The sequence below is a fragment of the Paenibacillus sp. NPDC057967 genome, assembly GCF_042887015.1.
Classification (GTDB): domain Bacteria; phylum Bacillota; class Bacilli; order Paenibacillales; family Paenibacillaceae; genus Pristimantibacillus.
The window spans coordinates 287,641-345,311 of sequence record NZ_JBHVQB010000001.1; the positions used below are offsets into that span (position 1 = coordinate 287,641).

Genomic DNA, 57,671 nt, shown 5'->3' on the forward strand with positions numbered 1-57,671 from the left:
AAAAGCTGCTCCGATTGCGATGAAGTCAAGACGGCTAACTGTACCTGTGACATCCAGGCGAATCTTATTGATTCCATCTTCAAGCGTAACCGTGCCTGCAGCCCGGCCAGAAGCGCCGGTTGTCGCTGACAGCTCAACAACAGACTGCTCTTCCTCATTGACGGTAATCTTAAGCTCGCCCCCATCCTCTGGAGCTGCGTACTGATAGGTTACGCCATAGTCGCCTGCACCCGAAGCGAAGACAGTGTATTCCACCCAGTCGTCCTGGTCGGCGCCTGCTAACGAAGTTCCTTGCGTGACTACTCCGTAAGCATGGCTATAGCGGCTGCCTTCGATCAATCCTGGCAGCGTAGTCATGCCTGAATCCGCTCCGCTCAGCGAGATGCTGCGGATGATGTAGCCGCTGCCTCCGGCATTCAGCGTCAGCAACTGCTTGCCAGCCTGAAGATCGATCAGACTGCGAACCTTCGCGGGATTGCCGCCTGTATCCTGCACAAGCGCAATCGCTTCGCCCGTGCCGATCTGAAGCTCCGCTTCTTTCGGCGAGCCGATATATTCAATATCCGCGTAGTAGGTTCCGCCTTCCTTCACTTCCGTTACATAATGGAAAGCTGCTTGATCCGTCTCGGAGAAGCCGCCGATGGCATCCTCTTGAACGACGTATTGGCCTTCTGCCGATGCGAATGCGCTGGCCGCAACTTCAGTCTTCGGCTGAAGCCCTTGAGCGCGGTCGAAGCGGTAAGTGGCCACGGACTTAGCCGGAAGCGTCGCGTTCATCTGCAGACCGTCCACCAGAATCTTGAATGGCTGCGGATCGGCCGTACGGTTGATGACTACCGTTACGACCTCCTTGCCGTCCGGACTTGCAAAAGCCACGTTAGTCACCGTCGATGCGGAGCCGTAGTTGCTGTCAATACGGACGTAACCCGGCTTGACGAACTTGGTGTAGTGACCCATCAGATAGTACTCCGGCAAGATCCAGTAATGATCCGGATTCGAGGAATCCTGAATGACTGGCGTCGGATCAGGGATGCCTACCCACTGGTGGGTCGCGATATCGCTGTCGAGCATCGTCACCCAGCTGTTATAGCTTCTTGCATAGTTGCGGAAGTATTGCGCGATCCGATCTGCGCCTGTTGTTCCCCATACCGCTCTCTCTGTCAGGTATACGCTTTTCTCAGGGAACATCTCTTGTAGCACGCTCATCATGGACAGCTCGCCGCCATAGTCATGGAACGCCGTCCCTTCCACTGCGTCGTACGCGCCTTCCAGCTCGTCACCAAGCACCAGCGCAGGGAATGCCATTGTGTCGCCCGGGTTGTGGTCGAACATCCAGAGCTTCACGGATTGAATGCGCGGGTTGCTGTTCGCATCCAGTCTCTCTCTCAGCAGCTTGGCGAGTCTGGACGTCTGCTGCCAGGACATCGCCGTACTTGGATAATCAATTTCCAGCAGCGGTTCGTTCTGAAGCGTCATACCTTCGAAGTAAATGCCTTGCTCCGCGTAAGCTACTAGAAACTTCTCATAGTATTTGGCTACAAGCGGCAAGTACTCTTCCTTCACTTGACCTCTGATCATGCTGTCCGTCGTCTTCATCCAGCCTGGCGGACTCCATGGAGACGCAAAAAACTTGATATCCGGATTAATTTGCTGAATCTTCTTGACCGTCGGGATAATACCCAAATCGATATCCTTCTGAATCGAGAAGTGTTCCAGATTCTCATCCGTTTGTCCCGGCGGCATATCGTTGTAAGAATAGAACTTCTGCGCCGTAAAGTCGGATGTGCCGATCGTCAGACGGATCAGGCTCATGCCGATGCCTTCCTCTGGATGCACAAGCTTTCTGAGCAGCTCATCTTGCTTGCTCGGGGACATTTTCATCAGGTTGAAGATCGTCGATTCTTCCATGGATGATCCGATGCCCATCATCGATTGATACGTCTTATCCGGGTTAAGAGCAATCTCTGTCACAGCTCCGCCATCCGGCAGTCTGAGATCCAGATTAGCACCCGGCTCCAGCTTCTTGTCGCCCGGCTGGTAGCGGTCACCGTAATACCATTTCCGGTCCGCAGCATCGCGCTCTGTGGAGATCCAAGACTCCACGCCGCCAGCGACGATAAGGTCGCCAGTTCCTTCGTTGCCTACCGGATCGGTTCCGCCGCCACCGTCAGCAGGAACATCTCCTGTACGTGTGAACTCTACCCAGTTGAAGTTGATATCGCCTGCGACGAACTCCAGACGCAGCGTCTGCACGCCGCCCTTCGGCAGCACGATATCCTGCACTTCAGTCGTCGCCCAGTTCTGCCAGCCGCCTGTTGAACCGACATTCAGCGTACCTGCTGTCGCGCCATCTTCTGTCTTGACGCGGATGCCCGTTGCGCCGCCATTGCCCGCATAGCGGAATGCCGCCTTGTACGTGCCCGGCTCCTCGACGTTCACCCGGTAATCCAGCCAAGCGCCTGCGGATGTCCAGCCGACATTCAGTCCGCCGCCTTCATCCTGCGTCGTTTCGGTATTCAGCCCGTTGCTCTTCGCCGAGAAAGCTTCCGCTTCGATCTTACCCGGAATGCTCTCCGATTGCGGCTGAGGCAATGCAGGCGCCTCCGGCAGCTCCTGCGTTTGTTCGCCGCGCTTCAGACCGTATCCGACATCGAACAGCAAGTTGTCGCTGTCCTTAGTAAGCGGATAGCTCGCGCTTACGTAGAATGGCCATTCAATGGGATTCGTTCCCTTGAAGTCCTTGCTGCCAAGCAGCACATCCGCTACGCCGCGGCCTTCCGTACCCGGAAGCCATGCCGCCACAAGGCCTTGCCAATCGCCAAGCTGCTCGCTGATCGTCATCGGACGACCGCTTACGAGCACAACGACAATCGGAATGTTCGGATCGGATTCGCGAATGTTGCGCAGCGTCTCTCGATCAACTTCATCCAGATCCAGTGCTGTACGGTCGCCGTCAGATTCCGCATACGGCGTCTCGCCAATGACGACAATCGCGACGTCATGGCCTGCTGCGCCGCGTCCGTGCTTGTTGTACGTCACCGTCTTCGAAGTGCCAGCCGCATCGCGGATGCCTTTCAGAATCGTCGTGCCTTCTGTAATCTTACCCGACGCTCCCTGCCATGTAATGGACCAGCCGCCGGACTGAATACCGATATCATCCGCGCTCTTGCCCGCAACATAAAGCTTGTTCATGTTCGGTAGCTGCGCCAGTATCGGCGTTCCGTTCACCTTGTCGTTTTTCAGCAGAACCAGCGATTCTGCAACAGCCTGACGCGCGATGTTGCGATGCGCCGCTGCCCCCGCACTGCCTGCCAAATCCTTGTCCGCCTTCGGATACTCGAACAGACCCGAAGCCATCTTAACCTTCAGAATGCGAAGGACGGCATCGTCCAGCCTTTCCTCCGTGATAGCGCCTTCATTCACCAGCGCGATCAGATGATTCAACGCGTTCTTCCAGTCACCCGTCAGCATGAACATATCCACGCCCGCATTCACGGACACACGAACCTGATTTTTGAGACCGCTTACAGCATTGCCATCCTGATCTCTGGAAATTTGCTGAATGGCGTTGTAATCAGATATGACAAACCCTTTGAAGCCGAGCTCGCCCTTCAGCACATCCGTCAGCAATCGCTGGTTGGCATGCATCTTGAGTCCTGCAATGCTGTGGTAGGAAGCCATAACCGTCTGAACGCCAGCTGCAATGGCTTCTTTGTACATGTTCAGATCATGGGCCAAAATTTCTTCCTCGGTATATTTCGTTGTGTCGCCTTGGTTTTTGCCGTTATCCGTGAAGCCCTCGCCGATAAAATGCTTCGCCGTGCCCACGGCTCTAAGAGGGTTTCGTCTCTCGGCATCTGTCTTGCCCTGAAGCCCCTCAATAAACGCCGCGCCAAGCGCGCCTGTTCTGTTCGGGTCCGAGCTGAAGCCTTCATACGTCCTGCCCCAGCGAATGTCTTGCGGCGCTGCGATTGTCGGCGCAAAATCCCAGTTCGTGCCTGTCGCGCGCATCTCCTTCGCGGTAGCCTGTCCGATTTGCTGCATCAAAGCAGGATTGTTGGCTGCCCCGAGGCCAATATTGTGCGGGAACAGCGTTGCGCCCAGCACATTGTTATGCCCATGGACCGCATCCACGCCATACAACAGCGGAATGCCAAGTCTTGTCGACAGCGCTCCGTCCTGAAGGCTGTCTGTCAGCTCTCGCCACTTTGCCTCCGTGCTGTCAGCTTGTCTTCCGTTCGGGAACGATCCGCCGCCGCTTAGCACCGAACCGATAAAATATTGCTTAACCTCTTGCGGAGTAATATTTGATTTCTCCGGCTGGATCATTTGACCCGCCTTTTCTTCCATTGTCATCCTGCCGAGCAGATCCGCCGCTCTCTCATCCACGCTCTTCGCCGGATTCAGATAAACGGGCAGACCAGCTGCAGCCGCTTCCGCAGATGGTGCTCCTGCGGCGGCGAACAGCCCCGTCACCAGCGTGAGTGCCAGAAAGGATGATAGCAGTCTCCTAACCTTTCTTCCCATTGCAAAAACCCTCCTCAACCCTTGTAGGTTCTCCCAAGCTTGTCCAGTTGTAGATGGGCAAGGACAAAATTCGGGATTCTCTACAAGTATAAAATTGAAAGGAGGGCCTTTATAGGCTGCATTTTTAAGATGACCTGTGCCATTTTTGCGAAATGCTATAGATTTGGATTTTGGAATGCCTGATTATAGCATCTTCGGCAGACCGGCTTATAATCCTCGTTCCCTCCGATCTGAATCTGCTCGCCGGAATTGACGGGCTGTCCGTCGCGGAACCGGATCACCATTGTCGCCTTGCGGTCGCAATACCAGCAGATCGTCTTGATCTCCTCGATTTTGTCCGCATGAACCAGCAGATTGTAGCTGCCTTCAAACAGCTCGTTCCGGAAGTCATTCTTGAGGCCAAAGGCCATAACTGGAATGTTGAGCTCATCGACAACGCGCGTCAGCTCCAAAATATGATGCCGCATCAGAAATTGCGCTTCGTCGATCAGTATGCAATAAATCCTTCCGGAAGCGGCAACCTGCTCCTTCACATTGTCGAACAGATTGGTCGACTCCCCTACAGGAATCGCCTCACGCTCGAAGCCGACCCGCGAGCCGACGCGATAGACGCTTTCTCTGGCGCCGACAGCGGGAGAATAAATAAGCACCGGCTTGCCCTGCTCCTCGTAGTTATGCGCTACCTTAATAATCTCGAACGATTTGCCGCTGTTCATCGTCCCGTATTTGTAATATAACTGTGCCAACCGAAATCTCCTCCACTAACCTTTAAGTGGATTCCATTATACCGCTTTGACCGATTCCTTGTCTTTACTTCCGGACAAAAACCAGCCCACAACTGCGATAAGAATCAGAACCGCATAGAACGTCAGCTTCCAGCCCGTAGACTCTGCGAAGTCATGCGAGATCACATGGATGGACGGATGCGCGAGCGTGTGGACTGCCAGCTTGACACCAACCCAGCCGACAATACAGAATGCCGCGATCTCCAGTCCAGGTCTGCTTTCCAGGAGCTTGACGAACAAGGTTGCCGCAAAACGCATAATAAGAAGTCCGATAAACCCGCCAAGGAAGATGACGATGAAATGTCCGCCGTCCATGCCGCCGATCTTCGGCAAATTCGTCGTAGGCAATGCAACTGCCAGCGCAACGGCTGCCAGAATAGAGTCAATCGCAAATGCGATATCCGCAACCTCGACCTTGAATACGGTCATCCAAAAACCGCTTTTCTTCGTTTCCTTGCCCGCATTCTTATCCGCTGAATCTTCGCCTTTTTTGACAATAAGCTTTCGGAAAATATGATTGAGTGCAATAAATAACAGGTATAACGCGCCAATCGCTTGCACTTGCCATACGTCAACGAGGAACGAAATGGCGAACAACGAGGCGAATCGGAATACAAAGGCGCCCGCGAGTCCGTAGAACAGAGCTTTTTTCCGCTCCTTCTCCGGCAAGTGCTTCACCATAATCGCCAGCACCAGCGCATTATCCGCCGCAAGCAAGCCTTCCAGCGCGATGAGTACGAGCAGCACCCATCCATACTCCAATAATAATCCTAAATCCATTACCATTCCTCCTACAATTAGTTATTCCCTAACCTCACGAGTCCATGAACACAAAAAGACCTTTGCCTAAGTGTAAATAAACACTAGACAAAGGTCTCGCAAACAGCGCATGCTTCGCGCGCTGCCAATAAAGCCGGAGAAGGTTATTCTCGTCATGACGACTTTACTGTATGAGCTACTCCCCTTTGGAGTATAAAGTTCATGGATATTCGGTTTACATGTGATCTATACGGGACAGCGTTTCAAAAGGTTCCACTTTTTTTTCGAAAAAAAATAAAAAATTTGTTATGATGGGAAAACATGAACCGCATGACGGAAAGGAGCAGAATGAATTGCCTCTTCAAGAGCTTGCCGAAAAAGAACTGCTACAATTGAATCACGCCGATATCGCTCGCGCAGCTATTCTGTTCACAACACCAATGTGCGGCACCTGCAAGGTCGCGGAACGTATGCTGGAGATTGCCGAGGCGGTCGGCCTAGACTACCCGCTCTATAAGACCAACATCAACTTTACGCCGCGCTTAAGAGAAGAATGGCGTATCGGCAGCGTTCCTTGCCTGATCGTGCTTCGCAACGGCAAACTGGTCAGACAGGAATATGCTATGCGCTCTGTGGACCATTTATACCGTCTGTTGAAGGATTAGATCGTTCGCCGCCGCCATACCGATTAGTTATCCAATTGCTCCAATTGCAGCTTGACGCTACGAATCTCCTGCATAAGTGCGCGATCCTCTTCCTCCGACTCCAGACGCTCCATCCCCATCAGCTGCGCGAGCCGCAGCTTCAGCCTGTCGCATTCATACTCCCTCTGCAATTGCTCGGCGGACATGGCTCTGAGCCGCTGACTTGCCTCATATTCATCGAAGGTCCCGGCGAATACATAGGGCAGGGCGGTACCCTCCATCACAACGAGCGATGTGGCCAGCCTTTTCGTCAAATACCGGTCATGCGTAATGAGCAGCACCGTGCCCGGATATTGCTCCAGCGCTTCCTCTACCCTCTCCCTTGTGTCAATGTCCAAATAGTTCGTTGGCTCATCCAGCACCATCAAATTGCATTTGCCGAAAAACAATCGCAGAAATGCGACGCGGCATTTCTCACCCATACTCAAATCGCCTATCCGCTTGAATACTTCCTCCTTGCGGAATAGAAAGCAGGCCAGTATGGTGCGCGCATGCGACTGGGTCATGCCTGGCAGCTCCAGCAGACTGTCGAGCAGCGTCTGATCGGCATTCATTCGGCTAAGCTCTTGCTCGAAATAGCCGATCTGCACCTGAGGATGTCGGGTTACCGAACCTTCGGAAGGACTCAGGGTACCGATCGCCAGCTTGGCAAGCGTAGACTTGCCAGCTCCATTCGGGCCAATGACCGCTACACGCTCGCCTCTTCCTAAATTCATATTGAACTGCTTCAGGAGTGGCTTGCGCTCCGCATAAGCGAAGCTGACCCCTTCCATACGGATCAGACGGGATGCTTCGAACGCTTCGGCTTCCAGCTTCATATGGAGCTGCGCTTCCTCGCGCGGCAAATGAACGCCTTTCTCCTCCAGCCGGTGAAGAGCCGATTCCTTGGCATGGAGCCTGGAGACATTCTTTTTGGATTTGGATCGCAGGAAGTCGTTTTGTCCCGCCGATTTGTGCGCTTGCTGGAACCACTGCGCGTACATGCGAATGCTCTCCAGCAGCTTCTCCCGCTCCAGCTCTTGCTTTCTGTGCTGTGCCTCAATCGTTCGCAGCTCCACATCTTTGGCTCTCCGATAATCCGAATAGCCGCCCTCATATCTCTTGGCACCTTCTCTAGTCAATTCGATCACCGCAGTAGCGGTACGATCTATGAACATCCGATCATGTGACACGTAGAGAATCGTCCCTTTATACGAGACGACCCATTCCTCCAGCCATAGCAGAGATGCTGAATCCAAATGGTTGGTCGGCTCATCGAGCAGCAGCAGCTTCGGCTCCCTTAGCAGCAGGGCGGCAAGCTGAGCTTTCGTCTTCTGCCCTCCGCTCAGGCTGGCATAGGGCTGCGCCCACAGCTCCGGTCCGAGCTGAAGCTGTCGCAGCGCAAGCTCCGCACTCCGCTCCCACTCATAGCCGTTGCATACTGTATACCGATCCATCAGCAAGCTGTAAGTGGCAAGCTCCTCGGCATTCGACTCGCTCACCCCCATCTTGTTCATGGACGCTTCAAGCTCTTGCTTAAGCTGGTAGCGCTCCGGATAGGAGCTGATAAGCACCGTATCTAGCAGCGGCAGTTTACTTGGCTTCTCCGACTGCTGATCCAGCCATCCCCATTGCTCCACAGGAAGCAGACGCTGAATCTGTCCCTCATCCAGGCTTACGCGCTCAGTGATGCATTGCAATAAAGTCGTCTTGCCGACACCGTTCCTGCCGAATAAGGCAAGCCGTTCTCCCTGTCGTATATCAAAGCTGACGTTTTTGAACACCGTCTCTCCGTTCCAATCTTTTGCTGCTTGCTGTATTTTAACCAATAGCATATATACATCCCTCCGCATCTGCAAAAACATAAAAAAAACCGTGGCTCGCGGCACACGGTCTGAAATACGCGGGGGATATCAGGCTCGCACAAAACAACCGTTCAACACTTATCTGCATTTTTGCATAATAAATGTTCGCGATTAATTTATACAGTCCATCTAACTCGCAGCTCCCCAAAATGACACACGTATCCCCTGACCGACTCTCGCCTATATGCGAGCTAGCCGCTTGTTGACTTCAACAAGTTGTTCTTCAGGTTATCACGTGTCATTACTTCATCGGCGGAGGTCCTCCTGCAGTCGTTAGAATTAGGTTCCATTATATAGGGGAGCTGCGATAGAAGCAATGGGCGAATTCTTTTTAAATGAATTATTACATCACTTTGCGGCTAGACGTTAAGACGAAATGTCGACCGATTATCAGATTATAATTAGGTAGAGCTGCTCCGCAAACTTTCGCTGCATCTAAGTCGGTTTAATCTACCTGTTGAGCTGCTACACACTTTCGCTGCATCTAAGTCGGTTTAATCGACCTATTGAGCTGCTACACACACTTTCGCTGCATCTAAGTCGGTTTAATCGACCTATTGAGCTGCTACACTCACTTTCGCTGCATCTAAGTCGGTTTAATCGACCTATTGAGCTGCTACACTCACTTTCGCTGCATTTAAGTCGGTTTAACCGATCTCCTGATCTCTAATCAAGAAAATGTACATTAATCACAAAAATAACCTATTCACTTATCTACTCGCAGTATCAATCGGCTTAAGCCCCGCTTCAATCCGTTCGCGATTCGGCTCCAGGAACGGCGGGAGCGACAGCGATTCGCCCAGATGCTCCAGTTCCTCATCCGTGGCGAAACCAGGGCCGTCAGTAGCAAGCTCGAACAGGATGCCGTTCGGCTCGCGGAAGTAGAGCGACTGGAAGTAGTAGCGTTCCACAAAACCGGAGTTGCCAATGCGGGTCTTGTTCAAATGCTCCGTCCATTCACGAAGCTCTTTTTCGTCCGCTACCCGGAATGCAACATGGTGGACGCCTCCGCTGCCCTGACGCTCACGAGGCAGATCCACTCTCGTCTCCAGATGAATCTCTGCTCCCGTACCGCCTTCACCCGTCTCATAAACGAGAATGTCCGGCTGTCCTGCCACAAGCGCCGGATAACGTCCTCTTCTTCGGAAACCGAGTACGCTCGTCAGGATCAGATCGGTCGGTTCCGGGTTCGCAACTGTCAGATGAACGGGACCAAGACCGATAATCGCGTGTCCCGCTGGCACAGGACTCTTCGCCCATGGCGTTCCTCCCGCCACACCGCTATTCCGCTCATCCGAGACGAGAATGAACCGTTGTCCCTCATTATCCCGGAATGCTAGTGTGTGACGTCCGGCTCTAACCAAAATGTCGTCATGCTCTACTCCAAAGCTAACCAGCCTTTCCTTCCAGTAATGGAGCGATTGATCCGAAGGGACCCGAAGAGAAATAGCTGATATACTGCTCACTCCTTCGCGGTTCGGCGCCGCCATCGGAATTTCGAAGAAGGTAAGCTCCGTGCCCGGGCTTCCTGACTCATCACCATAAAACAAGTGATACATCGACGTATCATCCTGATTCACCGTTTTCTTCACCAATCGAAGGCCTAGCACTTCAGTATAAAATTTGTAGTTTTCCGGACCGCTTGCCGTAATGGCCGAGACATGATGAATGCCTTTTAACACATTCCTTTGCTCTTGCATCATAATTCCTCCCTTATTATATTGTTTTAGCACTTAGCTTCTTAAGCAAATGAAGGAACTGCTCCTTTTCCTCCTGATCGAGCGCTTCAAAATGCGAAGCCTGAAACCTTTCCTGTACCGGCACCACCTGCTCATATATGGCCTTGCCTTTATCCGTTAACGACACATGCTTAACCTTCCACTCTTGCTCCCGCTGAATGTATCCTGCCTGTTCAAGCCTGGATAGCAGCTGTGTAATGTTCCCTTTTGTTACGAGAAGCTTCTCCGCCAGCTGGCCTTGCGTCAGCCGTTTGTTCAACCCAATTTGTGCGATGACATCGAATTGCGCCACCGTCAAATCCCAGCGCTTCAAATGCTGCTCCGATTCGCGAACGCTTTGATTATAAATGCGAGAGAAGCGGTACCATATGAGGAGCGCCAGCCGCTCATCGCGTTTGTCCGTTCTTGCTTCAAGCTCATGCTCCATAGGTTCACCTCGATTGTATTTGATATCATCAGTTTATACCTAAACTGATGATTCGTCAATCCCCGACCTCCGTACGTTGCGTTCGGCTCCGGCGTCCATTACGATAGAATCAACTATACTTGTAAAAGGAGACCGTGAATGGCTCATATGCAACAAGGCCCGCCTCCTCCTCTGCAGCCACATTGGCAGCAGCAGCGCATTCCTTCGCGCGGGAAGCGGCTTCGAAACTGGATTCTTCTATTGTTTCTTCTGATGCTCATCGTCTCCATATTCAAGAGTTGGAACGACCGTGTCGAGCGCACTATTCCGTTCATCACCAAAGAAGCGCCGCCCATTACAGCGCTACACCCCTATGTCTTGTTGAAAAAAGACGAGCTGGTGGCCGAAGCAGCCAAGCTTGGCATCTCCATACTCATAACCGACGACCATCGCAGCCATGAGGAGCAGGACGCCCTCTACGAGCAAGGCCGTTCGACCAAAGGACCAATCGTCACTCATGTGAAGGGTGGGGGCTCATACCATAACTACGGGCTGGCGATCGATTTCGCGTTGCTAACGCCAAAAGGAAAAGCCATATGGGACCTGGAATACGACGGGAACCGTAACGGAAAAGCCGATTGGATGGAGGTTGTAGCCATTGCCAAAGGAATCGGCTTTAGCTGGGGAGGCGACTGGGAGGGCTTCAAGGACTATCCGCATCTGCAGATGGATTTTGGATTTACGATATCTGAATTAAGAAGGGGCTTTCGCCCGCCGGATGAACCCGCTATCGAAGCGGATTAACTTAAGCTAGGATCAAAATCGGTTACCACGGGGTTTCGTAAGGTTAGTATGTGATTTGGATTCGATTGGAACGGGATAGTGGTGTCTGACACAACAAATGGTGCTGAATCAGCGAATTGATCGATTTAGTGGTGTGTGACACAACTAAATGCGCGAAATCAGCGGATGGAACGAAATAGTAATGCGTGATACAACTAAAGATGCTGAAGCGGCGAATAGAGCGAAATAGTGGTATAGGCACAACTAAAGGTTCAATGTGATACGAATGGAGCAATTTGCATCATGTAGCCGACACAACAAACCTTCAACTCAAAGAGGCTGTCACAGGAGGTCAATTCCATTGACCAATGTGACAGCCTCTTTTTATTTAATTGTATCTGCCGTTACAATCCCGCAATAATCTCATACGAGCGCCGACGCGCTGCGTGGTCATGGATATGTGCGGCAATCATAATTTCGTCGGCGCCGGTCGCTTCCATATATTGCTCAAGCTTCGCCTTTACTGTCTCTGGACCGCCAGCGATGGAGGAGCCAAGCTGCTGCTGCAGCATGTATTTCTCTTGCGCAGTCCAGATCTGGTCCATATCCCGCACTGGAGGCGGCAGCGGACCCGGACGATTGCGGATGAAGCCAAGGAACAACTGCTGCATCGATGTAGCCAGATATGTCGCTTCTTCGTCGCTATCGGCGGCTACCACATTAACGGCAACCATGCCATAAGGTTTGTCCAGCACGCCCGGCTGGAAGTTGTTGCGGTACAGATTCATGGCAGGAACCGTATACGTAGGCGAGAAGTGGCCCGCGAAAGCAAACGGCAGACCGAGCTGTGCCGCCAGCATGGCGCTGAAATCGCTGGAGCCCAGCAGCCAAATCGGCAGGTTCGCTCCTTCGCCTGGAATCGCTCTGACCGGCATCGCCACTTCAGCTCCACTCGGATCAAGATAAGCCCGAAGCTGCTCCAACTGCTCAGGGAAATTGCCTCCGTTGCTGCCCCTTACGCCACGCAGCGCCGTAGCCGTCAATTGATCCGTGCCCGGCGCGCGGCCCAGCCCCAAATCGATCCGGCCCGGGAAGAGCGCTTCAAGCGTACCGAATTGCTCCGCAATGACAAGCGGCGCATGGTTCGGCAGCATAATGCCGCCCGATCCGACCCGAATGCTCGAAGTGCCCGCAGCGACATGGCCGATCACGACCGATGTCGCCGAGCTTGCGATGCTCGGTGAGTTGTGATGCTCCGCTAACCAGTAGCGGTTATAATTCCAGCGCTCTGCATGCTGCGCCAGATCCAGTGTATTGCGCAACGATTCCGCGACCGTGCCGCCTTGAACGATTGGCGATACGTCAAGGACGGACAACGGTATACGGAAGGACGGACCTGCTTTTGCGCCATTCTTGTTTTCATTATTCATGGATATGGGTCTCACCCCTTGCTGTTTTCTGTTGGCATTGTCTGAGGCGTTCCAATACCGTCTGAAGCGTATTGCGCTCCAGATATTCCTCATAATGAAGCTCTGCTTCCCGGAAAAAACCGTCCATCACAAGCGCCATGTTGGCGGATACGAGACACTTTTCCTCCGGGTTGCCTGACGACCAATGCGGCTTCAAGGTGCCTCCGCAAATTGCCCGATAGACCTCCGCCAGCGTCACCTCGGCCGGCTGACAATTTAACTCGTAGCCCCCGCCGATCCCTTCTTTGGTTTTCACAAAGCTGGACTTTTTGAGCGTGCTCATAATTTTTCGAATACGCGTCGGATTCGTGGACACATTATGGGCAAGAAGCTCGCTGCTTGCCCGATGATCTGGCAAATAAGCAAGCAGCGCCAGACAATGGACCGCCACCGTAAATTCGCTTCGCATCGTAGCGCGGCCTCCTTTCGAACTATACTGTAATAATATTTCATACAGTTAACAAAGTCAAACCCGCGAATGGCACCATCCTGCCTATAGGCGATCTTGTGGATGGGGCGCGCGGATTTTTCATCTAATCTGATTCTTAACATCGCGTTATCTTCTCAATACGCGGGAACCGATGGATGCCAAAGCCAGTCCCAGCAAGAAGCCGCTTATCGGTGACACCACAAGTATGCCAATATAATTGGCGGAGGTAGAAAACAGCAGCTTGCAAGCAACGGTTACCGCGGCAGTAATTCCGACGATCGACCAGTACAGCCATTTGGCCCGAACAGATACCCTGCTTTTATTCTGAGCAGCTTCGGATGCCGGCCGTCTCAGCCAGATCAGCACCATGATGCCGAACACCGCCAAGCCCGTCAACGATAAACCATGCTGCAACAGCTTATAAACTGGCAAGCCGAATACCGTCTCATTTAACGCCGCCCATCGTACAACAAAGTATCCGCTTAAGTGGGTAAAGGCGTCCAAAAACACATGAGACGAAAAGCCAATCACAACCGATACAAGGAAGACCAGCCCGTCTCTCCATCCCCTCATGCGCCACGGATAACGATCCATTAGTTCTTTTGCTTTTCCCGAAATGCCGAAAATGCCGGGAAGATGTTCAGCTAACGGTAATTTGATCACATAATGGAACAGAAATGCAAATAACAAGCTTAACGGGATAGCTTGCAGAAGCAAGCCAAGCCCGCTATGACCGAATGTCTGATAAGGCTCCAGCGCGATGAAATATTCAAAGTCAGGCGACATGCTGCCCAAGATCAGCCCCGTCAGGCTGAACCAGCCGGGCTTCGCCAGCTTAAGAGGCGCGGCATACAACGGATGTGCGAATGTAAAAGGCATAACGACGACTCCCTTTATTTCTTTTCTTGTCTACTGCCGATGAATGATCCTATCGATGTCTAGCTCCTCTATTAATTGATCCACGTCTCGGAATAATATTCTTTCATAAAATAGAACAGAGCTTCGAGCTGCTCCACGCCTTTCGTCTTCGCAGCTTTTTGCTTCCTGCAGATCGCGCGATCCGCAGCTTCCGAATCCTTCGGTGTTCCGCCATGCCGGAATGGGAACATCTCTCTTAATTGGCCAAAGGCAAGCGCGGCAATCTCATAATGCTTGGCCGCTTCGCCCATCCGGGAGCGTACGGTGTGCTCCACAATATTGCTGCCGTCCCAGCGGAAGGCCTGCTCCTTCAAGAAACGGACAGCGAATTCCCTCGCATCCGCCACAACCTCCATATTGAAGCCGTCGCCACCTTCATCCGCATTGTGGCGCTCTATGACGAGCCAGATGAGCATCCTTCGTCATTGAGCCGGCAATGCCAAGCGCCTTCGCCCGATGCATGCGCACCAGCTCGCCGAACGCTTCCTGATCTCCTTCCCGGGCGCGGGTTACCCATTACCGCTCAAGCTCCGCTCGTTCCTCTTTTCCTTCCAACCACGTTGCCTTCGCCGGTGCAAGAACATCCACTTCCATCCCTCCATATGACATAGATGCCGTGGCATGCCGAAATCTATCGCTTCACATTCGAAATTTTTTTCAAAAATGATTTATAATGAAGATTGATTGTATTGTATCCTGACTAAGGACTCTATTCAAACATTTTCCATAAAGGAGATCGCAATGGGTTTTCATATCAATCAAGCTCTCATTTTGCAGCTATGCGGTCCCGATCATTACGCGGTCGGAGCCGCGATAGAGCGGAACGGCCAAGTCATCTCCATACGCCAGGAGGGCAAGGATCGTTATCTTGCCGTTGTCTCAAGCGGCAAACGCAATTATGAAGTAAGCATATGGCAGAGGGCTAATTCCACTATTCAGGCGGAGTGCACATGTCTCGCCTTTTATACCGATGATTATTACTGCAAGCATACAGCTGCAGCTATCATCCATCTCTCGGAATCTATGACAGCAAACCGGCCAAATACAAGACGCCTGAACGAGCCAAAGGGGAAAGTATATCTAAGCAGCGATTCCGATCATGACGTCGTTGAAAATTTGCTGGGACTGTTCCAGGAGGATCGCATCTCGCGGACAGCTGCGGCAGGCAAGCTTCGCGATGACCGCGATCTATTGACGGTCGAATTCGTCTGCAGGCTTGTGCCCATAGGCAACGGAAAGCACCGGATTGGCATCGAAGTGAAAATGGGCGCCGGACGCCTCTATGTCGTTCAGCGCGTTGAGGAGCTGCTGGAGCGGATACGCGACGGTCAATCCTATTCGTTCACCAAGCTGTTCGCGTATAATCCGCAGATCCATCGCTTCACAGCCGAGGATCATGCCGTGCTGGACAAGCTGCTTCGACTTATCGAGCAGGAGAAGCAAGATGCGAGCGCAGGAACGTCTCCAAGGAGAACAGCTGACAGCGAGCGGCTGCTGTATATCCCTCCTTTTGCCTGGAATGAGCTGATGAACGCGCTTATGCGGGTCAGCCATATCCGAATCAGTCTGCCGTCGGACCGGAGCGGCGGTCATCGAGAGTATTCAGGCCTGACGCTAGCCGGGGAGCAGGAGAAGGCGCCGCTGCGCTTTCATCTGGGGCTAGCCTCTGATGAAGAAGGCTATGAGCTTGCCGCCGAGGGGCTAAGCGAGCTCACTGTGCTGGACGCTTATGGCATGCTGTTCGCCGATGGCATCTTCTATCGCGTGCGGCATCAGCAGTTGGTTCAGCTTGCCAGACTGAACGCCATTATTTACTCTGACACACGTGAATCGGAGAAGATGAACCGAGTCATGATCGAGCATAGACAAATTGAGCCCTTCATGCAGCGCGTATTGCCCGGACTTAGAAAGCTGGGCTACGTTCAAGTATCCGAATCGATTGCCAATCTGATTCTGTATCAGCCTCTGCAAGCACGCATGTATCTGGACCGGCTGCGCGGCAAGCTTCTTGCGGGGCTGGAGTTTCAATACGGCGATATCATGCTGAATCCGCTGGAGCCCGACAAGCCAAGAGGAGCCGACCGCATCCTCATGCGGGAGCAAGAGAAGGAACATGACATTCTTGCCTTAATGGAGGATGAACGCTTCGGGAAGACGGAAGGCGGATATTTGATCGAGGGGGACGATGCGGAGTTTCACTTTCTGCATGTGGTAGTGCCGCTGCTGGAGCAGCATCTGGCTGTATACGCCACCTCCGCTGTCAGACTGCGGCTTGCCACGGATGTTCCGCCGCCCAAGCTGCATATTACATGGCAAGAACGCACCGACTGGCTTCACTTCCGTTTCCAAATGGACGGCATCAGCGAACAGGAGATCAAGGCGATCGTACGTGCCGTGGAAGAGAAGAAGCCTTACTACAAACTGGCGCGCGGAGCACTCCTGCCCTTAAACAACGGACAATTCGATGCGCTCTTGCGGGTGATGAACGGCGTAGGCTTGCATCACCCGACGCTGTTCGGCGAGGGTACAGGCATTCCTGTGGGTCGTGCTATGGCGCTGCTGGATACGCCGATTGAGCATGCCTCCATCAAGCTAGGACGTTCGCTGCGCGAGCTGCTGGATGATATGCGCCATCCTGATCAGCTCGACTTCCCGATCCCGGAGAAGCTGGAGCCGGTTCTGCGCGACTACCAGCGATACGGCTATCAGTGGATGAGGACGCTCGCGCATTACCGTTTCGGCGGCATATTAGCCGACGAGATGGGACTAGGCAAGACCGTTCAAAGCATTGCCTATCTGCTCTCTGTTGCGCCAGCCATCCGGGCATCCGGTCAGCCTGCATTAATCGCTGCGCCAGCGTCGCTGATCTACAATTGGCGCAATGAGCTGGAGCGATTCGCACCGGAGCTGCATGTCATCGTAGCCGACGGCAGCAGGGAAGAACGTCATGATGCGTTGAATGATAGGCATGCCGTCAGCCTTGCGAACGGCCATAGCAATCTTGGGCATGAATCAGCGACTAAGCCCGATATCATTATTACCTCCTATCCGTTGCTGCGAAGGGATATCGAGCAATATGCCAAACATCCTTTCCATACGGTGATCTTCGATGAAGCTCAAGCGTTCAAGAACGACACTACCCAAACCGCAAGCGCCGTTAGAGCGATTAAGGCGACCTATCGCTTTGCGCTGACCGGCACGCCGATCGAGAACAGACTGGACGAGCTATGGTCCATCTTCCGTGTCGTCTTCCCGGAACTGTTCCCATCCAAAAAGGCGTTCGGCGAGCTGACAAGGGAGATTGTGGCGAAGCGCAGCAAGCCCTTCCTTCTGCGCAGGCTAAAGGCGGATGTGCTGAAGGAGCTGCCGGAGAAGATCGAGACGCGAATATCATCAGAGCTGCTGCCGGAGCAGAAGAAGCTCTACACCGCTTATCTGGCGAAGCTGCGCCAGGACTCGCTGAAGCATCTGGACAGCGGAGATTACGGCCGAACACGCATACGAATATTGGCGGGCATTACGAGACTGCGTCAGCTATGCTGCCACCCTGCCTTGTTCGTAGAAGGGTACAATGGCAGCTCCGCCAAGTTCGAGCAATTAATGGAGCTGGTGGAGGAATGTCGTAATTCCGGCAAGCGTGCGCTAATCTTCTCCCAATTCACCGAGATGCTGGACATCATCAAGCGCGAGCTCGGTTATCGGGGCATCAACTTCTTCTATCTGGACGGAAGCACGCCGGCCAAGGAGCGTGTAGAGCTATGCACCAGATTTAACGAAGGTGAGCGCGAGCTGTTCCTGCTGTCGCTTAAAGCAGGGGGGACCGGGCTTAATCTGACAGGTGCGGATACTGTCATTCTATACGATCTATGGTGGAATCCCGCCGTTGAGCAGCAAGCCGCCGACCGTGCCCACCGCATCGGACAGAAGAACGTCGTCCAGATCATCCGTCTGGTCGCAGAAGGAACCGTAGAAGACAAAATGGTTGAGCTGCAGCTGCGCAAGAAAGGGCTCATCGACGATGTCCTTGAAGCCGGCAATGAATCCATCTCTTCCTTATCCGAACAGGATCTCCGCGAGATTCTGTCGTTGCAAGAATCATAGACCCGTCACACCAAGACAACAAAATGCTGATACTCATTCTTTGCTCCAACATGCAGGAGGTATAATGACGATGAAACCCTATCGGATGGGCGTCGATATAGGCACAACAAGCACCAAAGCGGTATTGTTCGATATGAAAGGCAACGCATTAAGCCGCCACGGCATAGAGTATCCGCTTCTGACTCCTGCGCCGGGAGTCGCCGAACAAGACCCCGAGCTCATCTTTCAATCCGTGCTCCTCTCGATTCGCGGCTGTCTGGAACAAGCGGGAGCATCCGGCGAGGAAGTGGGCTTCGTCGCATTCAGCTCCGCCATGCACAGCCTGATTGTGGTGGATGGAAGCGGGCGTCCGCTCACGCCATCCATTACATGGGCGGATAATCGCAGTGCGGCCTATGCCGAAATGATCAAGACCAATCATAACGGTCATGAGATTTATAGACGAACAGGCACACCGATTCATCCCATGTCGCCGCTCGTCAAGCTTGTATGGCTGCGGAACGAACGTCCGGAACTGCTTATGCCGAACCATAAGTTTATCTCCATTAAGGAATATGTCTTCTATCGCCTCCTTGGTCAATATGTAATCGATCACTCTATTGCATCCGCGACTGGTTTGTTGAATCTGGAGACCTTGGACTGGGATGAAGAAGCACTACAGCTTGCCGGCATTACCCGAGGGCAATTGTCCACGCCCGTTGCAACTACGTGTGCTCTGACGGGCTTGAAGCCGGAATATGCAGAAGCATCGGGTCTGCCTGCCGACATGACTTTTATAATAGGAGCCAATGACGGCGTCCTCTCTAATCTTGGAGTAGCCGCTATCGATCCCGGCGTCGTGGCGGTTACCATCGGCACAAGCGGCGCGGTCAGGACTGTAACGGATAAGCCAGTAACCGATCCGGAGGGCCGTGTCTTCTGTTATGCGCTAACCGAGAACCATTGGGTCATCGGCGGCCCCGTGAACAATGGAGGCATGATCCTGCGCTGGGTCCGGGATGAGCTGGCGAGCACCGAGGTTGAGACGGCGAAGCGGCTAGGCATTGATGCGTACGAGCTGCTGACCGGCATCGCGGCTAAGGTGCCGCCGGGATCAAACGGCCTTCTCTTCCATCCCTATCTGGCAGGCGAGCGTGCGCCGATCTGGAATTCGAACGCACGCGGCTCTTACTTCGGACTTGGTATGCACCATAAGAAGGAGCATATGATTCGTGCGGCTATGGAAGGCGTCATTATGAATTTATATACGGTATTATCGGCACTGCAAGAGCTGATCGGTCCGCCCGCCCATGTGCTCGCAACAGGCGGCTTTGCCCGCTCGGAGCTATGGCGGCAGATACTGGCGGATGTGTTCGGCCAGGAGGTCACCGTACCGGAAAGCTTCGAAAGCTCCTGTCTTGGCGCTGTAGTGCTTGGGATGTACGGACAAGGTGAAATCGCTTCGCTAAGTGAAGTAAAGACTATGGTCGGCGGCATTCATACGCATAAGCCGGATGAAGCCGCGTCAGAGGCATACCGCAAGCTGCTCCCTCTCTTCGCACAGCTGCCCCGGTTGCTGGAAGAGCCCTATGCTGCCATTACGGCCTTTCAGAAGGAGCATGGATAACACTACTATCCTCATTCCCGAGTTATCCCTATACGAATGGAGCGATTCCCGTGAAGCTGGAGAGACTGATCTCCATGGTCTACATGCTGCTGAATAATGAAATTCTGTCCGCTTCCGAGCTGGCAGACAAGTACAACGTATCGCAGCGAACCATCTACCGCGATATTGAGACCATCTGCGCGGCTGGCATTCCTGTCGTGTCCTATCAGGGCGTCAATGGCGGCTACGGCATTATGGAGGAATACAAGATGGACCGCAGCCTCCTTGGCAGCTATGACGTAGACTCGCTTGTGACTGTTCTCCAATCGATGTCGACCGTATTCCAGGATGAGCGCGCCGCCGAGACGATTCGCAGGCTCAAGACGATACAGAATGGACAGCAAGGCTCCTCCCTGTCCTTGGATATCGGCGGACGAACCATCTACCGCAAATCACTCCAATTGCTTCGCGACAGCATCGCCGAGCTTAGAGTCGTCCGCTTTCAATACATCAGCTTGAAAAACGAGCGGCTGGTGCGGACGGTGGAGCCGGTGCAGCTGCTATACCGCAACGATTCCTGGTATCTGTACGGCTATTGCCGAAGCCGGCTGGATTACCGCGAGTTCAAGCTGTCCCGGATGGAAGAGCTGAAGTCAATCGGCCAGCACTTCACAGATCGGCATCAGCCGCAAGCTAATCGAGATGAATGGAATGGTTACCAATTGCAGGAAAGCAATGTTGTAACGGTCGTAATCCATTTCTCCGCCACATCTCTGGCAAGAGCGCTCGACCGCCTTCATCTGGCGGAAAAGGAGTATCATGAAGACGGCTCCTTGACCGTTCGCTTCCAATCGGATGAGCGATCGCTGACAGGATGGCTGCCGCATCTCATACTTGGCTTCGGCGAAGACGCGGAAGTCATCGAGCCGCCGGCGCTTAGGGTACATCTGGCACAGAAGCTGCACCAAATGCTGGGCAAATATCAATAAATAAGACTAGATGCGGGGCTGTTATCTTCACATTAGCCCAAGCATCTAGTCTTTTTTTGTTCAATCAACTTACGCGCACATCCGCATGGATGTTGTAGAATACGAATGGCTCGACGTATGACTCGCACGGAATTGACCTTGGTTGCCCTGCACAGCATGCACCGTCCAATAAGGCTCTCCATAAAGCAGGTAGACCAGATCAGCCACTCGCCCTTCTTCCAGCGCTTCGACCGAACGGTTCGCCGCCTCTCGTTCCTCCGCGTCCAGCGGTACGTCAGACTCTTCTCTCTCGATCTCTTCCCGGACGGCTCCAAGCGATTGCCGCGCGCGATAGAGCGCCGCCTTAACTGCGCCTTCCGTAGTATCCAGCCAGCCGGCCGTTTCCGCGATGGAATAACCAAGCGCTTCTCTTAATACAAAGACTGTCCGCTGGATCGGGGAGAGATGCCGGAAGAGCGCCTGCATCGCCAAATCAGAATTCTGTGATTTCGGCATGGGGACGTCCTGCCGATACGTATGCACCATTCCGCCCAGCAGCTCCTTGAACGCCGCTTTCCTGCGGCAATCGTCGATCCAGCTGTTTTTGGCCGTGCGCAGCAAGAAAGCTTCCGGGTTGTCATGTCCCTGCTCCTGCAGGCGGCGAATGGCCTTGTTCCAGGTCGTCTGCGACAAATCCGCCGCATCCCACTCCGAGCCTGTCAGCACTAGACAGTAGCGGTATAAGGAGGTTTGCAAGCTCTCCCAATCCGCATCCTGCCGCTCCGTCCTATCCTTCGTGATCATCTTCCTCATTGCATAGCCTCCTCGCGCGAAGATACACCTCTCCTTTATGTGATAAACGAATGAAGCATCCCAAAAGATACGCCGTTTCTTCTTTTATTTTATTTAATTTACCGCGTATCTTTCAAGCACCCTGAATCGTTTACCAATCGCTTTAACACTTTCACCATTCGAACGGAGGACCAATCATGAACATTCCTATTCCTTATGTCGTGGAGCAAACCAATCGCGGAGAGCGTTCCTACGACATCTATTCCCGTCTGCTCAAGGACCGGATCGTATTCATCGGCTCGGAGATTAACGATGCTGTCGCCAACAGCATCATTGCCCAGCTCCTGTTCCTGACCGCTGATGATCCCGAGAAGGACATTCACATGTACATTAACAGTCCGGGAGGCTCCGTGACAGCAGGTCTCGCCATCTATGACACGATGCAATATATTCAGCCTCAAATCCAAACGATCTGCACGGGCTTCGCTGCTTCCTTCGGAGCGATTCTGCTCTTGGCCGGAGAAAAAGGCAAGCGATTCGCGCTGCCAAACAGCGAAATTATGATCCATCAGCCGCATGGCGGCGCTCAAGGCCAGGCTGCCGATATCGCAATCAGCGCGAAGCGAATACTTGCTAATCGGGAGAAACTGAACCGAATTACAGCCGAACGCACCGGGCAGCCGCTTGAGCGGGTAGAGAAAGATATGGACCGCGACTATTTCATGACGGCGGAGGAAGCGCAGGCTTACGGAATCATCGATAAGGTGATTGCCAGAAGCTAGCTAACGGGACGATCCTTCTAAGGTTGTGACATTCACCTTTAGTCAAGAGTACAAGCAATTGCTAAGGCGCGCTCATAGCATGTAGTACTTTAGAAGAAGAAGGTGTATAAATGTCAAATAACAGATTATTGTTCACAACCCCCCGAAGAGGAGTTTTCCTGCGTCCTGGCCAAACCAGATTGTTGACTCGCCGCCGCCGTCATGACCATGACCATGACCATGACCATCACGACCATGATCATCATGACCATGATCACCATCATCATCATCACCACCATCATCACCGTGACCGCGATAGAGATCGTGATAGAGATCGTGACCGTGACCGCGACAGAGACCGTGACAGAGATCGTGACCGTGACCGAGATCGTGACCGTGACCGTGACCGTGACAGAGACCGCGACAGAGACCGCGATAGAGACCGCGACCGTAATCGCCGCCGTCGTCGTGAAGGCATCGATGTCCGCAACTTCGAGACAATTCGGGTTAATGCGGACAATCGCTTTGAGTCCGATTCCTGCGTAATCATCACAATCTTCTCCAGCTCGGAGCGCGGCCGCGCTATTGGACGTCTGAGAAGAATCAAGCTGGCTCCAGGCGAATCGTTCTCCGAGACATTCCGCGTGCCTGGCGAAGTGCTTCACATCACAGCGCGTGCGCTGTGCAAACGGAACCGCAGACTGAGAGGCTTCGACGTAATCGACGTTTCCGTATTCGGACACCGTTAAGATGTAAAGGAAAGCAAGAAGCTATCTCCGAGCCATTATTCCGGCCTGGAGATAGCTTCTATTTATATATTTATCCTAAAAGATAACTTCGTATGGGCAGAAAGACATAATTTTCGCTCCGGCTCATTTCGCCCTCAGCAGCATCCTCGTATGGTAATACAGGATCGTCATTTTTGTTCTGAGTCCAAGCGGTGTCATGTATTGTTTCTTTGGCGGGTCCCACCAGAAATTCACCGATATGGTATAGTCCATCGTAACCGTCTCCACCGAATGCCACCAGAATGCCGGAAGGAACAGCATCTCGCCTGCCTTAAGCGTACATTCAATGGCCCTCGCTTTCTTGTACTTCGGGTACTTGCCCAAATCCGGGTTCAATACATCGACGCGGCTAAGATTTCCGTTAGAGGAATGGAACGGGAACGGGTATAGCCTGGACGTCTGACTCGGCGCATACAGCATCAGTTTTTTCTCACCCTTGACCTGTGCCAGAAAGTTCGAAGCAGGGTCAAAGTGCGTCGGCGTAATATTCCCTCCCGATCCAAGCCAAAGGTTAACCTTTATCTCCTTCTCCCGAATAAACTCGGGAACATGGAAATCCCCTTCAAGCTCTGGAAACGTTGAGATCGGAATTTGCTGCAAATAATAGAACACATCCGGCTCTCGCTCACTTGCCGTAATCGTATCCATAAAGGAATGAAAATCCATTTGATTGACTTTGATCGTCTGATACCCTTTCTCCAAATCGCCGAGCGTCAGCCTCTTCTCCGATCTGGCTACAGGCAGCATCTTTTTTCCGATCCTCTCTTTCAGATAGTCCGGGTTGCTCCATTTGCTCACCGCCTCCCATTCGTCCATCCAATCTGTAATGACTACAGGATGATAGGGAGAATAGTAGTTTTGAAAAAAAGCCTCGGCAGACAGCCTCTGAACACGCGTAATCTCTTCCATATCGTCAATCCTCCTCTAATTGCGGTTCTTCAATCGAATGATGAATAGAAACGGCATTTGTGTTTTCTTGCCCGTCATGAACCTTGTAGAGGAACCTTGCCATTTCCCTAATTGTGCGATGCTTGTAAATATTCAGTCCTTCAGTATCGAAGCCTTCCTTCTCCAATTCAATCTCCAGCCTTATCGCGAGTAGCGAATGCCCGCCTAAGTCGAAGAAATCTTCGGCAGTTCCAATTCCTTCTCTCTTCAGCACTTTCTCCCATAGATCCCGAATCCGGATTTCCTCTGCCGTTGCGTCCATTTTGTCCATTGTTCCCGTTTCATTCTTCTGCATGGCAAGCGGAGCTGGGAGTGCTTGACGGTCCACCTTCCCGTTCCGGGTCAAAGGAAGTTGATCTAGCTGTATATAATGGGCAGGCACCATATAGTCCGGGAGCAAGTCCTTCAGCCCTTCTCTGACCCCAGAGGCATCAGACGGCGACTCCGCAGCGTAATAAGCAGCAAGCTGCCGATCGCCTTCGCCTTCCCCGGTGATAAGAATGAAAGCTTCAGATACGCCCGGCAAGCTCATGAGCGCCGCTTCCACTTCGCCAAGCTCCACGCGATAGCCGCGGATTTTCACCTGATCATCTCTTCGTCCCAGAAATTCAAGCGTTCCATCATTCAGCCAGCGAGCCACATCTCCCGTCCGGTATAGACGCTCACCCGGAACGGAATCGGTCAATGCAAAACGCTCTTCCGTAAGCTCTGGCAGCCGATGATAGCCGCGAGCCACACCCGGTCCGGAGATATACAGCTCTCCGGGAACCCCCACAGGCTGCCACTGACCGCCTCGGCTCAGCAAGTGAATACGCGAATTCGCAATCGGGCTTCCGATGCCCGGCGTTGCGGTCAATGCATCTCCTTGCTTCACTGTCAGATTGGTAATGACATGCGACTCCGTTGGCCCATATTGATTATGCAGACGAACATCACTGCGCTGCAGCGCCTCGATAAAGGAAGGAGCAAGCGCGAGCTGCTCGCCCGCAACCCCAATATGCCGTACCGTTGCCAGCAGCGGTTCATAGAAGGAAGCCGGCATGGTCTTGAATAATGCCGTCGGGAAAAACACAGTCTGCAAGCCGTGTCTCTCTATAAAAGAAAGGATGGCAGGCCATTTCTTCTTCTTGTCCTCCTCCAGCATATACAGCGTGCCTCCGGAGCCTAACGTATGGAAGATTTCCAGATAACACATATCAAAGCTTAATGAAGCGTATTGCATCACTCTCGCAGCGTCCATCCTCAATGTATCACGGTGGTAGCGCATCAAATTAACGAGCGAACGATGCTCCTGCTGGACTCCCTTAGGCTTGCCGGTCGTGCCGGATGTGTACAGAACATGCTGCAAGTGATCCGCTCTCGCGGCGCTCTGCGGATTCATTGCCGATGACAACCCAAGCGTTTCTTCTGAATCGACTACATCAGCCACATAAGAAGTATTCCAGCTCTTGGCCCGCTCAGCCTGATCGTGCCCGATAATTCGAATGCGGGCCCCGCTATCCTCCAGCATGTAGCGGATGCGCTCATCCGGGTAAGCGGGATCGATTGGCACGTAGGCGCCTCCCGCCTTCAATACGCCCAGAAGGCTAATGATGAACTCAGCCGACCGTGTCATGACAATTGCAACAAGATCATCCGGCTGGACACCCCGGTCTTGCAGGAAATAAGCAAGGCCGTTGGCCCGCACATTCAGCTCATGGTAGGTCATCCGTTTCCCATCGAAGACTACAGCCTCTCTGTCCGGATGTTCCGCAGCCTGCATCTCAAACCATTCATGCACGGTCTGCCTCTCCGGTTCGCTCAGACAGCTCGTATCGTTAAAGGCCTGGATTTGCTTGCGCTCTGCAAAGGTTAGCAGGCTGACTGCATCCAGCAACATAGTCGGCTGGCTTGCAAATTGCTCCAAAACCTCGATGTAATGCCCCATCATCCGCTCAATCATCGCTTCTTCAAAAACCTGGCCGTTGTAATCCATCTGTACGCGGTACACCGAATCCGGAATGATCATAACGTTCAGATCATAATGGGTCGGTTGGTAGAGCTCGGCGTCTTGAATACGGAATTCAAGCCCTTCATGGAACTCTTCCGCCGACTGATCGACGGGATAATTCTCAAAGATGAACAAATGGCTGATCAGGTTTTCCTTCAGCGCCGTCATGGACTGAATCGTATACAACGGGCACTGGTCATAGGGTTGGGAGGCTGCGTTGTTCTGCTGCATCTCCATGATGGCTTCTCTGACCGTCTGCTGCGGCCAACCCTTCATTCTGACTGGTATCGTATTAATGAATAATCCAGCCATATTCTCTACGCCTATCAAATCGGCCGGACGCCCCGATACGACACTGCCGAATACGATGTCGCGCGAATCGTTATACCGTTGCAAGACCGTGCCCCAAGCCGCTTGCATCAAGCTGTTCACGGTCACGCCCAGCTTTCTTGCCGTCTTGTCGATTCTCTCCGTTAAGGATTGGCTGAGAGAGCAGCCCGATTGCTGCGGCATAGCCTTCCGCTCCATACGGTCCTGGGTGGTCTGAGGAAATACGGTTGCCTGCTCCAATCCATGCAGATAGTCCGACCAATAAGCGGTTGATGCGGGAAGCCCATCCGATGCGAATCGGTTAAGATAGCCGGTATACCGCTCCGGATGCGGAAGGCGCGGCTGTTCTTTTTTCAGCATAGAGCGATACATATGCAGCCATTCCCTGAGCACGAGATGCATGCTCCAGCCGTCCATCATGATGTGATGGAAGCTCCATATGACGCGGTGCTCGTCCCAGCTTGTCTGGATGAGCGTCACCCTCATCAGGTCGCCAGACTCCAGCTGGAAGCCCTCCGCCCGGTCCCCCTGCTTGTACTGCTCCAGTCGTTCCCGTACGACCGCTTCCTCCTCACCGCACCAATCCAATCGGCGAATATCCATCTCCTTATCCCGGAATATGAGCTGGTAGGGACGATGTCCATCGCCCTTGCAATAGCTCACTCGAAGCGCCTGGTGTCTGCGTATCACTTCGTTCAAGCTTGCTTCCAATAAATCCGGATTCAGAGTGCCTTTCAGTACAAAAGAGCTTTGCACAAAATAAGCTTCGGACTGGGGATGGTTGGCGCTATGGAATAACAAGCCCTCTTGCATGGGAGACAGCAGACTAATATCCTCCAGCTCTCCCTGATGCTCGCAGCGTTCCGCCAGCTCCCTCAATTGTTCAATCGACCACTGGCTATACGACAAGTCGCTTGGCGTCAGCTCCGGCTTCGTCTTGGTATGGCAATGGCGAATGATGTTCATCAGGCTGCTTTGCAAGGCCTCGCATAAACGCTTGATCGTATCCGGTGCATACTGAGCACGGCTATAGCCGATTGTCATCGCTAATCTTCCATCACGAACCGCACCATTAAGCTCCAGCTTATACATCCTTCTCTCCTCTGACGCCAGGGAAGGGCCGCTGGAATACGGCGACCAGACGAATGCAGAATCGTTCTGACTCCGGCTGTCATCGAACTGTCCCAGATAGTTGAAGCAAATGTCCGCATGTACCGGCTCCGTCCCGTCAGCCGTCAAATAGTGAAGAACGCCGTAGCCTATCCCCTTATTCGGGACGGCTCTAAGCCGCTCTTTGGTCTCCTTAATTAAGGAAGACAAGTCTGCATGCCGTGGGAGGACTAACTCGAATGGGAATACACTCGTAAACCAGCCGACCGTTCGCGTCACATTCACATCCGCCAGCACTTCCTCACGGCCATGGCCTTCCAGATGAACGAGGAATCGTTCTCCGCCTGACCATTCAGACAATGCGGCTGTCAAAGCCGCAAGCAAAATATCATTCGCTTCCGTACGATAAGCTTGATGCGTGCCTGTCAGCAGCAGCTTCGTATCTTCCTCGCTCCAAAGTACAATCTGCTGATCGCTTTCCATATGACTTTCATCAAGCGAATCGAAGTCCACTGGCAATTCTTGAACCTGCTCGCCTTGAAGACTACGCCAATAGTCTCGTTCCGAGGCCAGCCGATCGCTATGGGCATAGTCGGATAGAGAGCGGGCCCACTTCAAATACGAATCCGTTTTGGCGTCAAAGCAAACCTCTTCCTGCCCCAGCAACTGAGCATAACCGCGATTGAAATCTTCAAGCAGGATGCGCCACGACACTCCATCCACAACAGCATGATGGATCGTAATCATCAGATGATCGCCGGATGGAGACTGGAACAGTCCTGCGCTAAGCAGCGGACCATCCTCCAGCCGCAGCCGTCCGTGGATATTGGGCGCCTTCCGCTCTATCGTTTGCTCAACATCGGAATCGTCCATGCAGCTATAGGTCTCCAGGACAACCGGCGCAGTCTCCTCTATGCTCCGATTCCAAGCATACATCGCTCCGTTGGCATCTTTCAGGAAGATTATGCGCAATGCGTCATGATGTTCGAGAAGCTTCTGCAACACCCCTCCCGTTATCGCAGGGTCGAACCCTTCTGAACGAAACAAGACAACTGCTTGATGGAGATAATCCGGCTGTATCAGTCTCATATCGAAAAACCGATGCAGAATAGGCGTCAGCGGCGCCTTTCCGACAATCTCGCCTTGGGACTCCTGAACGCGAAGCGGCTTCACACGAGGTCCAAGCTGCTCAATGGTGGCATAAGCGAATAAATCGCGAATTTCCAGCTTATATCCGGCCTGATAAAGCCGTGACGAAACCTGAATCGCTTTGATGGAGTCTCCGCCCCTATCGAAGAACTTGTCTGTTCTGCCCACCTTGGACACACCCAATACCGCTTGCCAGACCTCCGCCAGCTTCTCCTCCAGCGCATTTTCTGGCGGCATGTAGGTATGAGCGCTCTCCCCTCCATCTTCCGGCTTCGGCAGCGCTTTCCGGTCAAGCTTGCCGTTCGCTGTGAGCGGAAGGGTCTCTACCCGTATAAAGTATTGGGGAATCATGTAATCCGGCAGTCTGCGCGCCAGACTTATGCGCCATTCGGACTGCGGTCTGGCTTCTTCTGATTCATAATAAACGGCGAGCGATTGTTGTCCCGATGCATCCAGGATCGCGATAACTACCGCTCCGCGAATGCCTGGCTCCCGCTGCACATGCAACGCCACCTCGCCCAGTTCAATCCGGTGTCCCCTGATTTTCACCTGGTCGTCTATCCGTCCCACGTATTCCAATGTTCCGTCCGCCAGCCATCTTGCCAGATCGCCTGTCCGGTACATCCGCTCGCCGGGCCTGAATGGATCAGGCAGGAAACGCTCTGCTGTCAGCTCCGGCCGATTCAGATATCCTCTCGCGACTCCTTCACCCGCGACATACAGCTCGCCTGTGACTCCGATCGGAGCCAGCTGTCCCGCTTCCGACGACCAGACATAAGCGCGCAGCGTCGGCAGCGGCTTGCCAATCAGACTGGCCGTTCCTTCCAGATCCGCTCCCTTCAGCTCACGATACGTCACATGGACCGTCGTCTCCGTAATGCCGTACATGTTCACCAGCTTGACGTCTGGATAGCTTGACCGCCACGGCTTCAGCCTGGATGGCGCAAGCGCTTCGCCGCCGAAGATCACGTATCTCAGCGACAAATTTCTGGCCGCAGGCCCGCTTATCGCCTCAGCAAGGGGGTAGAACGCGGTCGGTGTCTGGTTCAGCACCGTGATGCCCTCTCGCACCAGCAGCTCTGTCATCGCTTGCGGGTCTTGCGCCACCGGCTTCGGCACGATATGCAGGCTGCCTCCGTAGAGCAAAGCCCCGTACATCTCCCAGACCGAGAAGTCGAAGCAATACGAATGGAACATCGTCCAGCGGTCGGTATCGCGGAAGTCAAAGCGATTCTCGCTGTTCATGAGCAGGCGCACCACGTTCCGGTGCTCGATCATGACGCCCTTCGGCTTGCCTGTCGTACCCGATGTATAGATCACATATGCGACATCATGAGGCCCGGAGGAGTCGGATAAGTCCTCTTGCAGCTGTATGTTCACATCGTCAGCTACTGTTTCTATTGCAGCGGCTTGCAGCAGTATGGTTTCATCAGCCCAGAGGGGCTTCGATCCCCAAACCAATTCCCCGCTCCGACCATCTTCGCCAAGCTCTAACGCTTTGCAGCCGGCCGGCAATACATGTTGCAGATTATATCCGCTGCTCGCCAGCAACAAGCCAGCCCCGCTGTCCTCCAGCATGTAATGAACCCGCTCTGCCGGATAATCCGGGTCGATCGGCACGTAGGCGCCTCCCGCCTTCAGGATCGCTAGCAGCCCGACGATCATCCCGAACGATCGGTCAGCTTGCACGCCCACAAGCGTTCCGCGCGTGACTCCGCACTTTCGGAGCTCCGCCGCCAGGCTCATGACACGAGCATGCAATTCCGCGTAGCGCAGCTTCTCCTCACCGTGCACGACAGCGATATGGTCTGGCGTTCGCATTGCCTGTTCCTCGAATAACGCATGCAGCGTCTTCTCCTGTGGGTACGAAGCCTCCGTCTCGTTGAACGTCTCCAACAATTGCCTTCTCTCATCCTCGCCGAGCATTTCAAGATCAGGCAGCTTGATGTCAGGATTCTGTACCGCCGACTCCAGCAGCCTCATGAGATGACCGCTCCATCGTTCCATCGTCGTCCGCTCGAACAGCGACGTGCTGTATTCCAGCGAAAACCGGATTTCTCCCTCCGACTCCCATGCCTCAAGCGTGAGGTCCGCTTTCGCTATGTTCATCTCGACGGGGTACGGCGAGACCTTCAAACCTTCAAGACGGAATGGCGGCAGCGTCATGTTCTGCACGACCAGCATGACATCATACAGCGCATGACGGCTCATATCCCGCTGCGGTTGAACCCTCTCGACCAGCTTCTCGAACGGGTAGTGCTGATGCTCGTACGCCTCCAGCGCATGGCGTTTCACCTTCTCCACGAAGGCGCGGAACGTCTGGTCAGGCTCCGGCGCGTTGCGCAGCGCCAGCGTATTGACGAACATCCCGATCAGCCCTTCCGTCTCCGGCGCATCCCTGCCTGCGACAGGCGTCCCGACGACAATGTCCGTCTGGCCTGTGTAGCGCGACAGCTGCACGTTATACGCCGCGAGCAGCAGCATATGCAGCGTCGCACCTGTCTCTTCCGCCAGCCGCTTCACCCGGCTAGCCAGCACCGTACCTGAGCCAAACGTAATCCGGTCGCCTGCGAAGCTGCGGACAGGCGGCCGAGGCTTGTCTGTCGGCAGTTGCAGCACCGGCAGCTCTCCGGCGAATTGTGACAGCCAATACGTCTCCTGCTCTTGCATTGCCTCGCTGCCGAGCTGCTCCTGCTGCCATACGGCATAATCCTTGTACTGAATGCGCGGTCTTGCCCGCTCCGGCCCGCCGTCGTACAGCCGCATCAGCTCCTCGGCCCATATGCCCATGGAGACCCCGTCCGCAATGCTGTGGTGCATATCCATCAAGAGCAGACTTCGATTACGGCCGAGATGAACGAGAGCTGCCCGTGCAAGTGGTGCCTTCGACAGATCGAACGGCCGCAGGAAATGCCGGATATGATCCGCCTCGCTCTGTCCTTCACCAGCTATTTCCTCCAGTACCAGCTCTGCATCATCTTGAATGACCTGCACAAGCTCCCCCTCGTGCATGACAAACGCCGTACGCAATATGTCATGACGCCGAACAAGCGACGCCAGCGCCTCCTTCAGCCGCTCGCTCTCCACTGGTCCTTCAAGGGAAAGAGCGTTCGGGATGTTGTAGACTGTTGAGCTTCCTTCCAGCCCGCTCAGCACATAAAGCCGCTTTTGGGCGGAAGTAACCGGATAATACGCCAGTTCCCTAGCCAGCGGTATAGGCTGGCTCTTCCACACTGACTGCTGCTCATGCCCGGCTGCTGATAGCCGATGTTGCTCCTTCTCCTCCATATGCTTGGCCAGCTTACGAATTGTACTGTGCTCGAATAGGGCCGAGATCGGAAGTGAACAATTCATGGCCTGATGAATGCGGCTGACGACACGCATAGCCTTCAGCGAATGTCCGCCGCAATCGAAGAAATTATGATCAATGCCCAGCGGCCACACTTGCAGCACTTGTTGCCAAATAGATGCAAGCTGCTCTTCCATCTCCGTCTGCGGCGCAGCATAATCTACAGCTTGTTGGCCGTTGCCGTCCGGACCGGGCAGCGCCTTCCGGTCCAGCTTGCCGCTTACGGTTGTAGGCATGGCATCCAGCCTGACAAAGTGAGCCGGGATCATATAGTCCGGCAGCTCCTTCCGCAGCTTCTCACGCCAATCTGACGGTTGCCAATCTCCCTTTGCTACTACATAAGCGTACAGCTCCGTCTCACCCGCCTCATCCTTCCGCGCAAGCACTGCAGCCTCTTGCAGCTCGGCAAGTTTTCTCAGCTTGGCCTCAATCTCGTCAAGTTCAATCCGATATCCGCGCACCTTGACCTGATGATCCTTCCTCCCCAGACATTCCAGCAGCCCGTCCTCGCGCCAGCGTGCAAGATCTCCTGTTGCATATACCCTCTCGCCTGCGGCGGGAAGCCAAATAAATTTTTCGGCAGTCAGCTCAGGCAAATGGACATAACCCCGGGCAAGCCCCGCTCCTCCTATATAGAGCTCGCCGATTATACCAGGCGGCTGCAGATTACCGTTTGAATCCACGATATAAGCGGTCTCTCCCGCAAGCGGACGTCCGATGCTTATATATCTTTGCTCCGTCTCCTCATCAAGCAAGTGGAAGGTCGACCATATGGTCGTCTCCGTAGGGCCATACATGTTGTAGACGATCGCCCTCGTATGCTGGCGAATGGCTTGGAGAAGCGAAGGCGGGAACGACTCGCCGCCGATGCACAGCAGCTTAAGATTAGTCATCCACTCATTAGCCCCCTCCTGCAATAAAGCATGAATGCGCGTAGGGGTCATTTGAGCCATCGTGACCGGATGTGCTTGCAGCAGCCGATTAAGCGCATGGGCATCATACCGTTCCTCCTGATTCGCTATTAGGACCGTCATGCCAAGCGACAGCGGAAGCAGCGACTCCACGGTGAAAATATCGAATGCAGGCGTCGTCAGGCATAAGACGACTTCCTGTTCGCGGAGCGGCATCGCTTGCACCATGCCTCCAAGAAATTGGCTCAGCGACTGCTGCTCGATCATCACCCCTTTCGGCTTGCCGGTAGAGCCTGATGTATAGATGATATAGGCTAGCCGGTCTGATGATAGAGAACGGTTCACCCTCTCGGAAGAATAGGAAGCGAGTGCATGACGATCGTACTGCCGCTTATGCCTGATTCCGCTAACATACGTGTTCGCCTTGCGGCGGTCGATTTCCAGCACAGCATCATATCGGAATCGGGTCAGCTCGTTTTCAATGGAATACATTTTGTTCGAAAAGCGCACGGAGCGGATATCGGCTACGCTATGGGCCAAATCCTCGAAATAGGCGCGCGGGAGGAATAGCTCCTCGTTATATTCGAGCTTCGTACGGGCCTCAGGATGCTTTTGCTTGTAATCGCGTAAAGAAGCAAGCAGCTCTGGCTTTATGTCCAAATCCATGACGTCGCCAACGAGAATAACGCCTTCTTCCTTCATGAATCCGATCGCCTGCTCCAGCACTTGCCTGAAGTATTGGTGGCCATGGAAATATTGAATCACACTGTTCAATATCACAATATCGAAGCGGCGCCCTTCCAATTGGCTGAGTTCGTGAGCCGGCAGAGCATGCAGCTCAATTTGAGATAGATTTAGGCTATTTGCCTTGCGCCGCGTTCTCTCGATTGTCGCGTGAGACATGTCCGTTCCTACATAGAGACCGACATGAGGAGCAATTCGGAACATCGTCAGTCCCGTCGCACAGCCGATCTCCAGCACGCAAGAGTCCTTGTTCAAGTACGGCTGCAACTTCTGAAAGGCGTTGTCTGCAAACTCCGCCATCTCCGCCTCTTCAAGCGGCTCGCCCGTATAGCTGCTCAGCCAGCCTCCGCCCGCAATCTCGTCGGCAGCCTCAGCCCCGACATGCTCCCATAGCTCCTGATCCATCAGTTCGTTGCGCTCCCGCTCCTGTTCCCCATAGATATCATAGGAATCCAGACACAGATAGCTATGTAAGGAAGGACATTGCCATTGGAGCCGGTTCAACGATCGGATATTGGACTTGCCCGACAGCAGCACACCCATTCCGGAGTCATCGACAATAGCAGCTACTCTCTCCTCCGGGAACAAGGGATCGATCGGAATATAAGGGACGCCTGCCTTCAGGCAGCCAAGCATCGCAGTCAGCACATGAGCCGAGCCCTCCAGCCATAGGCCGACCGGCCTCTCCTCGCCATCTCTCCTCTGTTCCTTCAGAAAAGCCGCGAGCCGATTAGACTCCTCGTCAAGCTGCCGGTAGGTCACGCGATTTCCTTCATATATAATCGCCGTTTTGTCCGGGTCCCGATCTGCAGCAGCTTCGAATTGCTCATGCATGAGAGTGGTCAGCCTTATATCTGTCAGCACACCAGTCTTCCAGTTATTCAGCATTTCGCTGTCTTCTGTGGTCAACAGCCCCATTCGCTCCACAGCGATAGTCGGATTGGCAATAACCTGTTTCATGATAGCTGTCATATGATCTTCAATCGCCTTCATCTGGCGCTCTTCATAGACGTTCTGATTATAAATAAGCCTAATTGTAATTTCTTTATGAAGTGCAATCATCATGTTGAGGTCGTAGTTGGTTTGCTCGTAGGTTTGAATATCGTCTATGGTGAAAGGAAGTCCGGAGAAGGCAGATTGCTCTGCCGTGTCCAGCTCTAGCGGATAGTTTTGAAAGATATAAATATGATCCATCAGTTGCTGCTTGAGTGCTGACAAGTCCTGAATCTCTGCCAGCGAAGCGTAGTCGTAGCGTTCCGAAGCGACACCACCCTCCCGTACCCGGCTTAACAGCTCCAGAAAAGTCATTCCTGGATCGGTGGTTACCCGTACAGGAATCGTATTAATGAATAAGCCGACCATGTTCTCAATGCCCGGTATATCGGTTGGACGTCCCGATACGACAGAGCCGAATACCACGTCGCCGGTATCGTTGTACTTTTGAAGCAGCACCCCCCATATCGCTTGTAGGACATGGTTGACCGTGATCTGATGGTCTTTTGCCAGCTGCGCCAATCCTTCGCGATATTGCTCGCTCCAAGCGAATTGCCAATGCCGCTGCTCATACTCACGGTGATGAAGCGGGCGGAGCTCCAGCTTCGGGATACCAGACGACTGGTCGTATCCGCTCAGATAGCCGTCCCAGTAATCAAGCGCCTCATCCATCGGCCTTGCGCCCAGCCAATGAATATACTCGCTGAAAGGAACCGATGGAGCGATCGCAACCGCCCTGCCCGCTGCAAGCTCCCGGTAGAAGCCGAATAGATCGTCCAGAATCAACTGGATACACCAGCCGTCCATGACAATATGGTGATGAGTAAGAACAATTCGGTAACGGCCCGCTTCCAGCCGCAGCAGCGCGGCACGGATCAGTATATCCTTTGCCAGGTCAAAGCCCCGTTCCCGGTCCTCGTGTGCGTATTGCTCAGCTTGCGCTTCGGCTATTTCGGAAGGAAGCGAGTGCAAGTCCATAAACGGGACGACAGCTGTCCTCTCCTTGAGCAATACTTGCCTTGGCTTTTGCACGCGATCATGAACAAACGAGGTCCTCAAAATATCATGCTTCCTGACGAGCAGATGGAGACTTTCCTCCAGCAGGCGGCTATCGCATTCGCCTTTTATATGGAAGATCATTTGCTGGATGTAGACTTGGGAGTCCGGCTCCATGACCGCATGGAACAACATGCCTTCCTGAGTTGGGGTCAGGGAATAAATGCTCTCTATCGCATTTGTCTTCATCATCTTTCACCTCACGGTTCGTTAGTCCAACACATCCAGAATGGCCGCCAGATCATCTATAGACAGCTCTTCGTCACTTATTGGCCTGATGGCAGTGTCTGCCTGCTGCATGCAATGTTCGATGATCTTAAGCAGCGCCGACCTGTAGCAGGCGGCAAGACGCTGCATCGACTCTTCCGAATGCTGACTGAAATCGCAGCCGATATGGAATTGAAGCTGCTTGTTCAGGACTGCTCCGTTCAGGTCGATCTCATGCGTCCGCTTATTGAGAGGCCCAATCATATGCCCCATCGGGAGTGCGGAGGGCTCGAACCATTCCGAGCGCATATCCTGATCCAGCTGTCCGAGATAATTAAAGCTGATAGGCGGCACACGGCTTCCCATTCCTATCTCATCCGATGCGCGCTCCCCTCTGACAGCCAAATATTTCAGTATGCCGTAACCGATGCCCTTGTAGGGCACCTGCCTCAGCATCTCCTTCGTTCCCGGAACGGATTTCTGCGGCTTCCCTGCCTGCAAGACGACTGGGTAAGACGCCGTAAACCATCCAACTGTACGCGATACGTCGACATCCGGTATCCCAAGCTCGCGCCCATGGCCTTCAAGTTCAATGGCTACCGCCTCCACGCCCGACCAATCCGCTATTGCCGTACCCAATGCGGCCAGCAGCAAATCTTGAATGACAGTGCCATAGGCATGATGAGCCTTCCTGAGCAGCATGTCGGTCTCCTCTGGGGAGAAAACAATCGATACGCGCTCCGCTTCCCTAGGTTGTGACTGACTCTGATCAATCGCCGTTCTCGGCAAGCGCGGCGTCCCTCTCACCAAGCGATCAACCTGCTCCCAATAATACGTCTCTCTAGCAAGCCGTCTGCCAGCTCCCATATGTTGAAGCTGTCTTGCCCAATACAGGTATGAATGCGTCTTGTTGGGAAGGTGAATGCTCTGCCCGCTCATTGCCTGTCCATAGCCTGTGGCGAAATCCTCCAATAGAATTTGCCATGACACAAGGTCGACGACCAAATGATGAATAACGATAAGCAGATGATCTCCCTCATCCGTCTGAAATAATGCCAATCTGACAAGTGGCCCCCTTGCCAGGTCGAAGCTTGCTTGCCATACATTGGCTTCCGCTTCCATTCGCTCAGGCTGCCAGCCCAGTCCCTTATAATCATAGACAGCCAGCGTATGCCCCTGCTCGTCGGCAGCGCGGTTCCATTGCGTTCTTCTTCCCTCCGTCCACGGATAAGTCATGCGCAGCGCGTCATGATGCTCAGTGAGCAGGCGGAACACGGCATCCACCTGATCTGGATCGAAGCCTTCTCTGCTGCGCAGTGCCATCGACTGATTCCAATGCTCTTCCCGCACGAAGCCATGCTGGAAAAACCAATGCTGAATCGGAGTCAGCGGAACTTCGCCTGTGACAGCCTGTTGATCAATATCTGCTTGTGCGGTTGTAAGATGGTTCACCAGATCACGAATGACAGGACGAAGGAAGAGATCCCTGACTTCCAGCTTGAAGCCTTTTGTCTTTAAGCGTGACGAGATTTGAATGGCCTTAATGGAGTCTCCTCCGAGTTCAAAAAAGTTTTCGTCCGCATGAATGCCCTCGTGACCAAGCACATCCTCCCATACGGAGGCCAATAAGCGCTCCTGTTCATTCATGTCCCCCGATGATCGTGCAACTGGCCGGCCAGCGTCTGGCCTTGGCAACGCCTGATGATCAAGCTTGCCATTCGGCGTTAACGGAATCCGATCCAGCTTCATCAGATGAGCAGGAATCATGTAGAATGGCAGTCTGCTGGTCAGATGATGCTTCACTTCCTCGAGGGCCAGTATTTCCTCGGACACATAATACGCGCATAACATTCCCTTATCCGCTTCTTCCACCACGGTCACTGCCGCGTTCTGAATGGGCGGGCAGCTCAGCAAAGCCTGTACAATCTCAGCCGTTTCAATCCGATAGCCCCGTACCTTGACCTGTTCATCCAACCGGGCGATAAATTCCAGTTCACCCTTGGCGTTCCACCTGCCGAGGTCGCCCGTTCGATATAACCGATCCCCTTCCGAATAGAGATGAGGACCGAATTTCTCTTCCGTAATCCCGGGAAGATGATGATATCCTCTTGCAAGCCCTACACCGCTTATGCACAGCTGCCCAATGACCCCGATGGGCGCAAGTCTGTCGCCTGCATCCAAAATATAGACGCGCGTATTGGCAATCGGCTTGCCGATCGTCATCTTCTCCGCAGACGGGTCAATCGGCGCACAAGTTGTGACGGCGCTGTTTTCCGTAGGTCCGTATTCGTTGTAGCATTTGATCCCTGTTCTAGCCAAACGGGCAACCTGCTCCGGACGAATCGCTTCTCCGCCCAGCACAATGGTATCCAGAGAGGTATCGCTAACGTCGAGATCACGCAGCATGGCATCGAACAGGCTTGGCGTCGCAGTCATATGGGTGATCGCTTCCTGCTTGATGTGTGATGCAATGGCATTCTGATCCCGCGATTGCTCTTGCGACAGCAGCACCACCTTCCCTCCCGACAGCAACGGGGCGAACAGCTCTGCGGCAAAGGCGTCGAATGCAACAGACAACAGCGGCATCACCGCGCTGTCCACACCGAATTTGTAGCGGCTTATTCGCCACCAAACCGTATTGACGATGCCTCGGTGCTCGATCATGACACCTTTTGGCTTTCCTGTCGTACCCGACGTATAAATGACATAGGCAAGGTCGTTTCCTTCGAAAGCGGCAGACGGTACCAATTGTATGGCCGTATCTGCATCTGCCTCAGCGTCTATGGCATCCCGTGCAGCCGCTTGCAGGCTGACCACATCATCCCAAATAGGCGCGTTTTCCAACAATAGCTCCCCGCCTTGTCCATCCTCTTGCAGCTCGAGCATCCTGCAGCCAGAGGGCAGCGCATCCTTCAGATGATGCCCGCTTCGCGCAAGCAACAGGCTAGTTCCGCTATCCTCCAGCATGTATCGAATCCGCTCCGCCGGATAATCGGGATCAATAGGCACGTAAGCGGCTCCCGCCTTCAAGATTGCCAGGAATGCGACGATCAGGCCTGCCGAGCGCTCCGCGAGCACACCAACCATTGCACCCCGACTTACGCCCTGCCGCCTCAGCTCCCAAGAGAGCCGGCTGGATCTCGCATTCAGCTCCGCATAGCTGATCCGATCCGACTCGAAGACCACTGCCGTACGTAAAGGCGTTCGCATCGCCTGTTCCTCGAACAACGCATGCAGCGTCTTGTCCTGCGGGTACGACGCCTCCGTCTCGTTGAATGTCTCCAGCAGTTGCTTTCTCTCGTCCTTGCCGAGCATCTCCAGATCGGCCAGCTTAGTGTCAGGGCTCTGTGTCGCCGACTCCAGCAGCTGCAAGAGATGACCGCTCCAGCGTTCCACTGTTGACCGCTCGAACAGGGCCGTGCTGTATTCCAGCGCAAACCGGATTTCTCCGTCCGACTCCCAAGCCTCCAGCGTGAGATCCGCTTTCGCCACGTTCATCTCGACCGGATACGGCGAGACCTTAAGGCCTTCAAGACGGATTGGCGGCAGCGTCATGTTCTGCACGACCAGCATGACATCATACAGCGCATGGCGGCTCATATCCCGCTGCGGTTGAACTCTCTCCACCAGCTTCTCGAACGGGTAATGCTGGTGCTCGTACGCTTCCAGCGCATGGTGCTTCACCTTCTCCACAAAGACGCGGAACGTCTGGCCAGACTCCGGCGCGTTGCGCAGCGCCAGCGTATTGACGAACATCCCGATCAGCCCTTCGATCTCCGGCGCATCCCTGCCCGCGACCGGCGTGCCGACGACGATATCCGTCTGGCCTGTGTAGCGCGACAGCTGGACGTTGTACGCCGCGAGCAGCAGCATATGCAGCGTCGCTCCGGTCTCCTCCGCCAGCCGCTTCACCCGTCCCGCCAGCTCTGTGCCCGAGCCGAACGTAATCCGGTCGCCTGCGAAGCTGCGAACTGGCGGCCTTGGCTTGTCCGTCGGCAATTGCAGCACCGGCAGCTCTCCGGCGAACTGCGACAGCCAATACGTTTCCTGCGCCTGCATCGCTTCGCTGCCGAGCTGCTCCTGCTGCCAGAGGGCATAATCCTTGTACTGGATGCGCGGCTTTGCCCGCTTCTGCCCGCCGTCGTACAGCTGCATCAGCTCCTCGGCCCAGATGCCCATCGAGACGCCATCGGCAATGCTATGGTGCATGTCCGTCAGAAGCAGGCTCCGCGCATCACCCATACGGACAAGGGCCACCCGCACAAGCGGCGCCTTCGACAGATCGAACGGTTGCAGGAATTGCTGGATATGTTCCGCCTCGCTCCGTCCTTCTCCGGCTATCTCCTCCAACGCCAGCTCTACGTCATCATGAATGACCTGCACCGGCTCCCCTTCGTGCATGACAAGTGCCGTACGCAAGCTATCATGGCGCGAGACGAGCGCATGCAATGCCTTCGACAGCCGCCCGCTCTCTACTTCCCCTTCGAGCAGCAGAGCGCCGGGAATGTTGTACAAGATGCTGTCCTTGTCCAACTGACTAAGCACGAATATGCGTTTCTGTGCGGATGACTGCGGATAATACGCCAGCGATGGCGCTAATGGAATCGGCTTCCTCTCCCTGCTCTCCACTTCCTCCAAATAACCGGCCAGTTCCCTGATCGTAGGCATCCTGAACAGTTGCTGTAAGGGAATCGTTTTGCCGAAAATATCCTGTATTCGGGAGACAGCTCCCATGGCTTTCAGCGAATGGCCTCCTAGCTCGAAGAAATGATCATCCATGCCAATTCGGTTCATACCCAAAACATCCTGCCAAATAAGCGTCAACTGCTTCTCCGTCTCATTGCCAGGCGGCGCATAGCCCCCTTCCTGATCGGCTGCATCCTCCGGCTTTGGCAGCGCCTTTTGATCTACCTTTCCATTAGAGGTCAGAGGAATACAGTCTATTCGCACAAAGTAGCTCGGGATCATATGCTCCGGCAATTTCCGTGATAAGCTCTGCCGCCATTCGCCTTTGGGCTTCGTCTGCTCCGCCTCGTAATAGACACACAGGGACTGCTGGCCCGTTGCATCCGAGATGGCGATTACTGCCGCACCGTGAATGCCTGGCTCCCGCTGCACATGCAGCGCCACCTCACCCAGCTCGATTCGGTGTCCCCTGATTTTCACCTGGTCGTCTATCCGTCCTCCGTATTCCAGTGTCCCGTCCGCCAGCCATCTTGCCAGATCGCCTGTCCGGTACATCCGCTCGCCGGTCCTGTACGGATCGTGCAGGAAGCGCTCCGCTGTCAGCTCCGGCCGATTCAGATATCCTCTCGCGACTCCTCCACCCGCTACGTATAGTTCGCCTGCGACTCCGATCGGAGCCAGTTGACCCGCTGCCGACGACCAGACATAAGCGCGCAGCGTCGGCAGCGGCTTGCCAATCAGGCTGGCCGTTCCCTCCATATCCGCTTCATCCAGCTCACGGTACGTAACATGGACCGTCGTCTCCGTTATGCCATACATATTCACAAGCTTGACGTCTGGATAGCTTGCCCGCCACGGCTTCAACCTGGATGGCGCAAGTGCTTCGCCGCCGAAGATGACGTATCTGAGCGATAGGTTCCTGGCCGCAAGCCCGCTTATCGCCCCAGCAAGGGGATAGAACGCGGTCGGTGTCTGGTTCAGCACTGTGATGCCCTCTCGCACCAGCAGCTCCGTCATCGCTTGCGGGTCTTGCGCCACCGGCTTCGGCACGATATGCAGGCTGCCTCCGTAGAGCAACGCCCCGTACATCTCCCAGACGGAGAAGTCAAAGCAATACGAATGGAACATCGTCCAGCGGTCGGTGTCGCGGAAGTCAAAGCGATTCTCGCTATTCATGAGCAGGCGCACCACGTTCCGGTGCTCGATCATAACGCCCTTCGGCTTGCCTGTCGTACCCGATGTATAGATCACATAAGCGAGATCGTATGGACAAGACAGCACATCAACTTCACTACTTACGCTGAATCCATCCCCTTGATTGGAATGCAAATTTTTCCCGCTCTCCGAATTCCTTCCCTGCCTAACACCATCAGGCCAAGGGGAGTTCCCGTCGTCTTTTATTCCTTCCTCTCTATCATCCCACTCAACCGTTCGGCCATCTTCTCGCAGCTCCAGCATTTTAATGCCGATAGGTAATTCATTCTTCAAATCATGTTCTTGTCCGCTTTGTGCCAGAAGTACACAAGCCCCGCTGTCTTCCAGCAAGTAGCGAATCCGATCAGCGGGATACTCAGGATCAATAGGCACATAAGCGCCTCCCGCCTTCAAGATCGCCAGCAGCCCGACGATCATCCCAATGGACCGGTCTGCCAGTACGCCCACAAGCGTTCCGCGTGTGACTCCACACTTTCGGAGCTCCGCCGCCAGACCAATAACACGAGCATGCAATTCCGCATAGCGCAGCTTCTTCTCGCCGTGTACGACCGCGATATGGTCTGGCGTCCGCATTGCCTGTTCCTCGAACAACGCATGCAGCGTCTTCTCCTGCGGATACGTCGCCTCTGTCTCGTTGAACGTCTCCAGCAGCAGCCTTCTCTCGTCCTCGCCGAGCATCTCCAGATCGGCCAGCTTCGTGTCCGGGCTCTGTGCCGCCGACTCCAGCAGCTGCAAGAGATGACCGCTCCAGCGTTCCATTGTCGCCCGCTCGAACAGCGCCGTGCTATATTCCAGCGTAAATCGGATTTCTCCATCCGACTCCCACGCCTCCAGCGTGAGGTCCGCTTTCGCCATATTCATCTCGACCGGATACGGCGAGACCTTGAGACCTTCAAGTCGGAATGGCGGCAGCGTCATGTTCTGCACGACCAGCATGACATCATACAGCGCATGACGGCTCATATCCCGCTGCGGTTGAACCCTCTCGACCAGCTTCTCGAACGGGTAGTGCTGATGCTCGTACGCCTCCAGCGCATGTCGCTTTACTTTTTCCACGAAGGCGCGGAACGTCTGGTCAGGCTCCGGCGCGTTGCGCAGCGCCAGCGTATTGACGAACATTCCGATCAGCCCTTCCGTCTCCGGCGCATCCCTGCCCGCGACCGGCGTGCCGACGACAATGTCCGTCTGGCCTGTGTAGCGCGACAGCTGCACGTTATACGCCGCGAGCAGCAGCATATGCAGCGTCGCACCCGTCTCCTCCGCCAGCCGCTTCACCCGGCTAGCCAGCTCGACGCCCGAACCAAACGTAATCCGGTCGCCTGCGAAGCTGCGGATTGGCGGCCTTGGCTTATCCGTCGGCAGCTGCAGTACCGGCAGCTCTCCGGCGAACTGTGACAGCCAATACGTCTCCTGTGCCTTCAGCGCCTCGCTGTCGAGCTGCTCCTGCTGCCATACGGCATAATCCTTGTACTGAATGCGCGGTCTTGCCCGCTCCGGCCCGCCGTCGTATAGCCGCATCAGTTCCTCGGCCCATATGCCCATCGAGACGCCATCGGCAATGCTATGGTGCATGTCCGTCAGAAGCAGGCTTCTCTCATCCCTCAGACGGACGAGCGCTACCCGCGCAAGCGGCGCCTTCGACAAATCAAACGGTCGAAGGAAATCCCGAATATGCTCCCCTTCACTCTGTCCTTCTCCGGCTATTTCCTCCAGCACCAGCTCCGCATCATCCTGGATAACCTGCACAAGCTCCCCCTCGTGCATGACAAGCGCCGTGCGCAAAATATCATGACGACGGACAAGCGACGCCAGCGCCTTCGTAAGCCGCCCGATCTCTATCTCCCCTTCGAGCAGCAGAGCGCTGGGGATGTTGTACAACGTTGAATGTTCTTCCATCCCGCTCAGCACATAAAGCCGTTGCTGACCTGAGGCAGCGGGATAATGGTCACGCTCCGGCACTTCCCGAATCAGTTGACTGGACGGCTTCTGCCCCTCTTCAGAATCTGTAATCGCTTCCAAGGAAGAAACCCTCTCTCCCCTTACCTTATCCATGTAAGAGGCGAGTTTCCGAATGGTCGCATACTCGAACACAGCGGAGATCGGAATCGAACCATTCATCGATTGCTGGATTCGGCTGACGACACGCATTGCTTTCAGTGAATGTCCTCCACAGTCAAAGAAATGATCATCAATGCCAATGGTTTCAATCCCCAGTACATGCTGCCAGATCTGAACAAGGCTCCTCTCCGTTTCATTCGACGGAGGGATATAGGCGATCGAACGCTCCGCCTGTTCCTCCGGCTTCGGTAACGCCTTACGGTCGATTTTGCCATTCAGCGTAACCGGAATGCTCTCCACCTTTATGAAATAAGCCGGAATCATATAGTCGGGCAAGGTTCGGGATAGACTGGCTCTCCATTCGCTGACCGAAATCACGGACTCTGACAGGTAATAGGCGCAAAGAGAGCGCTCACCTGACGCATCTGGACTCATATGCACAGTAGCGGCGCTGACACCCTCTACGCTCAGCACCGCGCGCTCAACCTCGCTCAGCTCTACACGGAATCCCCGGATTTTAACTTGATCATCCCTCCGCCCCATATACTCCAGCGTACCATCGGGCAACCAGCGGGCAAGGTCCCCCGTCCGGTACATGCGAGTGCCTGGCGCGAATGGATCGGGAAAAAAGCGCTGCCCGGTCAAATCCGGAAGATTCATATAACCTCTGGCTACACTATCGCCCGCAATCCACAGCTCCCCGGGCACACCGACTGGCCGCAGCTTATAATCCGAATCCATAATATAGATTCTCGTATTATGGATTGGCTTGCCTATCGGCGGCAATTCGGCCATATCCTGCTTCGGATCAAGCGTGAACATCGTGACCACATGCGTCTCCGAGGGACCATAATGGTTGTGCAGCCGCGCGTCATTGCGCCCAAGCCACTGCTGAAGCAGCTTTCCTGCCATAAGCTGCTCCCCGGCAGCCACAATATGATTGATGCAAGCTGGCAGCAGCTCCAGCGCTGCGCTGTCCTGACCTACAAACTTCACAAGAGACGAAGGAAGAAACAGGGTTTCAATCTCTTCCCGCGCCACCATCGCGAATAAGCGAGGCAGATCCTTCTTCATATCATCCGGCACGATATGCAGTTCGCCGCCTGCCGTAAGCGTCGAAAATAGTTCCTGATAGCATACATCAAAGCTGCCGGCCGCATATTGCGCCACTTTGGCGCTAAAATCGATTCCGGCAATGTCATTCTGAGACTGCAACAAATTAAGCATCGTGCGATGCTCCAGCATAACGCCCTTCGGCTGCCCCGTTGTGCCTGATGTATAGATCACATTGAACAAATTGGAGGCTGAATGCTCCGAGACCTCCCACTCGGCCCATGAGCAGTCCTCGATCAAGCCGGGACTATGCTTCTGAACGAGCAGTACGCTGCGATCGTCCAGAATCGACAACCCTTCTGCCGGAGGATTCGATAGAAGCACGAGTCCGCAAGCGGAATCCTCCAGCATATGGCGAATTCGCTCATGGGGAAGATTAACGTCAATGGGAAGAAAAGCGCCTCCGGTCTTCAGCGCAGCCATAATGCCGATAACAAATTCAATGGACCGATCCATCATAATGCCCACTACACTGCCGGTTTGTATACCTTGACGACGCAGCTCGGTAGCCAATGAAGAGGCGCGCCTGTTCAGTTCGCCGTAAGTTATGCGGCGTTCGTCCTGGACGACTGCGGTTCGTTCAGGGGCAAGCTGAGCCTGAATCTCCACTTGACCGTGTACGGAACTGCCCGATTCTACTGGCGACCGCAAGCCTTGAAAGCCGTCCAGCCGTTGCTTGTCGGTCATAGATAACAAATCAAGCTCTTCTATCCCAATAGCCGGATCGGCTATAATCCGCTTGGCCGTATGAAGCCAGTGCTCGCCTATCCATGCCATCATTGCAGGATCATAGACATTGGCGTTATAGGTCAATTGAATCGCTGTCTCTTCCTCCGCCCGCACCATGACATGCAAGTCGTAATTCGTCTGCTCGAACACTTCCATATCGGTGATTCGGAAGCCCGTCTCATTCGGATCTCCAGATAATCCGGCCATATCGAGCGGATAGTTTTGAAATATAAATAAATGGTCAATCAAGCTATGCCTGGAGCCCGTGCGCTGCTGAATATCCGCCAGAGATACGTAATGATGGCGTTGTGATCCGCCAAGCTGCCGGTGCAAGGAAGCAGCCAGTTCAGAGAATCGCATTCCCGTCTCACTCTGCACCCGGACGGGAATCGTATTAATAAAAAGTCCGACCATCCTCTCGATGCCTTCGATTTCCGGCGGTCTGCCGGAGACGACCGTGCCGAACACAACATCGTCCGTACCGGCATACCGCTGCAGCAGCACTCCCCACAACGCTTGCATGATATGATTGACCGTCACGCGATGCCGCATCGCCGTTTCCTTAAGTCCGGCTGTAACTTCCCGATCCCATGTTAAATCCAGTCGTTCCTGCCGGTATGCCCCGTCCCGCTTCAACCGTCTAGGGAGCGTTGCATGTTGCCCGTAACCGCTTAAGAACCGTTCCCAGTAGTCCAGCGATTCCTCCACTGGCTGCTTGCCGAGCCACTTCATATAATCACTAAAAGGATACGACCTCTCGTCTGACCGGTGCTGTCCCAGACGCAGCTTGCGGTAATAACCGAACAGATCACCAAGCACAAGCTGGATGCACCAGCCGTCCATCAAGATATGATGATGGCTTAGAAGAAGCTGGTAGGCTCTCTCTCCCGTACGAATCAATACAGCCCGAATCAGCATATCGCTGGACAGGTCGAAGCCTCGAAGCCGGTCACGCTCCTGAACATGCTTCACATGCTCATTTGCTTCTTCGGGAGATAGATGAGACACGTCCTCATAGACTACTGAGCCATTCCTCTTATGGAGCACTACCTGCAAGGGCTGCTCGATCCCCTCATGCAGGAATACGGTGCGGAACATATCATATTTCTCTATCAATGCCTGAAAGCTTAGTTGAAGCTTATCCAAACTTATCGTACCTTCCAGCGCTATCGTCATTTGCTCAAAGTAAGCAAGCGACTGCCGGTCCTTTAAGTAATGATAAAAAATCCCTTTCTGCATCGGTGTCAAATGGTACATGTCCTTCACATTGCCGCGACTCAGTTCCATCGTTTCATATCACATCCTATTTCCAGATTCCACCTTGCTCCAGCATAAGAAATACATGCTCCATGTCGCTTGTGGACAAGCCTTCCGCCGAAAAATCGCTTGGCGTATGCACGGCTTCCTTCAAGCTCAGACAATGATTCAGAACATGCCTCAGCATCCTTTCGAAGCTCTCCGCCAATCTCTCCATCTCTTCCGCATCATGCAGCTTGCGATTGTAGCCAATATGGAAGGTCAGCTTCTCATCTGCGACCATCCCGATCACTTCAACAGGCTCGGTTCGCCCGTTGCCGCCACCGATTGCGGCGCCCGTTCCATACGGGGAAGGTCCCAATAGCCCATTGCTGAACTCCTGATCGAATTGTCCCAAATAGTTAAAGCCGATCGCCGGTTGAACCGTTAGCGCGCTCTTCACAGCTTCATCCTTTGCCAAATAGCGTAACGCACTGTACCCGATGCCTTTGTTAGGCACGCTGCGCAGCATCTCCTTGGTTGCCCGAATTTGATGCGATACTTCATCCTTCGCGTGGGCTTCAAGCCTAATCGGATAGATGGAGGTAAACCAGCCTACCGTTCGCGACACGTCCGCATGGCGGCCTATATGCTCCCTTCCATGTCCCTCCATCAGAACGATGCGCTCCTGTATTCCCTTCCATTCTCTCAGTGCCAGACCAAGCGCTGACAGCATCAGCTCTACAGCTTCTGTCCGGTATACCTGATTCGCCCTCCGCAGCAGTTGACTGGTCTCTTCTTCCGACAGACGCACTGCAATTGTGCTTGCATCCTGCTGCAAATCGTCTGCCAGCGGCTGGACGAGTGTCCATTCTGCCTTGCAGATGCGGCTTAATTCCTCCCAATAAGGCAGTTGCATATGAAGCTCGCTGCTATCGGCATATTGCTGCAGCCAGGATGTCCATTGACTGAACGATAGCGTCTTGGCTGGCAGCTCTATGGTCCTTTGCTGAAGAGCATGCTCATATCCCTCGAAGAAATCCTCCATAAGAATGCGCCATGATACCCCGTCAATGAGCAGATGGTGAACCGCCAGCAGCAGATGGTCCCCATCGTCTGTCTGGAAGATCGCGGCGCGGGCAAGCGGTCCTTTGGCAATATCCAATGATCCTTGCAGGTTGCCTGCTTCTTGCTCGATTAACGCCGGAATGTTCTGCCTTCCCCTCAGATTCATAATTGCAAGCTCAATCGCTTCACTATCGGGACTTCGGCTAATTTGCCGCCTAATAGGATCGCCACTGTCCGGATAGACCATTCTTAACGAATCATGATGTTCGGCTAGCTTCCTCAAGACCCTTCTTACAAGCTCCGGCTGCAGAGCTTCCTTGCTATGGAACATAAAGGACTGGTTCCAATGATGACGGTCGCGAAATGGCTTCTCAAAAAACCATCTCTGAATCGGCGACAATACAACCTCCCCGACAACAGGCTCTTGATCGGCCCATGCGCCCACCGGCTTGGCGTAAGGGGCTGCGGCGGCAATCGTCGGGTATTGGAGCAGATCCTTCATCTCCAATTTGTAGCCGGTTCTGTACAAGCGAGACGCGATCTGCATTCCCTTGATGGAATCCCCGCCCCACTCAAAGAAGTGATGATCCGTACCGATTCCCTCAATCCCCAGCACTTCGCTCCAGATTCGAGCAAGCTGCTTCTCCACCTCCGTTACCGGCTCCCGGTACATATGGCCGCTCTCCCGGTTGTCCTTGGATGGCACGGGCAGCTGCTTCTGAGCGACCTTTCCGTTAGGGGACAGCGGGAACTGCTCCATGATCATGATGAATGACGGCAGCATATAACCGGGAAGCACCTTCGCAAGGCGACTTCTGATGTCTTGCTCATCAAGCGGTTCTGCCAATCTCACATAGGCGCATATCTGACGCTGACCGCCTGTTTCGGGCGCTGTTACAATCGCATCCCGAATCTCTGTCATGTCCAGCAGCTTGCTCTGGATCGCCTGCAGCTCGATGCGGTAACCTCTCACTTTCACTTGATCGTCTTCTCTTCCGATATATTCGAGGTTGCCATCAGACAGCCATCTGGCCAGGTCCCCTGTCCTGTACATTCTCTCTCCGGGGCGAAACGGCGAGGGAATAAACTTCTCCTCCGTCAGGTCAAGGCGGGCCTGATAGCCTCGTGCCAGCCCCGGACCCTCCAGAGCGATCTCGCCAACGGCGCCGACCGGAAGCAAGCGGCAATCCTGATCAATAATGCGTACAATGGAGCCAGTAATCGGCTTGCCAATCGGCAGCATGCCGCCGGACTTCAACTGTCGGTAACACGTAGTAACAACACTATTCTCTGTTGGACCATATTCATTGGTCAGCTCGATCATAGAATTTATTTGCTGGCTTTTGGCGATAAGGGCGGCCGTAGTCTTCTCACCTGCCAAGGTAACAACCTGCAAGGTTGCCATATCTTCTGGCGAGCAGTCTTCTAGCAAAGTAAGGTATAAGGAGGGAGTCGTGATGAGGTGCGTGATAGTATCCGCTCGTATCGATTCGCGTATGGACAGTACATCCTTGGCAGCATCCTGCTGCAATATAACTGCAGCTGCGCCCGACAGAAGCGGTGTCCATAAGCTGGCGACAAAACCGTCAAAGGCATATGAAAACAATTGAAGCGCTCTGGCTTCGGAAGACAACTTGTATTCTTCCACTCGCCATGTCAAAGCGTTGCAGATCGAGCCATGCTCGATCATGACCCCTTTGGGCTGTCCGGTAGAGCCCGAGGTATAGATGATATATGCCAAATGCCCGGGAGTGGCCCACTGTGGCAGTTCCGAGGCGTCACGATCATACGTGTAAGGCTCCTCCACATTAAGGCAGGACGGGTATTCGTCTGTTATGGAACCGATATTCGCTTTGTCCGTGATGAGCACTTGCGGCTCACATTCCCTCAATATAAAACGGATATGCTCGTCCGGATATTCAGGATCAATTGGTACGTAGCAGCCCCCCGCTTTCATGACAGCCAGCAAAGCGGCGATCATGAGGGGAGACCGGTTCATCAGCACTGCCGCGCTCCGGTCGGGAGTCATGGCATAATGTTTCCGCAGCGTCCTGGCCAATCGATTCGCCGTTTCATTCAATTCCCTGAATGTCCATCGCTCGTTGCCACAGATAACCGCTTCGTATTCCGGCGTCAATGCCGCTTGCTTCTCGAACAGCCCGTGGAGCGTTGCCGATTGGATGCCCGGTTGGGAGATATGATGAAATTCCGCGATCTTCGCCTCGTCTTGAGGCAGACCTATGCTCATGGCTTCTAGGGGCTGATTCGGGTTATTGAAGGTCTGGTCCACCAGATACAAGAGCTGATCGTGCAGGCGTTCGATGTCACTCTCGGTGAATAGTCCGGTTTTATAATCCACATCCATGCATAACCGATTTTTATCCCGATGATGATTTACCCGAACAAGCAGGTCATTCTCTTCTTCGTCTGGGAAAATATGCGTCAGCTCGTACTTAATGCTATCCGTTTGATAGACACTGCTGGCGCGGTATTCCATGGACACCCGAAACATCGGATCAGGATTAGCGGTTAACCCTCTGACTTCCTGATAGAGAAGATTAAACGGGTACCTCTGATGCTTCGCGATGGTTTTCTTTTTCTCGTCGACCTGCTGCATAAATGCAAGAATGGGCATATGCCGGTCTAAGCGCATACGAAACGGAATGGTGCCTACGAGCATGCCAATAACCGATTTGTCTTCATCGCGCGTACGATTGGCATATAGCGTTCCGAGAATGAGGTCATTCGTTCTCCATAATTTGGACTGCAATAGAAATAGGAGTGAGATAAACATGCTATAGGGGGTAATCTTATGGTTGCTGCAAAACGCCAATATCTCGTTGCTTCTCTCTCTCGATAGCAGTCTGGTGAATCGTGCGCCTGCCGTTGCACCGGAGGATGGCCAATAATGCGGAACTTGCGGGAGGTCCGCGCATTCTGCCAGCCAAAACTGTCGATCCAACTGAAATGTGTCCGATTGCTCATACTGGGCTTCCGCTTTCAGGAACTCGCTGTAGGAAGCTCCGCCTTCCGCTATTGCTCTTCCCTCGGTTAATGCCAGATAAATCTCAATCCAGCGCCTGGCCAACAAGTCGAGAGTGAAGCCGTCACACAGCAAGTGATGCATGAGCATAGAGACAATGCATTCCCGCTCGCTCAGCTTAATGAGTGTGAATGCGTACAGGTCGGCATGCTCGGCATATAGACGCTTGCGTGATTGCTCTTGAATCCAGGTCTCCATATCAAGCTGTGATCCATCCAGCACAGCCAGTGTCGAACCATTGAACGGAACCGCATACTGCTCCGGCTCGTCCTCTCCGTGCTCCGCAATACGAATGCGCAAGATCGGCGTTTGCTCCATCAGCAGCCGGTACGTCTCTTCCATTCGCGAATAATCAATATCACAATCGTTCCATTTCAATTTGATAACGGCGGGCACCGTGCAGATCGGCGTGCCAGGGTGGAGCTTCTCGGTGTACCATACTCTCTTCTGCGCATGCGACAAAGGGTATCGTTTCCATTCCAGCATCGAATTCAAGTCCTCGCTTCCTGTTCTTGAATATTCGTCTGTCAGCTCATGGGGAGGAGCGTGTTGAGGATAAAAAAATAGCAAAGCAAACATTCCAATAATGTTTACTTTGCTAATGCCTCCTGACGGAGTAACACGCAGATTATTATCTTGTATAATTTAGTATACAATTGCCAATTATCGGAATCAATCCTTAAGTTGCCAGACTGCTGACCGAATACTCGTTCAATTCCTGAAGCAGCCGTTCCAGAGCATGGCCCTCCCGCTCCTCAATCTCTGCCATCAGCGAGTCGAACTTCTTCTCAATGAGTGTGAAATCCTCCAGCATAAGCGATTTTAATTGGGCTTGCTTAAGCAGCTCGGAGAGGTGCTTGATGTCCTCGTATTCTTTTTTGCACCATTCATAACCTTTGCCGCTCAAATACCCTCTCTCATGCAACACCTCCATTCGCTGAAGCATGCATTTCTTATGCTCCCAGAGCGCGTACATCGGCCGGATATCTCCCCAATACTCCCCAGTTCCATAGTTCTTTCTCAAATACGAGTAAGTTTCCATGCCATAGACGAGGTCCCTGTGCTCGAATTCTATCATTGCGAACTGCCTGCTGATATTGGGGCTGCCCAGGTAGCTCTCCAGCGAATCCCTGATCAAGGGCACATCCAGCCCCTCTCGGCTTCTTCTTGCATCCGGCATCGGCTTGTAGGAATACAAGTAGAACACGGAGTACCAGCGCTCAACAGGACAATTCCGGTACGCCTGATCCAATTGCTCGAATGATACGGTCTCTGCCCTGAAGAAAGGCGTATAGCCAAGAATATCAAATGTTCTTTGCTCCCTGTCATAACCGAAAATCAAGGTGTCGTGGTAAAAGTGTACCGGTTCGGCGCCGTATTCATCATCTTTCGGCAAGTAGTATTGGTCCAGATGAATGTCGACGTAGTATCCCAAATCAATGCATTGAATGACAAACTCGGTTATGTTGTTCGTCATGCCATTAATCAGATCTTTCTTGATCACCTGCGAGAAGAGCCAAGGATGGATCGGATAAAACGTAAAATCTTTGGCCGGACCCATATAAAAATCGAGGTGGATGCCATTGCCAGACTTGAAATCCTTCGGACAGCACATATGGATGTAATTGCTGTGAAACCAGCCTTTGAAGCAATCATCGGTAGCAAGGATGGACAATATTTTGGCATGCGAGGAGTAGCTGACGATATCAGGCTTGAGGTGGATAGGCAGTTGTTTTTTCATAGACAAGCAATTCCCTCCTATTCGCGAATGACGGATGCTAGGACTGAGCTGTCTGGCTGAAGCCGCATATTTCGGTCAGAACAAAAAGGGCATCAGAAATGAAACCCCGTTTCATCACTGATGCCCTTTCGGTAACACGTTTAAAAGCTAGCGGTGTGCAAAACTATTCAATTTACTTATCTTTACCATAACTAACAACCATAGAGCGCGTCAATCTTGATTTTTAGTAGCACTCTGTCACTGCCGGCTGTCTTTATACCATCACTTTGCAAATATCGTTTGTGAATTCAACAGGATCTTGAATGGTCAAGCCCTCGATCAGCAGCGCTTGATTGTACAGCAATTGAGTATAGAGATTAAATTTCTCTGTATCGTTGCCGTAAGCTCTCTTCAAAGATTGGAACACTTCGTGGTTCACATTGATCTCCAGCACTTTGTCGGCCTTCATGTTGCCGCTGTCCGGCATTGCCTTCAGGATCTTCTCCATCTCGATAGACAGCTCGCCTTCGGAGGACAAGCATACCGGATGGCTCTTCAGGCGCTTCGATGCCTTGACGGAGACAACCTTGCCGCCAAGCTGCGACAGCATGCCTTCGAACAGCTCTTTATTATCGTTCTGTTCCGCTTCGGATTTGTCGTCCTCCGACTCCGAATCGATACCTAAGTCGCCGCTGGATACCGACTTGAATTCCTTCTCCTTATAATTCGCAATGATTTTGATTGCGAACTCGTCGATATCGTCCGTGAAATACAGAATTTCGTAGCCTTTATCCAGTACAAGCTCGATTTGCGGAAGTTTCTCAATCCGGTCAATGGAATCCCCTGCAGCATAATAGATGTACTTCTGATCTTCAGGCATGCGGGAGATGTATTCGTCCAGGCTAACGAGCTTTTTCTCCTTCGAGGAGGTGAAGAGCAGCAGGTCCTGCAGATCGCCTTTGTTCATGCCATAATCGTTGTACACGCCGAACTTCAATTGGCGGCCGAACGCCTGGTAGAACTTCTCGTAGTTGTCGCGCTCATCCTTCAGCATGCTTTGGAGCATGCCTTTAATTTTGTTTTTGATGTTCTTCGCAATCAGCTTAAGCTGACGGTCATGCTGCAGCAGCTCTCTGGAGATGTTCAGCGAGAGATCCTCGGAATCGACCATCCCTTTCACAAAGCTGAAGTAATCCGGCAGCAGGTCCGCACACTTGTCCATAATGAGCACGCCGTTGGAATACAGCTCCAGACCCTTCGCATATTCCTTCGTGTAATAATCAAAAGGCGTGTTCTCCGGAATGTAGAGGATTGCGTTGTAGACAACCGCTCCGTCCGCGCTAATATGAATATGCTTTAGCGGCTTGTCGAAGCCGTAACGCTTCTCGTTGTAGAAAGCGGAGTAGTCTTCCTCTGTCAGCTCGTTTTTGTTGCGGCGCCAGATCGGCACCATGCTGTTCAGCGTCTGCTCCTCAATCACTTCCTCCAGCTCGTCCTCGCTGCCTTCCTTCGGACGCTGGTTCGTAATGTCCATCTTAATCGGATAACGGATAAAGTCAGAGTATTTCTTGATGATCGCGCGCAGGCGATAAGGCTCAAGATACTCGTCATACTGCTCATCTTCCGTATTCTCCTTGATCTTCAGTACGATTTCGGTGCCGACGCTATCCTTCTCTGCTGGGACGATGGTATAGCCGTCTGCTCCCTTCGACGTCCAGCGGTACGCTTCCTCGCTGCCAAGCGCCTTGGACGTAACGATCACCTCGTCGGCGACCATGAACGCGGAATAGAACCCGACTCCGAACTGGCCAATAATGTTATGGCCTTCCTTCGCTTCGTTCTCCTGCTTGAATGCCAGAGATCCGCTCTTGGCGATAACGCCCAGATTGTTCTCCAGATCGGCCTGCGTCATGCCAATGCCTGTGTCGGTGAGCGTCAGTGTACGGTTCGACGAATCGACCGCGACCTTGATGTAGTAATCTTCCTTGTTGAATACGAGGCTGTCATCGGACAATGCCTTGTAATATATTTTGTCGATCGCATCGCTGGCGTTGGAGATCAGCTCCCGCATGAAAATTTCCTTTTGCGTATAAATCGAATTGATCATCATTTCCAACAAGCGTTTGGATTCCGCTTTGAATTGCTTTTTAGCCATAGATAACTTGCTCCTTTCAATCTGTTTGTTAGCACTCCTAATGTCAGAGTGCTAATTCTACCTTTTTATATACCATAACCGGAAAAAAGATGTCAACTTCTCCTGCGTTATTCGTGTTATTTCCTGCAAGCTTTGACAGCCTGTACATATCATATGATACGATAGAGAGGCCGACAAATTGCAACTCGGTTCGACAATCACTAGGCGGCGATCCTACCAAAGACATGGAGTCCGATCATGATAGAATCTTCTATTACCGTTTATATTACGCTCGTCGCCATATCCGGAGTGCTCAGCATCTTTCTATGCCTATATTCGGTGTATAAAAGAAAGGACATCCCGGGCTCCCATTATCTGATTCTGCTGACTGCTTTGCAAGCGGTTTATATTTTCGCCTTTGCCTTCGAGCTTGCCAGCGATACGCTTGAGGAGATCAAGCGCTGGATCATGTTCGAATACATCGGCATCGGCTTTGCCCCCGTTCTTGGGCTGCTGCTCGTATTCCGTTATATCGGTGCGGTTCTGCCCCGTCTTCTGACCTATTCCTTGTTCGTCATACCGGCTGTCACGCTATTCATGATTCCAACCAATGACCGTCACCATCTCTTCTACAAGCTCATCTACCTTCGCGAAAATACGCCAACTCCGATGGCCGATGTTGTCATTGGCGAATGGTATATCGTTCAAGGCGCCTACACCTTCGGCTGCTTGCTTGCAGGCGGACTGCTGCTAATCCGGCAATGGAGGAAAACAAACCGGGCTTATCGCCTTCAGCTCTTCACGCTAATCAGCGGACAATTCGTGCCGATGATAGCTTCTTTCTTGTATTTGATGGGCGTCACGCCGAATGGGATGGACCCTGTTCCGTTCGTGCTTTGCATCACTTCAGCCATGTATATCTGGGCGATGATGTCCACCCATATGCTCCGTATCACCCCCATTGCAAAGGAAAGCTTGTTCGAAAGCATGGCGGAAGGCGTTCTTGTGCTTGACCTGTCGGAAAAGCTGGTCGATTACAACGGTGCGGCGCAGCGGATGCTGCCTCAATTGAAAGCCTCAATGATCGGGGATACCCTAGATGTGCTGTGGAAGAAAATGTGCGGGAGCAAGTTCCCGGTTGCACGGGCAGGCGGCGGCATCCAGGGGCATGTGAAATGGCAGCTCCAGCATGCCAGCTCAGACTACGAGGTTCGCTCATCCGTGATCAAAGGGAAACGGGGCGATAGCGTCGGCAGCCTGCTGATGCTAATCGACGCCACTGAACGATACCGGCTGCAAGAGCAGCTCAAGCAGCAAGCTTATTATGACGGACTAACGGGTATCTATAATCGTGCTCAGTTCATTCGGCGCGCAAGAACAATGCTGGAAACGGCCTATTCTGGGCAACAGCCCATGTCGCTGATCTTGTTCGATATCGATCATTTCAAGCAATTCAACGATACGTACGGACACGATACCGGTGATGCCGTCCTGATCCATGCGGTTACGGCATGCCGCAGCCTGCTGCCCGGGGATGCCTTATTCGGCCGGTACGGCGGAGAAGAATTTGTAGTGGCCGTACCGGGGTATAAAGGTGAAGCAGCGGCACAGCTGGCAAATCAACTCCGAGAAGCGTTGCCGGCTGCGCCGCTAGCCTCTGTACATGGGCCGCTGACCGTTACGGCCAGCTTCGGCGTCACATCGGGTCACGGCCAATACGTCCTGGAGGCGATGCTCAGAGAAGCGGATGAAGCGTTGTATGAAGCCAAGCGGAGCGGCAGAAATACAGTTCATACAGCCATTCGCTCCCTTGCGCCTAAATCCCGGCCTATCTCTTCTTAAAGGCAGCACGGTCTCGCTTTAATGAATATGCTTCTGTATAAAACCAATTACCGCGCGGTCATAGGTTTCTGGATCGGTATGTCTCGCCAGCCCATGACCTGCTCCCGGAATAATAAGCAGCTCCTTCTGCTCCGGGCCTTGTTCGTACAGCTCATTCACCATAGCTGTCGGTACGAACAGGTCCGTATCTCCGTGGATGAACAGAATGGGGGTCTTCGACTTCTTCACTTGCATGAGCGCAGACGCTTCGCTGAAGCTGTAGCCTGCTCTCCATTTGGTCACCAGGCTCGTCGTCTGAAGCAGCGGGAAGGACGGGAGCTTGTACATTCTTTTTAGCTGATAGGCGAGCTGCTCCTTCGCTGATGTGTACCCGCAATCCTCAATAATTGCTTTCACCTGGGGAGGCAAAGACTCGCCGCTTGTCATCATGACCGTCGCCCCTCCCATGGACACGCCATGCAAAATGATCTGCGATTGCCCGCCGTTGTTCTCGATAACCCTCCTGATCCAGCCCACATAATCCCTGCGCTCCGGCCAGCCAAAGCCGATATACCGGCCACCGCTGCGCCCATGCCCTCTGGCATCCGGCAACAATACATTATAGCCCAGCTTCTCACTGTACATCTGCGCAAAGTTGGTCATCAAAGCCGCATGACCCGAATAGCCGTGAGCGATAATGAC

The 57,671-nt window shown here is 53.5% G+C and carries 26 protein-coding genes and 2 pseudogenes (2 of these 28 only partly in view); 8 read left to right on the forward strand and 20 right to left on the reverse strand.

Annotated features, from left to right (window positions below; genetic code table 11):
* From ACFVSO_RS01345 to ACFVSO_RS01355, 3 genes are all read right to left on the reverse strand, one after another.
* On the reverse strand, nucleotides 1-4,527 hold the 5' portion of the coding sequence (locus ACFVSO_RS01345; protein ID WP_387469301.1) for a glycoside hydrolase family 3 N-terminal domain-containing protein. It extends 2,928 nt beyond the left edge of the window; the window shows 4,527 of its 7,455 coding nt (coding positions 1-4,527); the start codon lies at nucleotides 4,525-4,527; its stop codon lies off the left edge, out of view.
* A 155-nt stretch (nucleotides 4,528-4,682) separates the two neighbouring features.
* Nucleotides 4,683-5,273, reverse strand: coding sequence for a thymidine kinase (locus tag ACFVSO_RS01350; protein WP_387469303.1), 591 nt, complete (start codon nucleotides 5,271-5,273; stop codon nucleotides 4,683-4,685).
* Nucleotides 5,274-5,309: 36 nt separating this feature from the next.
* The gene (locus ACFVSO_RS01355; protein WP_387469305.1) at nucleotides 5,310-6,092 is read right to left on the reverse strand and encodes a TerC family protein; all 783 of its coding nucleotides are present in this window, start codon (nucleotides 6,090-6,092) and stop codon (nucleotides 5,310-5,312) included.
* A gap of 287 nt (nucleotides 6,093-6,379) precedes the next feature.
* Here ACFVSO_RS01355 and ACFVSO_RS01360 point away from each other — a divergent pair, with 287 nt between their 5' ends.
* Nucleotides 6,380-6,736, forward strand: a complete 357-nt coding sequence (locus ACFVSO_RS01360; RefSeq protein WP_387469307.1) for a thioredoxin family protein — start codon at nucleotides 6,380-6,382, stop codon at nucleotides 6,734-6,736.
* A 23-nt stretch (nucleotides 6,737-6,759) separates the two neighbouring features.
* Here ACFVSO_RS01360 and abc-f read toward each other — a convergent pair whose 3' ends face one another.
* From abc-f to ACFVSO_RS01375, 3 genes are all read right to left on the reverse strand, one after another.
* Entirely contained in the window at nucleotides 6,760-8,589 is a 1,830-nt protein-coding gene (gene abc-f / locus ACFVSO_RS01365; RefSeq protein WP_387469309.1) for a ribosomal protection-like ABC-F family protein, read from the reverse strand.
* Nucleotides 8,590-9,329: 740 nt separating this feature from the next.
* Nucleotides 9,330-10,322, reverse strand: coding sequence for a ring-cleaving dioxygenase (locus tag ACFVSO_RS01370; protein WP_387469311.1), 993 nt, complete (start codon nucleotides 10,320-10,322; stop codon nucleotides 9,330-9,332).
* A gap of 13 nt (nucleotides 10,323-10,335) precedes the next feature.
* A complete protein-coding gene (locus ACFVSO_RS01375) occupies nucleotides 10,336-10,785 on the reverse strand; it encodes a MarR family winged helix-turn-helix transcriptional regulator (RefSeq protein ID WP_387469313.1) in 450 nt (149 codons plus the stop codon).
* Between the two features lie 252 nt (nucleotides 10,786-11,037).
* Here ACFVSO_RS01375 and ACFVSO_RS01380 point away from each other — a divergent pair, with 252 nt between their 5' ends.
* Complete coding sequence (locus tag ACFVSO_RS01380) at nucleotides 11,038-11,568, forward strand: M15 family metallopeptidase (protein ID WP_387470516.1); 531 nt, start codon at nucleotides 11,038-11,040, stop codon at nucleotides 11,566-11,568.
* 383 nt (nucleotides 11,569-11,951) lie between these two features.
* On the opposite strand, the gene ACFVSO_RS01385 is transcribed toward ACFVSO_RS01380, so the two are convergent.
* The 4 genes from ACFVSO_RS01385 to ACFVSO_RS01400 all read right to left on the reverse strand — a co-directional run bounded on the left by ACFVSO_RS01385 (nucleotide 11,952) and on the right by ACFVSO_RS01400 (nucleotide 14,780).
* Nucleotides 11,952-12,977: an LLM class flavin-dependent oxidoreductase gene (locus ACFVSO_RS01385; protein WP_387469315.1), complete on the reverse strand. Its 1,026-nt coding sequence runs from the start codon at nucleotides 12,975-12,977 to the stop codon at nucleotides 11,952-11,954.
* Nucleotides 12,970-13,425 carry an RrF2 family transcriptional regulator gene (locus ACFVSO_RS01390; RefSeq protein WP_387469317.1) on the reverse strand — a complete coding sequence of 152 codons (456 nt, stop codon included), beginning with the start codon at nucleotides 13,423-13,425 and terminating at the stop codon, nucleotides 12,970-12,972. The genes ACFVSO_RS01385 and ACFVSO_RS01390 overlap by 8 nt, the downstream gene beginning before the upstream one ends.
* Nucleotides 13,426-13,572: 147 nt before the next feature.
* Nucleotides 13,573-14,325 (reverse strand): DUF4184 family protein, encoded by a 753-nt coding sequence (locus ACFVSO_RS01395; RefSeq protein WP_387469319.1) that lies wholly within the window; start codon nucleotides 14,323-14,325, stop codon nucleotides 13,573-13,575.
* A gap of 71 nt (nucleotides 14,326-14,396) precedes the next feature.
* Complete coding sequence (locus tag ACFVSO_RS01400; RefSeq protein ID WP_387469321.1) at nucleotides 14,397-14,780, reverse strand: hypothetical protein; 384 nt, start codon at nucleotides 14,778-14,780, stop codon at nucleotides 14,397-14,399.
* Between the two features lie 325 nt (nucleotides 14,781-15,105).
* Here ACFVSO_RS01400 and ACFVSO_RS01405 point away from each other — a divergent pair, with 325 nt between their 5' ends.
* The 3 genes from ACFVSO_RS01405 (at nucleotide 15,106) to ACFVSO_RS01415 (ending at nucleotide 21,039) form a co-directional block, all read left to right on the forward strand.
* Entirely contained in the window at nucleotides 15,106-18,465 is a 3,360-nt protein-coding gene (locus tag ACFVSO_RS01405; RefSeq protein WP_387469323.1) for a DEAD/DEAH box helicase, read from the forward strand.
* A 64-nt stretch (nucleotides 18,466-18,529) separates the two neighbouring features.
* Nucleotides 18,530-20,071: a gluconokinase gene (gene gntK / locus ACFVSO_RS01410; RefSeq protein ID WP_387469325.1), complete on the forward strand. Its 1,542-nt coding sequence runs from the start codon at nucleotides 18,530-18,532 to the stop codon at nucleotides 20,069-20,071.
* Nucleotides 20,072-20,121: 50 nt separating this feature from the next.
* Entirely contained in the window at nucleotides 20,122-21,039 is a 918-nt protein-coding gene (locus ACFVSO_RS01415) for a helix-turn-helix transcriptional regulator (protein ID WP_387469327.1), read from the forward strand.
* A 69-nt stretch (nucleotides 21,040-21,108) separates the two neighbouring features.
* On the opposite strand, the gene ACFVSO_RS01420 is transcribed toward ACFVSO_RS01415, so the two are convergent.
* Nucleotides 21,109-21,831, reverse strand: a complete 723-nt coding sequence (locus ACFVSO_RS01420) for an RNA polymerase sigma factor (protein WP_387469329.1) — start codon at nucleotides 21,829-21,831, stop codon at nucleotides 21,109-21,111.
* A gap of 176 nt (nucleotides 21,832-22,007) precedes the next feature.
* Between ACFVSO_RS01420 and clpP the strand changes: the two genes are divergently transcribed.
* Nucleotides 22,008-22,592, forward strand: coding sequence for an ATP-dependent Clp endopeptidase proteolytic subunit ClpP (gene clpP / locus ACFVSO_RS01425; protein ID WP_387469331.1), 585 nt, complete (start codon nucleotides 22,008-22,010; stop codon nucleotides 22,590-22,592).
* A gap of 110 nt (nucleotides 22,593-22,702) precedes the next feature.
* The gene (locus tag ACFVSO_RS01430) at nucleotides 22,703-23,320 is read left to right on the forward strand and encodes a hypothetical protein (RefSeq protein ID WP_387469333.1); all 618 of its coding nucleotides are present in this window, start codon (nucleotides 22,703-22,705) and stop codon (nucleotides 23,318-23,320) included.
* A 123-nt stretch (nucleotides 23,321-23,443) separates the two neighbouring features.
* Here ACFVSO_RS01430 and ACFVSO_RS01435 read toward each other — a convergent pair whose 3' ends face one another.
* The 8 genes and pseudogenes from ACFVSO_RS01435 to htpG all read right to left on the reverse strand — a co-directional run bounded on the left by ACFVSO_RS01435 (nucleotide 23,444) and on the right by htpG (nucleotide 55,169).
* Nucleotides 23,444-24,268: a cupin-like domain-containing protein gene (locus ACFVSO_RS01435; RefSeq protein ID WP_387469335.1), complete on the reverse strand. Its 825-nt coding sequence runs from the start codon at nucleotides 24,266-24,268 to the stop codon at nucleotides 23,444-23,446.
* A gap of 4 nt (nucleotides 24,269-24,272) precedes the next feature.
* A complete protein-coding gene (locus tag ACFVSO_RS01440; protein WP_483875061.1) occupies nucleotides 24,273-32,471 on the reverse strand; it encodes an amino acid adenylation domain-containing protein in 8,199 nt (2,732 codons plus the stop codon).
* Nucleotides 32,460-33,638 (reverse strand): annotated as a pseudogene (locus tag ACFVSO_RS28830) (amino acid adenylation domain-containing protein); the annotation flags it as partial. The gene ACFVSO_RS01440 and the pseudogene ACFVSO_RS28830, both read right to left, overlap by 12 nt.
* 144 nt (nucleotides 33,639-33,782) lie before the next feature.
* Nucleotides 33,783-36,131 (reverse strand): annotated as a pseudogene (locus tag ACFVSO_RS28835) (condensation domain-containing protein); the annotation flags it as partial.
* An 18-nt stretch (nucleotides 36,132-36,149) separates the two neighbouring features.
* A complete protein-coding gene (locus tag ACFVSO_RS01445; protein ID WP_387469339.1) occupies nucleotides 36,150-47,234 on the reverse strand; it encodes a non-ribosomal peptide synthetase in 11,085 nt (3,694 codons plus the stop codon).
* Nucleotides 47,235-47,250: 16 nt separating this feature from the next.
* Nucleotides 47,251-51,780 (reverse strand): amino acid adenylation domain-containing protein, encoded by a 4,530-nt coding sequence (locus ACFVSO_RS01450; protein WP_387470518.1) that lies wholly within the window; start codon nucleotides 51,778-51,780, stop codon nucleotides 47,251-47,253.
* A 193-nt stretch (nucleotides 51,781-51,973) separates the two neighbouring features.
* Nucleotides 51,974-53,041, reverse strand: coding sequence for a hypothetical protein (locus ACFVSO_RS01455; RefSeq protein ID WP_387469341.1), 1,068 nt, complete (start codon nucleotides 53,039-53,041; stop codon nucleotides 51,974-51,976).
* A gap of 247 nt (nucleotides 53,042-53,288) precedes the next feature.
* Nucleotides 53,289-55,169: a molecular chaperone HtpG gene (htpG, locus tag ACFVSO_RS01460; protein ID WP_387469343.1), complete on the reverse strand. Its 1,881-nt coding sequence runs from the start codon at nucleotides 55,167-55,169 to the stop codon at nucleotides 53,289-53,291.
* Between the two features lie 237 nt (nucleotides 55,170-55,406).
* On the opposite strand from htpG, the gene ACFVSO_RS01465 reads away from it, so the two are divergent.
* A complete protein-coding gene (locus tag ACFVSO_RS01465) occupies nucleotides 55,407-56,990 on the forward strand; it encodes a histidine kinase N-terminal 7TM domain-containing diguanylate cyclase (protein ID WP_387469345.1) in 1,584 nt (527 codons plus the stop codon).
* Between the two features lie 18 nt (nucleotides 56,991-57,008).
* On the opposite strand, the gene ACFVSO_RS01470 is transcribed toward ACFVSO_RS01465, so the two are convergent.
* On the reverse strand, nucleotides 57,009-57,671 hold the 3' portion of the coding sequence (locus ACFVSO_RS01470; RefSeq protein WP_387469347.1) for an alpha/beta hydrolase. 267 nt of this gene lie beyond the right edge of the window; the window shows 663 of its 930 coding nt (coding positions 268-930); the start codon falls outside the window, past its right edge; it ends in the stop codon at nucleotides 57,009-57,011.

Bases quoted from the DNA above. Each gene is read 5' to 3' on its own strand.
- ACFVSO_RS01360 (WP_387469307.1), top strand. From the start codon at position 6,380: ATGATGGGAAAACATGAACCGCATGACGGAAAGGAGCAGAATGAATTG.
- ACFVSO_RS01385 (WP_387469315.1), bottom strand. From the start codon at position 12,977: ATGAATAATGAAAACAAGAATGGCGCAAAAGCAGGTCCGTCCTTCCGT.
- ACFVSO_RS01420 (WP_387469329.1), bottom strand. From the start codon at position 21,831: ATGAGGAAGATGATCACGAAGGATAGGACGGAGCGGCAGGATGCGGAT.
- ACFVSO_RS01355 (WP_387469305.1), bottom strand. From the start codon at position 6,092: ATGGATTTAGGATTATTATTGGAGTATGGATGGGTGCTGCTCGTACTC.
- clpP (WP_387469331.1), top strand. From the start codon at position 22,008: ATGAACATTCCTATTCCTTATGTCGTGGAGCAAACCAATCGCGGAGAG.
- ACFVSO_RS01380 (WP_387470516.1), top strand. From the start codon at position 11,038: ATGCTCATCGTCTCCATATTCAAGAGTTGGAACGACCGTGTCGAGCGC.
- ACFVSO_RS01450 (WP_387470518.1), bottom strand. From the start codon at position 51,780: ATGCTGGAATGGAAACGATACCCTTTGTCGCATGCGCAGAAGAGAGTA.
- gntK (WP_387469325.1), top strand. From the start codon at position 18,530: ATGACGATGAAACCCTATCGGATGGGCGTCGATATAGGCACAACAAGC.
- htpG (WP_387469343.1), bottom strand. From the start codon at position 55,169: ATGGCTAAAAAGCAATTCAAAGCGGAATCCAAACGCTTGTTGGAAATG.
- ACFVSO_RS01370 (WP_387469311.1), bottom strand. From the start codon at position 10,322: ATGATGCAAGAGCAAAGGAATGTGTTAAAAGGCATTCATCATGTCTCG.
- ACFVSO_RS01390 (WP_387469317.1), bottom strand. From the start codon at position 13,425: ATGCGAAGCGAATTTACGGTGGCGGTCCATTGTCTGGCGCTGCTTGCT.
- ACFVSO_RS01445 (WP_387469339.1), bottom strand. From the start codon at position 47,234: ATGGAACTGAGTCGCGGCAATGTGAAGGACATGTACCATTTGACACCG.
- ACFVSO_RS01400 (WP_387469321.1), bottom strand. From the start codon at position 14,780: ATGCTCATCTGGCTCGTCATAGAGCGCCACAATGCGGATGAAGGTGGC.
- ACFVSO_RS01375 (WP_387469313.1), bottom strand. From the start codon at position 10,785: ATGGAGCATGAGCTTGAAGCAAGAACGGACAAACGCGATGAGCGGCTG.
- ACFVSO_RS01465 (WP_387469345.1), top strand. From the start codon at position 55,407: ATGATAGAATCTTCTATTACCGTTTATATTACGCTCGTCGCCATATCC.
- ACFVSO_RS01405 (WP_387469323.1), top strand. From the start codon at position 15,106: ATGGGTTTTCATATCAATCAAGCTCTCATTTTGCAGCTATGCGGTCCC.
- ACFVSO_RS01435 (WP_387469335.1), bottom strand. From the start codon at position 24,268: ATGGAAGAGATTACGCGTGTTCAGAGGCTGTCTGCCGAGGCTTTTTTT.
- ACFVSO_RS01440 (WP_483875061.1), bottom strand. From the start codon at position 32,471: ATGCCTACAACCGTAAGCGGCAAGCTGGACCGGAAGGCGCTGCCCGGT.
- ACFVSO_RS01395 (WP_387469319.1), bottom strand. From the start codon at position 14,325: ATGCCTTTTACATTCGCACATCCGTTGTATGCCGCGCCTCTTAAGCTG.
- ACFVSO_RS01430 (WP_387469333.1), top strand. From the start codon at position 22,703: ATGTCAAATAACAGATTATTGTTCACAACCCCCCGAAGAGGAGTTTTC.
- abc-f (WP_387469309.1), bottom strand. From the start codon at position 8,589: ATGCTATTGGTTAAAATACAGCAAGCAGCAAAAGATTGGAACGGAGAG.